The organism is Dyella sp. SYSU CM1112, from assembly GCF_058216415.1.
Map to the genome: position 1 here is coordinate 1 of NZ_JBZEGI010000002.1, position 57671 is coordinate 57671.

The following is a 57671-nucleotide window of genomic DNA, read 5'->3' on the forward strand; positions in this document are numbered from 1 at the left end:
CCAGCCGATGAATCGTGATGCACATATCCGTCGAAAGCTGTAGCAGGCGGGCGTTGCGCGGCATGGCCAACACGTCGCAGCCGATGCCTTCGGCGTGCAGCGCCGAGATGATCAGCCCTTCACGATCACCGAAATCCCACCAGTCGTATGGCGACATGCCCGTCAGGATGCACTCACATTCCTGATGCAGGGATTCGAGTCGGTGAAAGTGCTCGGCAAGCATTTTGGTTGGCATGTGGGTACGCGCACTGTGCATCAGCCGAGTGGTTTCCATGCGCGTATGGTCCAGTGCGTCGCTCAGATGGCAGACGGTGTTCACACGCATGCGCTCGGTCATCAAATAGCTGCGCCGCGCCTGCTCGATGGCTCTTTTCTCGCCTTGCGCAAATTGAAAGGCCATGGATGAGCGCGCTGCGAACATAAGCAGCATCGTCATGAACAGTCCCAGGAAACCTTGCGCAATCAGCGTCATGGTGTCGTTATACGCGGGCATGATACTCACCACTGCGATATTCGCTGCTGCGCCCACAACGGCAGCACCCTTCCAGCCATAAGACGCTGCCACTGGGATCAATGTCGCAAGGACACCGAGGACAGCCCATTGCCGTCCCATTTCGCCACCATAGCGGCTCACCAGCACCATCAGGCTGTTGATTGCCAATAATGCCGAAGGTCCTAGCCATCGCAGGCTTTTTACGAAACCCATCCATTTATCTCTGGCCCGCGTCTTGTCCGCCACCGCGTGCTTGATAACTGGAACGATCCATAAAGCGAGCGGCGTAAATGAAATCATGCTGAGATAGCCGCCAAGGAATATCTGGCCGGAGAATTCGCCGAAGGACAGCCGATGCTCATCGGACGGCAACTGCTTCATCAGGCCGTAGCTGAGCCACCCAAACAAGGCCGAGGCGATGGACACCATCGCGATGCATGCAAGGAGATGCGCTGTCCTTTGAATGATCGATTCGCTGATGTCTGGATGGCGCTTGCGGAGCAGCCAAACAAACGGCATCGCTTCAAACACTCGCGGTATGCTGTTGACCCATACCCATGCAGCTCCCTGCTGATCCAGGCAAAGGTAGTTCGCGTAACCAAGCGGAATGGCTTCACCCACGACCAGCGCGGGCCAGTAGCGCATCGGCATCAGTAACAGACAGCTCAGCCGTAAGGCGGCGACGGGAATCCAGTTGAAAGCACTTGCTGCGTCCAGGGAAATCTCCCTGATGGCGGCGTAGATCAAACCGTAGACCACAGCGATCAGCAGACAGCGTCCCCAGTACGACATCCGTTGTTTCATGGCACGTTCCATAGCGGTATGAGCGAGTGGCTCACGCTACCGGACTAAGCGCATCCATACATCGGCTTCCACAGCCTTCAAAGCACAATTGAGATTTTTCGCCACTGTTTTATCGCTTGTGCCTATGCGGTAAAGGCTATGCTCAGAATCACCATCACGCTCCCCTTCTGCCTTTAAGGACAGTTCTATGAACGTATCGTCGCGCTGTTTTTCACGACGCCTTGCAGCATGCGTCTTGTTGACATTAGGAATCGTGGGCGTATCGCAGGCAGCGTTGCCCACGTATGGTCTCGGGCAAGCCTTTCCGCAAGCCAGCAATCGAAGCATGAGCGCGCTATGGCGCGTCTATGTATTTCAACGTGATGGCGTGCGCTATGTGCAGATCAACGACAGCCAGGGTGTCGTGCGTGCTGCCTTCGCCACGGCAAACGGCGTGTTTCTCGCGCTGCCGATGGGCACCGATGCGAATCGCGTCGTGGTTCCATCCGATGCTTCCGTGACTTCGAATGGTTTTGAAAGCAGGATGTCGACGTGCGGCGGCGCATGCAGCGGCAATAGAATAATCACCTCTCCCCGTGTAGGCCACATAGAGGCGCCTTCGACATCTTCTTCACTACCGAAAAAAGATGTTCAAGAAGATATATGCGGCGGTGCATGCAGCGGCAATGGAATAATCACCTCGCCCAGTGTGGGCCACATGGGGACGCCTTCGACACCTTCTTCGCTATCGAGCAAAGATGTTCAAGAAGAGATGTGCGGTGAGGCGTGCAACACCAATCAGATAGTGTCTACAACCCGTTCAAGTATGGTGCAAACCGTTACACCCGTTATGCCTGATACAGGCAGCGTGATTTACGAGGATGCCACCCTGCAAATCCGTGTCACGGAAGATACGCAAGGCCATCAGGTCTGGAGAGTCATTGCGTTGCCATCCGCAGGCAAGTGAAGCACGCGCACAGCTCGCATGCGGCGTTCGCTGCTGGCACATCGGCTTTCTACGACGCGAAGATCCGTCGTCATACAGGCAAGCACCGCTATCGCTCGCGGTGCTTACCTGCCTTCAGATCAGCGATATCGGCGAAGCGGATCCGCGCGCCGCCAGCTATGCGGGCTTCCTCGTCTACACCGGCAAACAACAGCAACTCGGCATGAAAAGCATGATTGGCTAGGTTGCCACCGGCAGCGACTTCGACATTGCTATTGCATTGACACCATATGCCCATCAACAAGACTGAACATGATGAGGTTGCTTATGGAGGTAAACATTCGATTGGTAATATAGCGTGCTCACAAAAATTGGGATGGTTGTTTGTAATTTTTTTTTGGAGTTGTCTGGAGTTAAAAATGGATACAACTATAAAGCGGAACGTTTTTGTTGCGCGCAAGCTACTGCAGTACTCGATCATCGCAACGGCTTGTGCGTCATTGTTTGCCTGCGCTAATGCGCCAGTGAAAGACGGGATATCCAGTGTGGTACTTGATGGCGTGCATCAGGACGGCATTCGAGCACCAATGGCCAAGCCCTCGAGCTTTAAGGAGCAGACCAAGAGCAAGATTGTTGCTGGCACGATGTTGGCGACAGCGGCCATGATGCTTGGTGGCACTGGGCAGGGCCCTACTTTTGGAACACGAAATCAGACGCCTGCCGCAGGCTATACCGTGACCAAGGGTCATCAAACTGTATTCAACGGAAGCGAGTCGACGTCCTATGTGGACGCGAGTCTTGCCATGGCCGAGGCAATGCGCAGGAAACTTACGGATACAGGTATTGCCTTGTCCAGTAAGAGCCATTACGCGATTTCCATGAACGAGAAGTTCTGGGGTATGGACTACGAAAAACTGACGGATAAGGATAATTATCGCGTTTATTACAACATCCAAGCATCGCTGACCGATAACGGAAAGATTGCGCAGACATATAGTTGTACAGGTGCTTCCGATGACATGGGAAGCTACAGCTATTGGACGGACAACAACAAAAAGAACATCAAGCTGCATGCGGCGGCGATAGGTGATATCTGCGCAGACCGCGCGCTGGCAGCCTTTGGCCTTAAAAGTTAGGCCGCCAACGAAAAACGCCGCTCTTCCTTCAGGAGGGCGGCGTTGGACTCAGCATGCGGGTTCAGAAATCGTCAACGCCAGCCGGTGATTTCAAGGCATCACGCATCGCTGTGCAATCCATTCTGCCACTATCAGGTGAAGATCCAAAGGAAATAACACGCCATGGACGATATTATAAAACTCATTATTTACTTAATTTATTTTTCAATTCGATGGACATTCTCACCAGCCTTCAGGGAGGAAATCAGGAGAGAAAGATCAAAAAGCAGTGAAGACGCTCATCTCACCGCCTTCCAGAAATGCTTTCTGCTTGCACTTGCACTGATGGTAGCCGTTCCATTTTTTCTTGTATTTGTACATGGTAGATCTTGAAAATACGCCGGCCACTTTGCTAATTTGATTTTTCCTAGACCACAACTGTATCGAGTTAGGAAAATTTGTTATCCAGGCGGGATTGAACGCGCGTTGAAAGTCGATCGCTACTGGGATAATCATCGGACTCCTCAAACACCCTATTGCTGGCGCACCAGCGGGGTGTTGCAGGCAAAACGGGTCCGTCAGCTTGTATGCTGCCTCGTCCTCATCCACTCAAAATCGTATGCGCACCATCCGTATCCATGTCGATCAACCGCTGGCGATAGCCACTGAGTTATCGCTTCCCCCACAGGCTGCCGAGCATGTCGCACGGGTTTTGCGGATGAGCCCTGGCGACGCGCTGACTGTCTTCAATGGGGATGGTTACGACTACGCCGGTACATTGGTAAACGTCGGCAAGCGTGAGGTGGTGCTTCGCATCGATGACCGAAAGAAAATCGCGAATGAATCACCGCTCAAGCTGACCTTGGCTCAAGGGATCGCGCGCGGGGAAAAGATGGATCTGATCGTACAAAAGGCCACCGAATTGGGTGTCACGCGCATCGTGCCTTTGTTCACGGAGCGGTCCGAAGTGAAGCTCGATCCATCACGCGCGGCTAAGCGACAGGAACATTGGCGTGCGGTGATGGCCAGCGCATGCGAGCAGTGCGGCCGTGTGCACATACCGGAGCTGGCGCCGATGCAAACACTTCAAACATGGCTGGAAAACCTGCCGGACCGCAACGCCCAACGCCTTGCACTGTTACCCGAAGGCAATGTGCGCGCACGGGAACTGCCATTTGAAGGTGCGGAAGGATGGCTCGTCGTGGGGCCGGAGGGTGGGCTGGGTGATCGCGATATCGCCATGCTCAATGCGGCTGGCTTTCATGGATTGCGCTTGGGACCACGGATCTTGCGCACTGAAACGGCCGGACTCGCCGCGCTGGCGGCCCTGCAAGCACTGCACGGCGACTTCTAGGAAGCTGTCCAAGAGCGATTGCGCACGGATATATCGTGCGTTACCGGTGGTTTTTATAGGACCTGTTTACACTACTGGCCCTAACTGCGCGTTGCAGCGGTCAACTCGCTTGCTGTAGCAAATCCGCTACTTCGCTCTCGATGCTTTCCAGATCCGGGATCATGGCGATGTCATCGCGCACCAGCACTTGAGCTTTCACACCGCGTGGCAACGGCTTGCCGTCGTGAGTGGGAATGATCAGCTCGGCATTGAGCGTGGTGAGGCGTGGAAAGCCTTGGGTAACGACCGCGACGAAGGGTAGCTCGGCGTTGTCGCCAAGCGCCTTGAGCACCGCGACACGAACGCTGAGATCGGCATCGCCTTCTTGCGCACCGGCCAACTTGGTGAAGGAGATCAGCGGTACGCGCCAGCCGCGCCATGCAATACGCCCCAATAACCATTCGGGAGCACCGGCGACAGGTTCGGGTTTGGTAAGCGTGATGACTTCGGCCACCGTTGCATTCGGCAACAACAGACGAAGATCGCCTACCGGCACCAATACGCAGCGAATCTCGCGGGGTAATGGCTGTTCGCTCATCGAAAATCCTCCACTAGGCGCAGCGCCAGTTCTTGTGCCGAACCGGAAAAGCTGGCCAAGCGCTCGGCCAGCACGCCATTGACCATGTCTGTGTAGTGATCGCTGGACGATTCCACCCACACTTGCCCACCCCGGTCGTGGATCGCCTGTGCACCGGCTACGGCATCGGTTCCCTTTCCTGCAAAGATGACCGCCAGCGCGTCGCGTCCGAACACGCTCGCGGCCATGGTAAAGCTGCTATCGATGGACGGTGATTGACCGCTCGCGTCCTCACTCAAGGGAGAGACGTCCACGCGGCCATCACGAGTCAGTTTCACTTGTTGACCGCGCGGTACCACCACGACTTCGCCCGCATGCATGCGCATGCCCTGGGAAGCCGCCTTCAACGGCAATGCACATTGCGTTTCCAGCGATGCGACCAGGTGTTCGATCGGCGCATCACCCTGATGCTGCGTGAGCAACACCGGCCATTTCAGATCGCCCGGCAATACCGCCAAAAAAGACGACAGCGACGCATGGCTATCGCTTGCTGCACCCAGCACGAGCAAGCGGCTGAGGGCAGCATCCAACTCATACAGGTGCGTTTCGTAAGGCTCGTACTGCTCGCTTGGCGCAATGGCCTCTTCGATCGAGACCAGTTCCAGGCTCATTCCTGGCTCGATCGGTGCTGCTTCGCCTTCCAGATGAGCCACGTCGGGCGCCAGATAATCAGCGGCACTCATTTTTTCGATGCCGAACGGTTTATGCGAGGCTTCCGCGGGAGCTTGCGATGCCGGGGTCTCCCCTTCTTCGACAAAGCCCCACTCGGGCGCAACATGCGTTGGAGCCGGCTGCGCCAAAGATGCCTTTTCAGGCTCAGGCGCCACCGTCTCTTCGTCGAGCGACGCCAGGGAAAGATGATCCAGGTTGATGTTGAATGTCGCCGACCCCGCAGGCTTAGGCGCTGCTTCTGCAGCCTCACGCTTCCCGGCGGACGTCGCGTCATCCTGTGCGTCGGCGAACGCGATCTCGTTTGAACCGAAGTCGCCATCATGCAGCGGCGGAAGTTCGCCTTCCTCGCGATACGTAAGGCCGGAGCCGAACTCGTTTTCCTCTGTTGGCTGGGCCTCGTCGGAGGCCAGCAGTGCCTCGAGTTCGGCGGCCAGGGTTTCCGAATCGGGTTGCGCTTCGACGTGCTCCTGCACTGTCTCGGCAAGGGATGCATCCATCGGTTCCGCCAGCATGGCTGCCTCGACGGATCTTTCCATCTCCGTCGATGTTGCAGGCGCTTCCACGCCGCGCGCGTCTTCCGGGCGAGGCGGATCGGTCATATCGCTATCCAGCGTTTTGGCGGCGAGGTGGCGCGCCCATCTTGCGCGATCCCAACCGTCCAGGCCGCGACTGGCCTGCGCGTCATTGAAGACTACGGGCACATCGCCGGACCCAACCAGTTCATAGATGCGATCAAGCGCGGCCTCATCCACTGCATCGTCCAGATTCACGACCAGGACATCCACCTGCATGGTGCGCGCGCGTGCTTCATCAAAACTTTTCAAAGGCCCTTCATGGACAATCTGCGCACCGTGCTCGGAAAGCGCGGCGCGCAGATGGCTACCCAGCTCAGCGTCATCAAAAAACAACGCGACGCGTTTAGTCATTCACCGGCTCCTGTGCGTGCAGCTCCATAACCTCGCTGATCTGCGCCAGCAGTTCGGCTTCCTGATAGGGCTTGCCGAGATAGCGTTCGACACCGATGTCGAACGCGCGCTGGCGATGCTTTTCACCGGTACGCGAGGTAATCATGATGATCGGAACCCGGCGCCAGCGTGGGTCCGCTTTCATCTGCGTCGCCAATTCGTAGCCATCCATGCGCGGCATTTCGATGTCGAGCAGCATGAGGTCGGGAACGCGCTCGTGCAGTTTTTCGAGCGCATCGAGACCATCTTTCGCGGTTTCCACCTCGTATTCGTGGCGCTCCAATATGCGACCGGTCACTTTGCGCATGGTGATCGAGTCATCCACGACCATCACCAGCGGACGCATGCGGGTTTCTTCGACGATGGGGGCAACGGTGGCGTGATCCGCCCCCTCCGCCAAGCGTCGTTCACGACGGCTCAAGCCATGGCGCACCAGCGGCGCCAGGTCAAGAATCACCAGTACCGAACCATCGCCCATGATGGTGGCGCCGAGAATACCCGGCACGGAACTGACCTGCGGCCCGACTGACTTGACCACGATTTCGCGCGAGCCGATCACGGCGTCGATGCGAATGGCGGCGCGCAGATCGCCGGAGCGGGTCAGCAGCAATGGCAGCTGTTCTTCGTCGCTCGCATAACTTGCTGCCAGACCCAGCAGCTCGGCGAGATCGTGGATGCTGTATTCCTCGCCGTTGTATTCGAAGCGGGGATTTTCTTCCGACAATCGTTGCGCCAGTTCGTCCGGGCTGATCCGCGCCACGCCCTGTACCGAGGTCATCGGGATCGCGAATGTGGATTCGCCGATGCGTACCAAAATCGCCTGCGTCACCGCCAAGGTGAATGGCAATCGCAGTACAAAGGTGGTGCCCTCGCCTTGGCGCGACTCAATGGCAAGCGAGCCACCCAGCGATTTGATTTCGTTCGCCACCACGTCCATGCCTACGCCGCGACCGGCAAGCTGAGTGACCGTGCTCGCGGTTGAAAAGCCGGTCTGCGTAATCAGCGCAAGCAATTGATCGTCGCTCAGGCGCGTTTCCTGGCGCAGCAAGCCGCGCTCGATCGCGCGGCGGCGAATCGCTTCACGGTCCAGACCGCGGCCATCATCGCTGACGCGGATTACCACTTCGGTAGCTTCGCGCGCCACGCGAATACGCACAGCACCTTCTTCGGACTTGCCGGCCTTATGTCGATCTTCCGGTGTTTCGATACCGTGCGCCACGGCATTGCGCAGCATGTGCTCGAACGGTGCCTTGATGCGATCGAGCAAGTTGCGATCCATTTCGCCATGCGCGCCTTCCACATACAACTGTGCGCTCTTGCCCTCTTCCTGAGCTGCCTGGCGCAGCGTGCGGCGCAGGTTCGGCACCATCGTGTCGAATGGCAGCATGCGCGTGCGCAACAAGCCTTCCTGCAATTCCGAACTCACCCGCGACTGCTGGATCAGCAGCGTTTCTGCCTGGCGCGTGAGTTCGTCCAGCATGTTCTGGATCGAGACCAAGTCCGATACCGATTCGGCCAGTGCACGCGAGTACTGCTGCAGCTGAGAGAAGCGATCCAGTTCCAGCGGATCGAAAACGCCGATGCCGGCTTCCCGATGCTCGCGCTGGAAGCGGGCGATGATCTGCGCTTCTGTCTCGATTTCCAGCATTCGCAGCTGGCCACGAAGACGCGAAACGGTCTGTTCGAGTTCGACCAGGTTGAAGCGGTAGGCCGAAACCTGCTGTTCCAGACGCGAGCGATAGATCGCCACCTCGCCTGCGTTATTGACCAGACTATCGAGCAGGTCTGCGCGTACGCGGATCTGCTCCTGGGCGATGCGCGCTGCTTCTTCGGGCTGATCTTCGGAAGGGAGCAGCGAGGGAAGCTCTGCCGCAGGCGCTGTCGCAGCAGGTGCCTCGGCCATCACCGCCTGCTCGGTTTGCGTCGTGCCTCCCTGCAGACGCTCGATCAACGCATGTGGATAAGCGATCGCCTTGCCCTGGGATATACGTTGCACCAGACCGTGCATTTCATCGAAGGCGGCTTCGAGTGTGGCAATCAGCGGAATGGTCCGCTGCGGATCGTCGCTATGCGAGCGCTCCAGCAAGCTTTCGAGCGCATGGCTCAGATCGCCCACCGGTGTCACGCCGGCAATGCGTGCGCCTCCCTTGAGCGTGTGCAGTGCACGCAAGAGGCCGGCCATATGGGCCACCTCGCCCGGCTCTGCGTGCCATTGGGCGAGCACGCCATCGGCATCGTCGAGAATCTCGCGCGCTTCCTCGCTGAAGATTTCCAGCAAGTCTGGGTCGACATGGCTGAAACTCATCAGCTCGCCGGCAGGAACAGGTTCCGCGGTCTCATGCTCGACCGGTTCCTGCGCGATGCCTTCTTCGTTCGCTGCGGCAGGCTCTTCGCGCGATGGCAACTCGACGCGAGCCGCTTCGGTCGGCAGCTCGGAAGAAGCATGCTCTTCATGTGCTGCCGGCGCTTCGTCGAACACCTGCTCTTCAAGTGTGGGTTGGGCCGGGACAGCCAGCGCCTCATCCATCGGCTCATTTGCCGCGGGGTGCTCGACGTCGAGGAAGTGCTCCAGCGGCACGGCCTCTTCCAAGGATTCGCCGACGCCGGTGACTTCGGGCTGCAATGCATCGAGGCTGGCAATCAGCGCCTCGAACTCCTCATCCTCACCGCTGGACTCCGGCACGCGATGATGAATCGCCGGCTCTTCCTCGACCTTATCTTCCTTATCTTCTGCGGAGAGCGCATCCAGCAACTCGGCTGTGTAATCGTCCTCGACGGCAGGAGTCTCTACTTCCAGCACATGTGCCGTGGAAGGCAGCTCTGGCTTTAGCTCCGACTCTGCCTCTACCTCTGCCTCAGATCCCGGTTTCGGTTCGGATGGCTCGGATGGCGTCGCCATCTCGATCGACTCGATCGGCAAGGTATCGAGCGCATGCGGTTCGAACACGACATGCGCCATCTGTGGTTCAGGCTGATGGTCGCGCAGTTCGGTCAGGCGAGCGATCAGCGCTGATGCATCCGGCAATTGCGGATGCGGCGCGTCGAATTGCGCCATGACCTCGTCGACGACATCCGCACTCTGCTTGAGCAGACGCACGCCCTCGATGGAAAGCGGCGCACCGGCTGCACGCAGGCGCTTGAGCAGACTCTCCAGGGGTGAGAGCAACTGGATCAGCAGAGGGATGTCGACCATGGCGATGGCGCCATGCAAGGTATGCACGGCACGCAACAGGCCATCGTCGACGGGCAACTCTCCTTCGGCGAACGTGACCGTATTGCGGATGGTCTGCAGATACTGCGCGACCTCGCTGCGCAGAATTTCCAGCAACACCGGATCCACCGGCGGAAGCACCGGTGCGTCGATCGTTGCAGTGAAAACCGGCGGCGGCTCGACCGGCTGCACGGCTGCCACGGACTGTTCGGTATGCGTTGCGACGGGGATCGCATCGGCGGAAAGCCGTGGGACACGCCGACGCACGGTACGGCGCACGGTCTGGGTGCCACCGGTAACGAATTGCTCCACGCTGGCCTGTTCACCGGCGGCAAGCTTATCGGCTGCCTGCATGATGGCACCCAGCGGTACCGTCGGAACGACGCCATCCTTGAGCATGACGTATAGCTGCGGCAGCGCATCGATAGCGTGTCCAACCAAGGCCTGCACGCCAGGATGCGGCTGGACGGTGCCATCCAGCACGCGATTGAGCATGTTCTCCACGCGCCAGGCGAATTCGCCCAGCACGCTTGCACCGACCAGACGGCCCGAGCCTTTCAATGTATGGAACGAACGACGGATCGACGTCAGTTCGGAGATCTGCGCCGGGTCGATCATCCATGCCTGCTGGGCAGCACGCAGGTTGCCGATCTCCTCCTGCATCTCCTCCAGGAAGATTTCGCGGATGTCATCATCGATGCCATCGGTGCTGGTCTGGAACCCCGCTGTCGTGGCCAGCGGATCGGTGGCGGAAACCTGCTCTTCGATTTCCTCTTCGATTTCAATCCAGTCGTCGCCCTCGGTTTCTGCATAAGCCGGCGCGTGGGTTTCCGTTTCCACCAAGTGCAGCCCAGTGACGTCGTGCGCCAAGGGTGCCGGTGTTTCGCTGCTGCCGATGAACAGGGCGCTGCTGTCTTCGCCCTGCGCAACGCTTACCGGTTCGTTCAACAGCGGCAAGGGTGTTTCGGCAGGGACGGGTACCGCGACTTCCGTTGCTTCCTTGGCTTCCGGTGGCGGCCAGTAGCCCAATCCGCCGAGGCTGTGTTCGGCGACATCCAGCACGTGCTCAAGGCCGCCACGATGCTCGCGCGCTGCTTCGAGGTAATACTCGAGTGCGGCGAGGGCATCGGCCAGCTGATCCATCTGCACGCTGGTCGGAACCCGGCGATCCACCCACAGTTCGTTGCCGATGAAACGCCCCACGCCTTCGGCAATCTGCGCAGAACGCGGTGAGGAAAGCATGTTCATCGCACCCGCCACCTCATCCATCAAGGCGGGCAGGCCTTCCAGCTGGTCATGCTGCCAGCCGGATTCCACGAATGCGACGATGCCGTTCTTGACCTTGCCGGTGTTGGCAACGGCCTCGCTCATCAGCGTGGCAAGAATATGCCGTGCTTCGCTGCGCGGGAGCATCGCAACGGCATGCTCATCCACCGGCTGCGGTTCCGCGCCGAGGCTTTCGATGTGATCGTCCAGCGAGGCTTCAACATACAGCAGCGCACCCGCTACATCGAGCAGGGATTCCTCATCCGGACGACGCAAACGATTGGCGATTTCCTCCAGTACGCGACGCTGTTCATTGACTACGCGCCGCGGCACATTCAACGCCAGCATGCCGAGGGTATCGCCGACCCGTTCGAGCATTTCCGCCTGGGCGCCTAGTTGCGACGGATCGGCGTCCGACTGGCGCAGGAACAGGTCCAGCGACTCCTTCACGCGCAGCAGGTCGTCTTTCAGTGCACGCGCCACGGAATCGAGCAGCGCACGATTGTGACCGGCCATGGAGCCGCGAGCATGTTCCAGCTCGGTGGCATCGGGCATCAGGCTATCGAGATCATAGGTCTGCGCGAGCAGCGCCATGTGCGGACTGCGCTGCTTGGATTGCGCCACGATGTAGAGCAGCTTGCGTGCCAGATCGTCCGCGTCGCCGCCCTGAAGACTCTCTTCGCCCTGCTCGACCAACTGGCGGATGCTGCGATCGACTTTGCCGATCAATTGCCGCACGTCGGACGCATAGTTCTTGAGCATCCCATGGTCGAGGCCTTCCAGTACGCCTGCGGCGATCCACCAGAGACGCCGTCCGGGCACCGATACACAACGGGCCGCAATCGCCGTCAACGTGTTGCGCATGCCGGCAAGCTGTTGCGCGCCGCCCTGCCCACGGAACCAGGCCAACAATTGTTGCTGGAAGCGCAGGCGCAGTTCGGCGATCTCCCCTTTCCGGCTCTGCGCGTCGCCGGTGCTTGCCGCGACAGGTGCCTGCGGTGGAAGCGGCGCATCGAGATTCGGTGTGAAAAGCGCCGATTCGCTCAACGCCTCTTGCTCGCGGCTGGCGCGCAGTTCATTCAGCAGGGGCAGCAGCACGACCGGCACGTCACGATGGCCGCCGGAAAGTCGTTCCAGATAATCGGGCAGTTGCATCAATCCGCGCATCAACGCGGCATACGCATCCTCACGGTTGCGTACATGGTCTTCGAGCAGCGAGATGGCCAGCGTTTCCATCTCTTCGGCGACCATGGCCGCACCGTATAGCTCGACCATGCGCAAGGTCCCCTGCACCTGATGCAGGTTTTCCGCGCACGTGCGCATGACATCGCGCTCGCCGGGGTTGTCGACGTAGGACTCCAGCGCCTGACGTGCGAGCGCAAGGGTTTCGTCAAGCTCGGGCTTGACCCACTGCAACGTGGTGAAATCGATGTGGTCTTGAAGTCTCATGCGCCCCCCTCAGCGGCTGTGCCTCTGCGCGTCACACAACCGTCGAGGTTGCCCTCTCGTAATGGTCCAGTGTCAACCTGTTCATCCCGGCAACTTGAAGTGCGCCACCGAACGGCGCAAATCACTTGCCAGTTGTGCCAGGTAACCAATCGATTCCGCCGTCTGGCTCGCGCCCTGCGACGTCTGCGAGGTGATTTCCTGAATTGCGTTCATGGATTGCGAAATATCCGTCGCCGCGATGGATTGCTGGCGTGCGGCGGTAGAAATGTTTTGAATCAGTGCGGACAAGTCATGCGAAACGCGCTCGATGTCGCCCAGTGCGCTGCCGGCATCCTCTGCCTTGCGGGCACCGGCCACCACTTCGGCGGTGGTTTGCTCCATCGAATTCACCGCTTCGTTCGTATCGGACTGAATCGTCTGCACCAGTGTTTCGATACGCTTCGTCGCGCTCGCGGAACGTTCCGCGAGGCGCTGCACTTCGTCCGCCACCACCGCGAAACCGCGACCCGCTTCACCGGCCGATGCAGCCTGTATGGCGGCGTTCAAGGCGAGGATATTGGTCTGCTCGGCAATGTCGTTGATCAGTTCCACGATGGAGCCGATCTCTTGTGACGACTCGCCCAGGCGCTTGATGCGCTTGGATGTTTCCTGGATCTGATCGCGGATCGAGTCCATGCCCGAGATGGTTTCACGCACCACTTCGGCACCGCGCGAAGCAATTTGCACCGAGCGTTCGGCCACGTCGGCAGACTCGGCGGAATTCTTCGACACATCGTCCATCGAACTGGCAATCTGGTTGATCGCCGTGGTGGCCGTGCTGATGCGATGCGCCTGATTCTGCGCGGCATCGGCCAGATGGCGCGCGGTGGTCTGCGTTTCCTGCGCCGAAGACGACACCTGCTCCGAGGTTTCGTTAATCGTCGTCACCAGGGTGCGCAGCTCGTCGATAGCGTAATTCACCGAGTCGGCGATGGCGCCTGTGATGTCCTCGGAGACCGTGGTCTTGACGGTCAAGTCACCTTCGGCAAGCGAGCCCATCTCGTCCAGCAAGCGCATGATCGCTTCCTGGTTGCGTTGATTGAGCTCGGTACTCTCACGCACGCGGCGACGCTGGTCGTAGAAAATGCCGATGATCAGGACGATGGCGCATCCGACCGCCGCCACCGCGCAGAAGATGCCAAACAGTGCATTCGGGAACAAACGACGCTGCGGCAGCAGGTTGATTTGTTCCGTGAGGTCATTCGCGCGCAAGAGCACGTTTGACGAATCGAGCGAGGCCTGGTTACCGGCGCTCTTCACTTCCGCGATGTTGCTGGCTGCCGCTACGAGCTTGGAAATAGGATCGCTCAACTTACCCCAGTCATCCTGCATCTGGGCCAGGATGTTGCGTGCGTTGGCGTCGCCCAACCGTTGCACGCCCATGCTCTGGTTACCTTCCAGCAACCCCTTCAATACTTCGCCGTAACTCTGCGCGTCACGGGACAAGCCGTCGGCGGACGCCTGCTCGGATTCTCCACCCTGCAGCACTTCCTGCACGCGGCGGATGATGCGGTCAGCCAACAACATTTGGCGGGACGCGCCAAGCATCTCATCCGCACTGCTGCCTTTGCGTTGCTGCAGGATGTTGACCACCTGCTCCATGTTGGAATTGAGCAGGGGCAGCTGCTTGGAAAGGTCGTCGGCGCGCTGGGTGGAGTCCAGCACCGCCTGCTTGTTGGAAAGGATCTTGCTGATGTCGGTGTCGAGCTGTTTCCACGCATCGGCAAGTTTGTTGACGGCACGACCAGCTGGAGTGGATGGCGCAGTACCGATGTCGGCATAAGGCTTCATGCCGGTCTTGGTATCGCCACTGACCAGCTTGTGGACATTGGAATCGATGGTATCGCGAGCGTTCTCCAGTTCCGAGAACGAATCGGGGTTACCACCGGAAGCTTCCAGCGCGTATTTGGCAGTCTGCTGCGACAGCACCTGGATCTGCGTGGTCAAGGCGATGGCCTGACGGTCTTCGCTGTTCTTCGCGTTGAGCACGAAGAAATCGACGCCTGCAAAAGCGATGAACGCCACCAGCGCCACGAGAGGAACGATATACGTACGTTCCGCGCGGTTGCCCCCTGTTGTGCTCATGAATCACCTCACCCGTTTACAGCCCGGCCGTAACCTGGGTTGTGCTCCCAGTCCGGCCCGTCTAAATCCATGGTCCCGTCACAAAACTCGTCAGGCCGCAGCCTGACGAAAATCGGGGGCACGCACCAATTTCCCCATACTGAACAACGCCAGGCGCTGTCCATCTATATCCACGCGGTCATCGACAAAGCGCGTCAACCGCGGGTCTTCCTCTCGTTCCGCGTGACGGCGCTGCTCCGCGTCTACCGTGCGCTGCCCAAACACTTCATCCACCAGCAATGCCACGTTGCCGCTGCCCTGCCGCACCACCAATAAACGCGACCGCTCAGAGTAGTGCGCCCGCTCGCTGAATAGGAAGCGAGCCAGATCGACCACCGGCATCAGATTGCCGCGTACGTTCGCCACGCCAAGCAACCAGGGCTGGGTGCCCGGCACCGGCGTCAGCGGCGGTACCGCCAGCAACTCGTTGATTTCCTCGATGCCGCTGACGAACAAATGGCTGCCGGCGCGATAACCGATGCCGCGCCACAGTCCCGGGGCCTCGAGACGCTCTTGCGTGCCGGACGCATGCGCCAGCGACAGCCGCTCGTAACGGGCAAGAATTTCAAAGGGCGACTGGGCGGCGAGAGCGCTCATAGCCACCTCATGCCGCGTTCGGCAGCAGCTCGTCGATGCACGCGAGCAGCTCTTTTTCGTTTACCGGCTTGGTAATGAAGGCCTTCGCTCCCTGGCGCATGCCCCACACCCGGTCGGTCTCCATCGACTTGGTGGTGATGATCACGATGGGAACGCTTGCTGTCGCCGGATCGCGCGCCAGCGTGCGCGTAGCCTGGAAGCCGTTCATCCCGGGCATGATGACATCCATGATCACCAGATCGGGCTGGGTGGCCCGAACGCGCTCAATGCCATCCTCGGCGTTGTTGACGGCGTCGACACGGTGCCCTGCGCGTTCAAGCAATGTGGTGAACACGCGCACGTCGGTCGGCGAATCGTCGATGATAAGGATATTAGCCACAGCTCCCCCTTTAGAGCTTTTATTCACGAGCTTAAGCGCCTGATTATGGTCTCGGCGTAGCCCTCGTTGTCACGGTGCGTTCGCCAGGTGGTGGTCCGCGGCGCAGCACTTGCCTGGCTGGCAAGCCAAGCCGCGCGCTGCCGCAGGGTGAATGCAGCGTGGCAACCCGAAGGGCCGGGAATGATTACCCGCCGGGCAGCATCGTCTCTCAGTTGTGTATCGACATACACGCCTTCGTTCCTCCGGGCCCATCAGGCAATAGGCTCGGCGCGGGCCACGCCGAGACCATAATCAGGCTTTCAAACCGTGCTACCAACATGGCGGTGGATAGCACCGAGCAGTTCATCGCGCGTGAATGGCTTGGTGAGGTATTGCTCGGCGCCGACGATGCGGCCACGTGCCTTATCGAACAAACCGTCTTTCGAGCTCAGCATGATCACCGGCGTCGAGCGGAACTGCGGATTATTCTTGATCAGCGCGCACGTCTGATAGCCGTCGAGCCGCGGCATCATGATGTCTACGAAGATGATGGATGGCTTCTGATCGGAAATCTTGGCCAACGCCTCAAAGCCATCAACAGCAGTAAGCACCTCGCAGCCTTCTTTCTTCAGCAAGGTCTCTGCTGTGCGGCGGATGGTCTTGGAGTCATCGATCACCATGACTTTTAGACCGGCCAAGCCGTTCGTACCTACGTTCAAGTTCACTTAACCCCCCTGCTGCCTGCCCCAGGCTCGGGTACGACATCAGGCAACGGCAAATGCCATCACCCCATGCGGACGAAAATTCCTGCGTAAACCATTTCTCGGTGCCCGATCTTTGCCGGACATTCCGTCGTAGCTGTTTACTGCTTAGCTGGGCCTGCCGTCAAGGAAAAATCGTTGTAGCAGCAACCTTTACCTCCGAAAACGCGACCACTTATGTGAATTGAGGAAAAGGGCCGCGGCACCCGCCCCCCAACCTGTCGGCGCCCGCCTTCTTGTGAGTCGGGGATCACCTCGGCGAACATGCACGCCCCGCTCCCCGCTTCCGGAACAGCCATGCCCCGTTCGGTCGCCGTACTGATGGACCCTATCAGTGCCATCAAGATCGCAAAAGACACGACGTTTGCCTTACTGCTGGAAGCCGCTCGTCGCGGCTACCAGCTCTACTACATGGAACAGGGTGACCTGGCTTTGCGCGATGGCGCGCCGTGGGCGCGGCTGCGCCCGGTGGCCGTGAAGGATGATCCCTCCGGCTGGTACACCCTGGGCGAACCGCGCTGGACGGACCTGCGCGAGATGGACGTGATCCTGATGCGCAAGGACCCGCCCGTCGACGCTCAGTTCATGTATGACACGATGGTCATGGACGCCGCGCAGCGTGGCGGCGTGCAGGTGATCAACGATCCCCGCGCCTTGCGCGATTGCAACGAAAAAGTCTTTGCCCTGCACTTCCCCCAATGCATGGCGCCGACCCTGGTCGCACGCGACCCTGCCGAACTGCGGCGATTCGTGGCCGAACATGGTGATGCCGTACTCAAACCGCTGGACGGCATGGGCGGTCGCGGCATCTTCCGCGTGCAGTCCGGCGACAAGAACCTCAACTCGATGCTGGAAACGCTCGTCGCTGGCGACGCCCACGGCGAAGGGCGCCGCTTCACCGTCGCCCAGAAATACATCCCGCAGATCAGTGCTGGGGACAAGCGCATCCTGCTGATCGACGGCGAACCGGTGCCATACGCCCTGGCCCGCATTCCGCAAGGAGACGAATTCCGCGGCAACCTTGCCGCGGGAGGACGCGGCGAGGGCGTGCCCCTGAGCGACCGTGATCGCTGGATCGCGGCCGAGATCGGCCCTGAATTGCGCCGCCGCGGGCTTCGTTTCGTGGGCCTGGACGTGATCGGCGACTACCTGACCGAGATCAACGTCACATCACCGACCTGCGCGCGCGAACTGGACCAGCAGTTCGGGCTTAATATCGCCGGCATGCTCTTTGACGCCATCGAGACCAGAGCGTCCTAACGTGAATGCCGTTGCCCAACGTCCCGGCGACAACAAGATCGGGGCCACCTTTGTTTTTTCGCTGTTAGTCCACGGACTGCTGTTGTTCGGTATCGGCATCGGCTATGTCGCCACCCGCCCCGCGTTGCCGACGCTGGACGTCACCTTGGTCAACGTTGCCAACAACGAGGCGCCGGACAAAGCCGATTTTTTGGCGCAGGCTAATAACAAAGGGGGCGGTGATAGCGATAAGGCAAGCCGCCCGTCCCAGCCTTTTTCAGGATTGCTACCGGTACCGAGCCAAGGTCTGGCACCCAGGCCGGTGACAGCGGCGACCCCGTCGCCCCAGCAGGCCACCGACCAGCGCATGCTTACGACCTCCGGCCAGGCAAGCTTCAGCGTTCGTAGCGATACGGCCAAAGTCGCGCGCGACACGCCCGATACCGCAACCGGCGATGAGATGCGCATCGAGCAAGAAGCCGCGCAGCTTGCAGCAGAAGTACGCGCGCAAAGCCAGGCTTACGCGAAACGTCCGCACAAAAAATTCATTTCGGCCAATACCAAGGAATATGCCTATGCCGCCTATATGCGCGGCTGGGTCAACCGCATTGAGCGCGTCGGCAATCTGAACTACCCCGAGCAAGCCCGTGAGCAGCATTTGCATGGCGATGTGATTCTTACCGTTGGCCTGAACCGCGATGGGAGCCTTCACAGCATCGACATCACGCGCAGCTCCGGCTATGCCGTGATCGACAAGGCAGCCGAAGCCATCGTCAAACTGTGCGCCCCTTTCCCGCCCTTGCCGCCGGACAACAAGGAAAAGGTGGACATCCTCTACATCACCCGCACATGGCAATTCCAGCCCGGGGATGTGCTCAAGACACGCTGAGCGGCCAGAGACATTCCAAGGTTCTAACGTTGACGTAACGTCAACCGATGGAATACTTGCTCACCCGCGGCAGACGGCACCAAGCTCAGCGCTTACAATGACGCCATGCGCACCAAGACCTCCCAGTCGCTCGCCGGCCAGTTCCTGATCGCCATGCCCAGCCTGGCCGAACCGCCTTTCTCCCGCGGCGTCGCGTTTGTGTGCCAGCATGACGAAGACGGCGCCGTCGGCCTGTTGGTGAATCAGCTCTCCGAATACCGCTTCGGTGACGTGCTGGCCCAGATGAAACTCGCCTGCAACGACCAGGAACTGGCGGATGCACCCGTGCTCATTGGTGGTCCCGTGCAACAGGAACGTGGCTTCGTCCTGCACCGTGAGCAGGGTCATTGGGAATCGAGTTACCGCATCAATACGGACTGGTCCGTCACCACCTCGCGCGACATTCTCGTCGCCATGGCCGCCGGCGAAGGCCCGCGCCTGGCACTCATGACGTTGGGTTATTCCGGATGGAGCGCCGGCCAGTTGGAGCAGGAACTGAAAGACAACACCTGGCTCACCGCCGAGGCCAACGAGCGGGTGATTTTCCATACCCCGCTGGAAGAACGCTGGAGCGCGGCAGCCGGCTTGGTCGGTATCGATCCCTTGCAACTGCCTGGCTATGCGGGCCACGCATGAGCTGTGTGCTCGGCTTCGACGTCGGCAGCAAGCTAATCGGTGTCGCAGTCGGCAATCGCATCACTGCCAGCGCCCGCGCCATCGCCACCGTGGCCATGCGTGATGACATGCCGGACTGGGCCGTACTCGACGCCCTGCGCAACGAATGGCTACCGGAAACACTCGTGGTAGGTTTGCCGCTGACGCTTGACGGCAATGAACAGTCGTCGAGTGCACGTGCGCGCCGTTTTGCCGATCGACTGCGCGAGCGCTACCGCGTACCGGTTTCATTGATCGATGAACGACACAGCTCGCTCGAAGCCGCACAGCGTTTTGCCGCAGCGCGCGCAGGCGGCTTGAAGCGACGCAAAGATGCAGCGCAACTCGATGCCGAAGCCGCTGCCGTGATTCTTGAACGATGGTTGCACGAAGGAGGGATTGCAGCATGACGTTCCCTCGTGCCCCCATACATCGCACGCAGCCCGCAACTCAGGTGTGGAAAGCGGACAAGCGCAATGCATGCACGTGTGTTCAGACGTATGTCCTTGCCGCTCACCCTCCGCCCGTGTTCGTCCCAGCACCTCTCCAACGACACTTCTAAAAACAACAACTCTTCGACGGCCATCATGATTCCTCGCCTGCGTCACCTCACCTCGCTGGAAAACCTGTCTCGCGATTGCATCGAACGATTGCTGGATCGTGCCATCACCATGCGTGACGCCTGCGCCCATGGCACACGCAAGCTGGATCTTTTGTACGGACGAACCATCTTGAACCTGTTCTTCGAGCCGTCGACGCGCACACGTACCTCGTTCGAACTGGCGGCCCGGCGCCTGGGCGCAGACGTGATTAATTTCGACATCGGGTTTTCCTCCACCGCCAAGGGCGAAGAGTTGTTCGACACGCTGCATACACTGGAAGCCATGCATCTGGATGCCATCGTGGTGCGCCATAAGGTGTCCGGCACGCCGGATGAACTCGTGCGTCACGCCATGAGCGGCGTTTCGGTAATCAACGCCGGCGATGGCAATCGCGCCCACCCTACGCAAGGTCTGCTCGATGCGCTGACCATCCGCGAGCACCGGCCGGATTTCAGCCAGCTCACCGTGGTGATCTGCGGCGACGTCAAACATTCACGCGTTGCGCGCTCTGACGTCCATGCTTTTGCGGCGCTCGGTGCCAAAGAAATACGTCTTTGCGGTCCGGCTGCATTGATGCCGGAGCATGACGAATTTCCTGGATGTAAGTTTTACGACAACTTCGATCAGGCCATCGAAGGCGCCGATGTCGCCATCATGCTCCGCCTGCAGAAGGAACGTATGGCAAGCATCGACCTGCCCGACGAAGCGGCCTACTTCAGGGAGTATGGATTGGATACACGCCGCCTGAGCCACGCGGCGCGTGGCTGCCTGGTGATGCATCCCGGTCCGATCAATCGCGGCATCGAAATCGCATCCGAGGTGGCGGATGGCCCGCAATCACGCATTCTGGAACAAGTGGCCAATGGCGTATTCGTGCGCATGGCCATACTCGGCGAAATGCTGGCACGCTGACCGCTTGATACAAGAAAACTGCAAGAGCGACGATGCGGGTGGAAGGCGAGCCGTATCGGCTCCTTGCACGCCATCGGTTTAGCACAAACCGTGTCCGCCTATAGCATGGACACCGGCAACACACCAAAGCGGGCATAATGTCGTTGTAAAAAACACCCCGGGGACGAATATGCGTATGACTAAGCGCGTGCTGGCGCTGGCTTTTTCCAGCTTGATGCTGGCTGCCTGCTCGCACAAAGACAAGGATGCCCCTCTGGCCTTCGTGCCGGCGGATACCCCTTATGTGTTAGCCAATCTTGATGTACTGGACAACGATACGCGCCAGGCCATCCTCTCCCAGATCGATGCGGAATTGCCCGCCCAGGTCGCAGAGATGAAAGCGCAGGCCGATCAACTGACCGCCACTGATCCGGACATGGCGAAATACCTGCGGACCGTAGCCGGCGAATTTGACGGAAAGACGTCCGAACAAGTCATCCAGGAAGCCGGCATCGATCCCAAGGGATACATGGCGCTCTATGGCCTCGGACTGTCGCCGGTACTGCGCCTGGAACTGGCCGATGCCAAAGCATTCCAGGGCTTCGTTGCCAAACTCCAGACCGATTACGGTAAAAAGTTCGATACCGCGACGCTGGGCACCCAGAGTTATGAGCGTTATGTCGCCCCGGCCTCGCATATCCAGTTCATTGTCGCAGTGGTCGGCAAGCAGGCCGTTTTGGCTCTATTGCCCGACCATGCTTCGCAGTCCCTGCTTCGCCAGGCTCTGGGTCTGGATCGTCCTGCCAAGAGTTTGCAGGACAGTGATCGGCTGGACGACCTGGCCAAGTCCAAGGGATACGCGAAATGGGCAGTCGGCATGGTCGACATGACGCGCTTGCTGCCGCTGGCGCTCGGCGGCCAGGATCCGTTGTCACTAACCTTGCTCAGGGCACGCGCGGAAACCGAGTCGGCCAAGACCGGCGAGCCGGTGGCAAACCTGGTGAAGGTGTCGCCAGCCTGCGAGAGCGAAGCCACACGTATTGCCGCTCGTATCCCGCAGTTGAGCATGGGTTACACCACCCTCGACGACAAACACCGTGACATGCGTTTCGACATATCGCTTGCCAGCGACATTGCCAGTGCGTTCAGCGGCCTAAAGGTTGATCTGCCGGGTCTAGGCTCCGATTCCACCGCACCCTTCGACCTGAGCCTCGCACTGCCGATCTCTCAGCTGCGTGCTTTCTGGGGCGTGCAAGCCGACGCCGTAGCAGCCAAGCCGTTTACCTGCCCCATGCTGGACAACCTCAATGAGACGTTCAGCAGCCTCGGTGACAGCATGCAAAAAGCTGCTGTGCCACCCATCGGGGATCTGCTCGGACTGCACGTCGCCGTCGATAGCTACGCCGCCAACCCCAACGGTGGCATGCCGAAATTCTCGGGACGACTGGTGATCGGCACCAGTAATCCTGCCGGACTGCTCGCCATGGCACAGGTGACCAGCCCGCTGATGGCCGGCCTCAAACTCACCAGCGACGGCAAGCCCGTGGCGCTTCCCGCCCCACTCACCAACGCCCTGGGTGAATCAGGCTGGGCCGCCATGGGAAGCAAGTCTCTCGGCATTGCACTCGGCGGCGCCGACGAGCAAAGCAAGCTGGCCGATCTGATCAAGCAACCCGGCGGTGACGCCGGCGAACTGATGCGGCTCCACCTGGACGGCGACATGTACAGCAACTGGATCCATTTGCTGGAGCAGCGCGCCGAAACCGCGGCCACCATGGCCGCCACGATGAATCCAGACGATACCAACCCGCAGGATGATCAGAAAAGCGCTGCCACCGCCATCGCCAGTACCAAGGCGCAATTCGCCGCCATGGAATCGGAAGCGGCGCATATCAAGGCCATCAGTGCGCGCGTACGAATGGAAGACCAAGGGCTGGTGATTACGACGCATACCGAACTAAAGTGACATCGTCGCTATGCCAGTGACAAAAAAGGAGCCGGTGGCTCCTTTTTTGTTGGGCTGCATCCCGCAAAAACACGCCGCACGGTGCACTGCGTTACAAAGTCATCGCTCAACGCCGCAGGAATCCGCCGCCCGCGCCATTCTGGTTGGAGCGATCCTCCTCCAGCTCGACCCCCTCCAACCCCTGCGACAAGGTATGTGCATCACCGCCCTGCGACAGCTTGATGCGCAGGCGCACTTCGTTCGCACTATCGGCATGCCGTAGTGCGTCCTCATAACTGATCTCACCCGCCTGATAGAGCTGCACCAGGCTCTGATCGAACGTCATCATGCCCAGATTGGTGGATTCCTTCATCACTTCCTTCAGCTTGTGGATTTCCCCCTGACGGATGTAATCCTGCACCAGCGGCGTTCCGAGCATCACTTCCATTGCCACCCGGCGCGCTTTGCCGTCGGGCGTGGGAATCAGTTGCTGCGCCACGATGCCCCTGAGATTCAAGGAAAGATCCATGAACAGCTGCTGGCGTCGATCCTCTGCAAAGAAATGAAGGATGCGATCGATCGCCTGGTTGGCGTTATTGGCGTGCAAGGTGCAAAGGCACAAGTGACCGGTTTCCGCGAAATTGATCGCATACTCCATGGTCTCGCGCGTACGCACCTCGCCGATCATGATGACGTCCGGCGCCTGGCGCAGCGTGTTCTTCAGCGCATTTTCCCAATTGTCAGTATCGATACCGATCTCGCGCTGGGTGACGATGCAAGCTTCGTGCTTGTGCACGTACTCGATCGGGTCCTCGATGGTGATGATGTGTCCGGTCGAATTCTGATTGCGGTAGCCGATCATGGCCGCCAGCGACGTAGACTTACCGGTACCGGTCGCGCCCACGAAAATGATGATGCCGCGCTTGGTCATCGCCAATTGCTTGATGACCGGCGGCAGACTCAGCTCTTCAATGGTGGGAATCTTCGATTCAATACGGCGCAGCACCATGCCTACGCAATTGCGCTGATAGAAGCACGAGACGCGGAACCGCCCGACTCCTTGCGCGGAAATTGCAAACTGGCATTCGTGCGTCTTTTCGAACTCCTCGCGCTGCGCAGGCGTCATGATGTTGATCACCATGTCGCGCGATTGCTGCGGCGACAGCGGGCTCTGCGTGATCGGCACAATGCGTCCCTGCACTTTCATCGAAGGTGCCACACCCGCCGTGATAAACAGGTCCGAGGCTTTCTTGTGGACCATCAGCTTGAGGAACGAGGTGAAATCGAATTCGCTCATGGCGTGTCTCCTTGGGAGACGGGAGTAAGGAATCGACGACGACGATGCGATAACTGCGCATCGCCATCCGCCTGGAGCATGCCTGAGTGCAAGGGAGACCTCCGGGCGACCTGGAAGACCATGCGGCCGTGCGCGACCGTCGCCTGCCTACCGCCTGCGTCCTGCACCCCATTCATTTGAACACTTCCTTGTTCTTTGCATAGCCGACCGCCTGCTGTCGTGCGATCAAACCACGCTTCACCAGATCGAGCAGGTTCTGGTCCAACGTCTGCATGCCGTATTGCTGGCCGGTCTGGATCGAGGAGTACATCTGCGCCACCTTGTCCTCGCGGATCAGGTTGCGGATGGCGGGAATGCCGACCATGATCTCGTGGGCTGCAATACGGCCGCCGCCTACTTTCTTCAGCAGGGTCTGTGAAATCACCGCGCGCAAGGACTCGGAGAGCATGGATCGCACCATTGGCTTTTCGCCGGCGGGAAACACGTCGATGATGCGGTCGATGGTCTTGGCGGCCGAGCTGGTGTGCAAGGTGCCGAAGACTAAGTGGCCGGTTTCGGCCGCGGTCAGCGCCAGGCGGATCGTCTCCAGGTCGCGCAACTCACCGACCAGGATGTAGTCCGGGTCTTCACGCAAGGCCGAGCGCAGCGCTTCGTTGAAGCCGTGCGTATCGCGATGTACCTCGCGCTGGTTCACCAGGCACTTCTGCGAGGTATGCACGAATTCAATCGGGTCCTCGACCGTCAGGATATGGCCGTATTCGTTCTTGTTGATGTGATCGACCATCGCCGCCAGCGTGGTCGATTTGCCCGAACCGGTCGGACCGGTCACCAGGATCAGGCCCTGCGGCTGCTCGATCAATTCACGGAATACCTTCGGACAGCCCAGGTCATCCATGGTCAGCACTTCCGAAGGAATGGTACGGAACACTGCACCGGCGCCGCGGTTTTGATTGAAGGCATTGACACGGAAACGTGCGAGGCCAGGGATTTCAAATGAAAAGTCGACTTCGAAGAACTCTTCGTAATCGCGGCGCTGCTTGTCCGACATGATGTCGTAGATCAACGCGTGCACTTGCTTATGCTCTAGCGCCGGAATGTTGATGCGGCGTACGTCGCCATCCACGCGGATCATCGGCGGAAGGCCCGCCGACAGATGCAGGTCGGATGCCTTGTTCTTCACCGAGAAGGCAAGCAGTTCGGCGATGTCCATTGGATCTATCCCCTCAAACCATCGTCTATAAGAAAACGCGCGCCACAAGCAGGACGACGGCAGGTCACCTGGATGATGTATCGGCTAGAGGCTTGCCTGCCCCGCCGTTCCCCCGATCCTTTGCAGCCTCGACGATACTACTCGCGACCCTGGGTGGGCAGCCAGCCTTTCCCGGTAGGAAGCTGGCGCATGCATCATCAAATGCGAGCCGGTAGGCAAAACAGCAAGGGTGCCTTCGCCATCACGTATTTTTCCCCTTTGGGACCGCGCGTGAAAAACCGATGATCCAGGCTGCTGGGGCCGTCCCATCGCCTCACCCGGTTCCACGCCCCTCCCTCCACCTGAGAGGCATTACGCGCTCGCCTCCGGTAAGGTATGCCACCGAAGCTTTTGGACTGGACGCAATGACACGTATCGCATTCATCGGCGGCGGCAACATGGCACGCAGCCTGATCGGCGGCCTGATCAAGACTGGCGTGGCCGCTGCCAACCTTCGTGTCGCCGAGCCTCAGGCCCAGGCGCGCGAAAGTCTGGGGCGCGATTTTGGCGTAGTGACATTTGCCGACAACCGGGTCGCGACAACGGATGCCGATGTACTGGTACTCGCGGTCAAGCCCCAGGTGATGCCTGCTATTCATGCCGAGCTGCGGGATATCCTCTCACGCAACCGTCCCTTGCTGATTTCCATTGCGGCCGGTGTACGCATCGACCAACTGGAGCGCTGGTTCGGCAATCTTCTGCCGATCGTGCGCTGCATGCCCAATACACCTGCCCTGATTGGGGCCGGCGCCACCGGTTTATGCGCCAACACGAAGGTGACGCCGCAACAACGGGAGCAAGCCCAGCACATCCTCGACGCCGTCGGCGTCACACGCTGGATCGACGACGAAGCGTTGATGGATACCGTCACCGCGCTGTCCGGATCCGGGCCGGCCTATTTCTTCGCCCTGGTGGAAGCCCTGGAAGACACCGCTGTCGCACAGGGCATGCCGCGCGAGACGGCCCGCATCCTGGCGACCCAAACCTGCCTGGGTGCCGGGCGCATGCTGGTGGAAAGCAATGAAGCACCTTCGGTACTGCGCCAGCGCGTCACCTCCCCGAATGGCACCACGCAAGCCGCGCTGGAAAGCTTCAGCGCCGATCAACTGCCGCGCATCGTGGCCCGCGCCGTAGCCGCCGCCACCCGTCGCGGCGCAGAACTCGCCGCGGCGCTGGACAAAGATTAAGACCCTCAACAGGCTCCAAGCATGTCTTACTTACTCAACGCCTTTTCGATGCTGATCCAGGTGGCGTTCGGCGCTATCGCCACGCTGTTTATGTTCCGGCTGCTGGCCGAAGCCAACCGCGCGGATTTCCATAATCCACTGAGTCAATTCATCTACCGCTACACCAATCCGGTGGTCGCGCCGATTCGCCGCGTACTGCCGAATTGGCGGCGCATCAATCTCGCGGCCTTGCTGATCGTCTGGCTGGCCTTGCTGATAGAGCGGACGCTGGTCTTTACCTTGGTGGGCTTTATTCCGTCATGGCCGGGACTCCTCATCCTGTCGCTGGCGGATCTGCTCGATTTCGTCCTGCTGTTCTATATCGTGGTGATCTTCGGCTGGTCGTTGCTCAGCATGTTTTCCGCCGACCCGCATCATCCGTTGATCCGCCTCGCCGGCGCCATCGTGCAGCCGCTGTTGCGACCGCTGCGTGGACGGCTGGTGGTCGCAAACATCGATTTTTCTCCTACCGTAGTAGTGATCGTGCTGCTGCTAGCGCGGATGCTTATTGCGGCGCCCCTGTTCGACTTCGGGGCGCATCTCACCTAGGCAAAACGAAAAACCCCGAATCCATGCGTGAGTTTCACGCCTGCTTCGCCACCCACTGCGCTATCACCGCATGGATGGCGTCGAGGCCGTCAAACAACGCTGCCGGTCCGGGTTGAAGGATGAGCGGCGATTTGATTTCGAACAGATCGCCCTTGCGCACGGCGGGAATCGCCTCCCAGCCCGGACGCTGAGCGACGCGTTCAGGTCGGAACCGCTTGCCGCACCATGAGCCAAGAATAATGTCCGGCGCGCGCCTTATTACTTCCGAACCATCGGCCAGAATCCGCTGCTTGGCCAGCGGTTCGCGCGCCAGCTCGGGAAACAGATCCTCGCCGCCCGCAATACCGATCAATTCAGCCACCCAGCGAATGCCGGTGATGATCGGTTCGTCCCACTCTTCGAAATACACCTTGGGCCGGATTGGCCATACGGCCGCGGCCGAACGCACTTCATCCAGATGGGCCTGGGCGCGCTGCGCATAGCGCTCGGCTTTCTCGTGTGCCCCCACCATCGCGCCAAGGCGCCGGATGTAGGCCAGAATGCCTTCTACGCTGCGATGATTGCTGATCCAGACTTCGATGCCCGCACGAATCAGGTCGCGCGCAATGTCGGCCTGTATATCGGAAAAGCCGATAACCAGGTCGGGTTGAAGCGCCAGGATTTCACCCAGCTTGGCGCTGGTGAAGGCCGATACTTTCGGCTTTTCCTTGCGCGCCCGCGGTGGTCGAACGGTAAATCCTGAAATACCGACAATGCGGTGCTCTTCGCCGAGCGCGTAAAGCACTTCCGTCGGCTCTTCGGTCAGGCAAACGATGCGATGAGGGAACGTATCGGACATATTGAAAAATTTGCGAACGAAATGTGCCCCGAGATCACACGGGGATGAAAGGTAAGTGCCCGCATCAGCCAAAGGGTTGCCAGGAAAGAGCGCCTGCCCCCGATCCATAACGATGCAAACGCATCAAGCAGCGAGCAGCGCCATCGTCCGTTCTCATACACGCGGCGCCCGGCTCGCTTTGTATGCTCAATGTCCGAGCACCGTCACCATCACCTTTCGCTGATGCGGATCGAGGCGATGTTCCCACAGATAAATCCCCTGCCATGTGCCCAGCTGCGGTTTGCCGCCATGCACGGGGACCGTCAGGCTTACGCCAGTGAGAATGGCGCGGACATGCGAGGGCATGTCGTCGGGGCCTTCGGCATCGTGCTGAAACAGTGGATCGCCATCAGGCACGGCACGCACGAACCAGCGCTCCAGATCTGCACGCACCGTTGGGTCGGCGTTCTCGCTGATCAGCAGCGAACAGCTGGTGTGCGTGGTAAAGATATTCACGATCCCGACCTGCACTCCGCTCGCTGCAACGCGCTCAGCCACCTTGTCAGTGATCTCACTGAAACCACGACCGCGGGTATGCACCGTGAAAACATGCTGCGCAACGTGGTCGGCGGGTGATGATCGCGTCATGTGAGCGTCGCCTCAGAATCTCTCTACGGGTAGAGCAACCTGCTGGTCCAGGTCTGGCCATGGCGATCCCAGCGCACGCGCTCATGCCAGCGGAAATTGGCGCCGTACCAGAATTCGACCATGTCCGGTTCCACCACATAACCGCCCCAATGCGGAGGACGCGGCACGTCGCCACCGGCGAACTGCTGCTCGTAGTGCGCCACACGCTGCTCGAAGAGTTCGCGTGCCGGCAATGTTTGCGACTGCAACGATGCCCACGCGCCAATCTGGCTGCCGCGCGGCCGGCTCGCGAAGTAGGCATCCGATTCCTCGGTTGTCACTTTGCGCGCCATCCCTTCCACACGCACCTGCACACCTTCGCGCAGACGCTTCCAGTGGAAGCAAAGCGCAACCTGCGCGTGGGCGTCCAACTGCACGCCTTTGTCACTCTCGTAATTGGTGAAGAAACGAAACCCGCGCTGATCGGCGCCTTTCAGCAACACGATGCGCGAACTGACGCGACCCGCAGCATCGACGCTGGACAGGCACATGGCCATGGGTTCGGGATCCCCACTGGCGACTGCCTGGTCCAACAAGGTGTTGAAAGTGTCAAGAAGCTCGGGTTTTAGCATGGGATTTTGAATCGTGGCCGTTGCAGGTCATCATTAGGCGATGAAGGAGGATGCTAGCACGCAAAATCAGGCCCTCGCCGGTCACTTGCTGGATCATTACGCCGGCCGCATCGCGCGGACGCACCGGCCGTATGTGCTTGGCTTGTCCGGGCTGCAGGGGAGCGGCAAGAGCACCCTGGCGCGGGTACTCAAGAGCCAGGCCGAACAGCGTGGCTGGCCCGCCGACGTTCTGTCTCTCGACGATTTCTATTACTCGCGCAGCGAACGCGAAGCACTTGCACACCAGGTACACCCTTTGCTGCGCACGCGCGGGGTTCCCGGCACGCATGAAATCGAACTGCTGCTGTCGGTACTGGCAGCGCTGCCGAACGCTTCGGAAAAGTTTCCGGTCACTTGGCCGCGCTTCGACAAAGGGCGCGATACCCGGATGCCCCCATCGCGCTGGCCGCGCGTCACCCGGCCACCCCGCCTGGTGATCGTGGAGGGTTGGGCGCTGGGTTTGCGGCCACAGCTGGAAAGCGCCCTGAAAGAGCCGATCAACGAGCTGGAGCGCACCGAGGATCCCGATGGCCGCTGGCGCCACTGGGTCAACAAGCAGCTACGCGCCTACCAGCCGCTATGGCGCAAACTCGATGCCCTGATTGCGCTGCAAGCGCCAAACTGGGAAGTCGTGCGCGAATGGCGCAGCGAAACCGAAAGGGAACTGCTGGCGCGTGGCGCACCACTGGCCATGGATGCAGAGGCGATGAAGCGCTTTATCGCTCATTTCGAGCGATTGAGCCGCCACGCCTTGGCCACCCTGCCGGTACTGGCCGACACCTGTGTCGAATACGACACCCATCATCATGTGATGGGCCTCAGTCATAGCTGAAAAGTCCTGGGCTCAAGCACCGCTCTCGCCGCCGTACGCGAACGTTTGCATCAGCCGGCGCGGAATGCTTCATCAGCAGACAGAAGCGCGGCATATCCCTCGCGCGCGTCAGGCCATTGCAAGTCATAACCGGAAGCGCGAAGCCGCGCGTTGCTAAGCCGCTTGCTGCCGATGGCAGCCGGTGCAGCGCCATCCATCGGAGGCGGCGCGCCGATCAACGCGGCCAGATGATCGTAGAGAACATCCAACGGCAACGGGGTGTCATCGGTTCCCACGTACAAGGCTTGCGGCTCCGGTAACGCAAGCAGATGGGCTATGGCCGCCGCGGCATCATCCACATGCAGACGATTGGCCCAATGCGGACGTTGACGAGGCGCGAACGCTTGTCCGGCACGCAAGCGATCAAACAGCTGCGTGCGCCCTGGGCCATACAAGCCAGCAAGCCGTACCACCGTCGAACGAACGGACTGCCGTGACAGCCACTGCTCAGCCTGCCACAACACTTTGCCGTTGAAACCGATTGGCGCCGGCGGTGTGGTTTCGTCGACCCATTCTCCGTCGTGTTCACCGTAGACGGCCGTGGATGACACGAACAGCACGCGTTGCAAGGCCAAGGGATTCAGCGCATCGAGCACGTGGCGCAAGCCGTCAAGAAACACGGCCTGGTAGACCGCCGGCTCACGCACATCCGGCGCTGGCGCAAAAATAAGCTGAGTCATCCGTGCCGGAAGCGTATGCATGCTTTCCGGCTGGGTGAGGTCGGCACTCAACCAGCGTATACCGTCGGCGTTCGCACCGGGCGGATGACGCCGCAACGCATAAACCTCATCGCCACGAGCCAGCAACCGTCTAGCCACACGCTCACCCAGATCGCCACAACCAGCTATCAGTATCGTCTCAGACATCCACGTACCTGCTTGCTACTATTCACCTATGAATCCTTCGTGCAACCTGTTCCTGGTCGGCCCGACCGGTGCCGGCAAGACGTCGATCGGCCGACAGCTCGCTGCGCGCTACAACCTGCCTTTTCTCGATCTCGATCAGGAAATCGAGCGCACGACAGGCGTATCGATCAGCACGATTTTCGATATCGAGGGCGAGGATGGGTTTCGTCGACGTGAGCGCGCCATGCTGGACGAGTGTAGTCGCCGCCGCGGCGTGCTGCTTGCCAGCGGCGCGGGCGCGATCCTGGATCCCGCCAACCGCCGGCATCTGGCAGAGCGTGGCTATGTCGCATGGCTGCAGGCTTCCGTGCCGGTGCAGCTGCACCGGCTTGCGCTCGATACGTCGCGCCCCTTGCTGGCCGATGCAGATCGGCATCGCAAGCTGGAAGCGATGGCGATGGCCCGCACGTCGCTTTATGAAGAGATCGCCGACCTGGTCATTCCTCACGGCGACGCCAATGAAGGGGTCGCCACTGCCAGTGAGCGATGCTTCAACTTGATCGAACAGCATTGGACCCGACAATTCGCATGATGAACCCGACCACCGCGCACGAAACAATCCATGTCGCACTAGGAGAACGCAGCTACCCCGTCTGGATTGGACGCGGACTGCTTGAGGATGATGCGCGGTGGCGTTCGATGCTGCGTGGCCGTCATGTGCTGGTAATCAGCAATCGCACCGTCGCGCCGCTTTATCTGGAGCGGCTGACACGCGGGCTGGACGGTCTGCAATGGTCGTCCTTTCTCTTGGAGGACGGTGAGACACACAAGAGCTTTGCGAATGTTGGACAGGCGCTGGAAACGCTAGCGTCCCTGGGCGCCACCCGCGACGCCTGCATCATTGCGCTGGGCGGTGGCGTGGTCGGCGATCTTGCCGGCTTCACCGCCGCCTGCTGGATGCGCGGCATTGACTTCATCCAAATGCCGACCACCTTGCTGGCCATGGTCGACTCCTCGGTCGGTGGCAAGACTGGCGTAAATCTGCCCGCCGGCAAGAACCTGGTGGGTGCCTTTCATCAGCCGCGTGCAGTCATCGCCGATATCGGCACGCTGGATAGCCTGCCCGACCGTGAATACCGTGCCGGCATGGCCGAGATCATCAAAGGAGCAGCCATTGGTGACGCCGCCTTTTTCGAGTGGCTGGAACAGCATGCCCCTGCACTCGCCATGCGCGATGAAAAAGCACTGGTGCAAGCGATCGCCACCAAGGTGCGTTACAAAGCCGGCGTCGTAGCACGCGATGAAACCGAGCAAGGCGAACGCGCCCTGCTCAACCTCGGCCATACCTTCGGCCACGCACTGGAAACCGCCGGCCACTACACCACCTTGCTGCACGGCGAAGGTGTCGCCGTTGGCATGCTATTGGCCGCGAAGTTGTCCGAGCGATTGGGCATGAGCGCTTCAGCCGACACTGAGCGCCTGCAGCGGCTGTTGCATGCCATAGGTCTGCCAACCGCCATTCCATCCGGTTTCGAGCCAGCGCCATTGCTGGCACTCATGCGCCTGGATAAAAAGAACATCGCCGGCACGCTCCGGCTGATCCTTTGGCGTGGCATCGGACGTGCGGAAATCGTATCCGGCGTCAGCGATACCGATGTGCTAGCCGTGTTGCGCGAAGCCTGCTACGGAACATGAACAAGAACGGCTGGCGCAAAACGATGCTCGCCCCTTACTTCCCTGCCCTCTAGAATGGCGTCCTCAGTTAGCTGTGCCACTTTGGGACGCCATGCGCCTCTATCTGCAAACCATGCCGGCCGGGGCCGACGCCCCACGCTACGTTCAGATCGTGCTTGAGCAGGATTTGCTCGGGGGCTGGACGCTCTATCGCGAGTCCGGCACCCAAGGCGGCCGCGCGACGCTGAAGCGCGATCAATACCTGGAACGCGATGAAGCCATCGCTGCTTTCGAAAAAGTCCGCGACGCGCAACTCAAGCGCGGCTACCGGGTGATGTTTGCGCAAGGGCTGGACGGCCCTTATGGACGCCGATAATGCATGCTCCCCTGATGAATGATCGTTTGTTGCGAGCCTTGCGCCGCGAGGCCGTGGATGTCACGCCGGTTTGGGTCATGCGGCAAGCGGGCCGTTATTTGCCCGAGTATCGTGCCGTGCGCGCCAAAGCCGGCAGCTTCATGGCGCTTGCGCAACATCCGGAGCTGGCGTGCGAAGTCACGCTGCAGCCGCTGGAACGCTTCGAGCTGGACGCGGCGATCCTGTTCTCGGACATCCTCACCATTCCCGATGCGATGGGGCTGGGCCTCTCATTCGCGCAAGGTGAAGGGCCTCAATTCGCCCGGCCAGTACGCAGCCGTGCCGATGTGGAAAGGCTTGGGGTACCGGACATGGACAGCGAGCTGCGCTACGTGATGGATGCCGTGCGGCTGATCCGTCACGAACTTCAGGGCCGCGTGCCGTTGATCGGCTTTTCCGGCAGCCCGTGGACGCTGGCCTGCTACATGGTGGAAGGTGAAGGTTCACGCGATTTCGCCACTGCCAAAGCCATGTGCTGGAACGATCCTGCGCTTGCGCACAAGCTGCTCGATACGCTGGCACGCTCCGTCACCGCTTATCTCAAGGCACAAGTCGCGGCAGGTGCGCAGGCACTGATGATCTTCGATACCTGGGGTGGCATGCTCGGTCCAGCCGCCTTCCGCGAATTCTCCTTGCGTTACCTCACGCAGGTGGTCGATGCGCTCAAGGCCGAAACCCAAACACACGGCGTACCGGTGATCTTGTTCTCGAAAGGCGCCCACCTTCATCTAGCCCATATGGCTGAAACCGGCTGCGCTGCACTGGGTATCGACTGGACGATCGATCTGGCCGATGCGCGTGAGGCAGTCAAAGATAAGGTGGCATTGCAAGGCAATCTCGACCCGGCTGTGCTACGCGCCAACCCCGAGGTGATCCGCCGCGAAGTACGCCGCGTACTCGACAGCTACGGCAACCATCCTGGACACATCTTCAATCTCGGACACGGCGTGACGCCCGACGTCGATCCCGAGCACGTCAAAGTATTGGTGGACGAAGTGCATGCATATAGCCGTATACGCTGAAACCAGCAAAAAGGACCACTCGCGCCCTTCCGGTCCGCGCCACTACCAAAGCAACCAAGTGTAACGCCGAGATGTTGCCGAAGACCCGATCCCATACAAATGCAATGGTCCACCCAACCTGAAAAGCCGGGATTTCCTGCACGTTGCCAGAGAAGGGGCAAGTTATGCATGTCGGTAGACTTGCCGCACATTTCCGGTTTCTGCGTTGTACTCAGGCGGCAGACATCACGTAGCACTATCCCTACACCACCGTGAGTCCTATCGAGCGCCTCAAGTATCTTTGTAATTCATGCTTTTCGAAGGTCGGCTCAAAAATGCCGCTTCCGTGCAGGAACGTCTTGACGTTGCTGCAATCCCAAAGATAGGTGTCCTGGTAAAGCTCGACCGTCGACTTGCTGTCGTACATCACGTCCTTGAAAAGGCTTAGCAAAGGATAAAGGGGCGCCTGATAATCATGCTCCCACTGCGCACGCCATTCGAGATACGGCATTTTCTTGAACGAAAACCCGAAGTCCGATTCGAGCTTCGTAAAAAAATCTTGCAGGGTAAGGTTGTTGTTCCCCGAATGTATGAGGTTGAACTTCTTCCCGAGCGCATCAGGATTGCGTGTAATGTGAGCAATAGCCCGCACCATGTAATCCACCGTGGTCAAGCCTTCACGCAAGTCGTGCAGCTCAGGCACTGAGCCACTGGTAAGGCATGTCTTCACCAATCCTGACCACCATTGGTATCCGGCGCACACTCCCGTGTTGCTGTGGAACGTGGCATAGCCCAAGCGAAATGTCATTAATGGCAGACCATGGCTAGCCGCTAAGTCGGCGATTTTTTCCATGACCCATTTGCTACGCACATAGCCGATATCGGTGGCGACTGCGGGTAAGTTCTGGTCGATGTCATCGCCTTCCAGCATAACCCGCTTGCCGGTATGCAGATGCCCCCAGCTATAGACGGAAATCGTGGAAAGCAGCATAAGCGGCTTTAGCTTGCCTGTAGCAGCCAAACCGATAACTTCACGCAGCCCCTCTACATTATCGCGCCGCATATAGGAATAAGGCTGAATGAAATTGACCGCACTGGCGGAGTGGTAGACGATATCAATCGTATCGCACAGATAGCAGTAGTCTTCTTCTGCAAGACCCAACCTGGGTTCCGCAAGGTTCGCGGCGTATACCCGTATACGATCAACCTCTGCCTGCTTGAGCCGAATATCGTACTTCTCTAGCGTCTCCATACATCGCACTTGCGCATGCGCATCATCCATCGCCCTCACCGGGCAATGAATGGTGGAGTCTGTTGTGGTCAACAATTCTTGCAGCAAGTGGATGCCAACAAACCCAGTAACTCCGGTGAGAAAGATATGCCTAGGCGCCGTGATTTGCTCAATTTGATAATTACCTTCGAATTGCAAATCACAGGGAATGTAAATATCTTCTCTCAATGCCCGGATGGGCTCTGCATCGACACTAGGGCTCGCAACGCCCATTCGTCGCTCAAGCTCGGCATGCAACGCCACGATACTTGGATTTTCGTAGATATCACGAATGTACGCCTTTACCCCGAGCCGATCGGAAACATCTTTGATCAGATGGGCGGCCATCAGCGAGTGACCACCGATCTCAAAAAAGCTGTCATCCGGGCCGAATTCGTCATGCTCCAACAAGCGGCTAAAAACGTCTGCAATCACAGCCTGACTGCCTTGAAAAGGGTGCGTCGCTCGCGACGATGATGAACTTGGTTTTTCATAACGCCTCAACAAAGCTTGCTTGTCAACTTTGCCGTTTGACGTCAAGGGAAAATCATCCATCCACACATAGCTGGTCGGAAGCATGTAATCAGGGAGAATGGCCTTGAGTGTCATCTTGATCGCAGCAATCTGCGCGTCATATTCTCCCTCGTAAGCACCATCAATCACCAGAAAAGCGACTATTTCCTTCTGGGCTTGAGCGCTGATCTCAGTGACGATCACGGCCGCCCTTTTTACCTGCGGAAGCAGCGTCAGCTGAACTTCGATTTCGGTAAGCTCGACTCGATTGCCGCGTATCTTGATCTGCTCATCTTTGCGCCCTAGGAATTGCAAACTGCCATCGGACAAATAACGGGCAAAATCACCGGTACGATAAAGGCGCTGTCCGTGGTGCTCAATGAATTTCTCGTGTGTCAGAGCCTCGTTATTCAAATAGCTCTTCGCCAAACCGGGGCCACCGATGCAGATTTCCCCCGATTCGCCTGGAGGGACCGCCGACAGCGTCTCATCAAGAATCTGCACCGTTGCGCCGGCGACCGGCAGGCCAATGGACGACGGCATGCCACGACTGGCACTGTGAACTCTATGCGCTGTGGCGAAGATGGTAGCCTCCGTCGGCCCGTAATAATCGACGAGCGTATAGCTCACGCGATCGGTGTCCACCGGGTTGAGCTTTTCGCCCGCAGTGAAGAGATACTGCAGCATCGTGGATGTTGTCGAAGTGGCGGCCACGACGTCGGGCACCATCACCGTAGGCACAAAAGCGTGTGTAATGCCATGGCGCCCGTAAAAACCAACCAATTCGTCGACGTCGATGCGAATAGCATCGTCCAGTACATAAAGAGCGGCGCCTGCACACAATGCCGACCAGATTTCCCACTGCGATACATCGAAGCCGACTTTCGCCATCAATGTAAGCCGGCTTTCCGCATGGACAGAGAATTCGCGGTTGTGCCATGCGACGATGTTTTCCAGCGAACGGTGCTCAATAACCACACCTTTCGGCGTACCGGTCGTGCCTGAGGTGAAGATTACATAGGCGGCCTGTTGCGGCGATACCACGACAGTCGCCTTGGAAATGGCGCCTTCGCACAGCTTCGCAACATCCTCGCATCTGCAGTCACCAATCGTTCGCCTGCCAGACGAACATAGTCCCAGCGACGCGCCGGTTTGCTCAACGATGTACTGCTTTCTTTGCTCTGGGTACGTCTCATCGACCGGCACATAGGCCGCTCCCATCTTAGCGATGCCAAGCACCCCGACGATAAAGCTGACCGATCGGTCGGCCAGCAGAGGAACCAAGGCGTTCTGCCCGATGCCTCTGTTGATAAGAAAAGCAGCAACAGCATCACTACGGCGATCAAGTTCTTCGTACGTCAACACCTGATGCCTGTCGATGACAGCTTTGGCATGAGGTTGCCGCTGGACATGACGTTGAAAATGATCAAGTACGGTGCTTAGCGAAAGCATCATGACCTACTCTCCTTGTAAAGGCACAACATTGCACCCGCTGTTAGGTTGCAAAAGCGCGTCCCACTCAATGCATGAGCTTGCTATAGCGTTTGTACGCTCGAATTCGTGGATAAGATGTCAACTGGCGGCCACGAAACAGCCTTCTTACGTGATATTTATCACAATTCCAGATTCGCTTTGCCCCGACAAAAAATGCTGCCATCTATTTGAACGGGCTAATGAGAACACACACTCATCCAGCCATCGCCGGGAAGAAGTGTACTCTAGCAGTAACCCGCTCAAATCAATCATGCACCGATCAAGCGCGCATATCTTCCAATTCCATGCCGCGTGTTTCGCGCACAGCGCGCATCACAAACAGCAGTGACAGGAAGGCGAACAACGCATACAGGCCGTATGCAAAGCTAAGACCGATCTGCGCAAGCCACGGGAAGGTACTGGTGATGACGAAGTTGGCCAGCCACTGCGCGGCTGCCGCAACCGCCAAAGCGATTGCGCGAATACTGTTGGGGAACATTTCGCCCAGCAGCACCCATACCATGGGTCCCCAACTCAAACCGAAGCACACCACGTAAGCATTGGCGGCGACTAACGCCACAGCGCCCCAAGGTGCAGGCAGACTCAAGCTGGCGCCACTGCCGGTGGCTTGCGAGAAGCACCATGCCATCAAGCCGAGGGTGATGGCCATACCGGCCGAACCGATCAACAAGAGTGGCTTGCGTCCGATTTTGTCGACCAGGGCGATAGCAACCAGGGTCACCAGCACATTGACGATGGACGTCGCCACGGTAATGGAGAAGGAGTCCGATTCGCTGAAACCTATCGAGTGCCAAAGCGTCGACGAGTAATAAAAGATGACGTTGATGCCAACGAACTGCTGGAACACGGAGAGCAGGATGCCGGTCCAGACAATCGGCAACAATCCGCCTTTTGGACCGCGCAGATCACGCAAGGTAGGGCGGTATTCCACCTTCAGGCTGTGCGCGATGTCCTGGATCTTGGCATCCAGCGCATGATCGCTGTGCAGGTCGAGCACCTTGGCCAGCACCACTCGCGCCTCGGCAGGACGACCACGCGCCACGAGGTAGCGCGGCGACTCCGGCACACCTAGCACCAGAACGCCATAGATAAGCGCCGGCACCGTGGCGACCAGGAACATCCAGCGCCATGCCTCCAGTCCGAACCAGAGCATATGGGAGGCGCCGCCAGCCGTGCTGGCCAACCATGCGTCGCTGAGCAAGGCCACGAAGATGCCCAGCACAATCGCTAACTGCTGCATGGAACCCAGCCGTCCGCGCACGCTGGCCGGAGACACCTCAGCAATGTAAGCCGGCGCGATGACCGATGCCATGCCGACACCAATGCCGCCAACAACGCGCCACAGCATAAGGCCCCACACCCCATGCACCAATCCAGACCCGATGGCGCACATCACCAGGAACAGTGCCGCCACTTGCATCGTGCGCACACGTCCCAGCCGATCCGCAAGCGGCCCGGCATACCATGCGCCCAGGGCCGATCCCAGCAATGCGCAAGACACGGCAAAGCCGATCTCTCCCGCACCAAGCCCGAAGCCATGGCGCACGGCATCCACAGCACCATTGATCACGGCGGTATCAAAACCGAACAGGAATCCGCCAAGGGCCGCGGCGGCGGCGATCAGTACGACGCGCGCCGTCGTACGTGCCTCTTCCCCTTGCGCGGTACTTGTATTGGTAGGTGTATTGAGATTCATCGAAACCATGCTCCCCGCATGATGGGTTCAAATGTTGACCGATTCTGAGTTTGGCGCCCGTCACTGTCCGCTTGAATACGTATGCATACGCAGGAGCGGTTCCAGCTCTTTGCATGCCGGCATCGAACCAGGGCCGAGTTGGACTCACGGAGTGTATGGCATTGCATGGATCCGTCATGCTGCAAAGCGCGAAACAGGCAAAACTCGCGCTTGAGGTGCTTGTCAGGCAGGACGCTGGTCATCCCGCGCGTCGGAACGATCCCGAGGTGCAGAACGGGTGCTGTCGCCGGTCGATGGTTCGCGCTCAAAAAAATGCTGCACGTCGGCGAGACCTCGTGTACGCGGCATAGGGGGCAGGCTGGCGAGAAACAGCTTGCCATAGCCCTTGCTGGTCAAGCGCGGGTCGCACAACATCAACACGCCACGATCGTGCACGTCGCGGATCAAACGCCCGGCGCCTTGCTTCAGTGCGATGACTGCGGAAGGTATCTGCCACCCCATAAAGGGATTGATACCGGATTGTTCCAATGCTTCCAGGCGTGCCTGCAGAACCGGATCATCCGGCGACGCAAACGGCAATTTGTCGATCATGACCATCGACAAAGCTTCGCCCGCCACATCGACCCCTTCCCAAAAGCTCGCCGCACCGAGCAGAACACCATGTCCACTCGCACGGAATTCTTCGAGCAATTGATGCCGTGGCGCATCTCCCTGCACGAATAATGGCCAAGGCACACGATTGGCCAACAACTCAGCGGCGCGACGCAGTGCACGGTGCGAGGTAAACAATAAGAAGGCGCGGCCATGGGATGCTTCGAGCACCGGTATCGTCGCTTCCATCACACGCTCGGTGTAATCCCGTGCAGCCGGGTCCGGCAAGCCTTCCGGCAAATAACAGAGTGCCTGGCGCGCGTAGTCGAAGGGACTCTCCAGGCTCAGTGTCCGCGGGTCATCCAATCCCAGCTGACGCGCGAAATGATCGAATTGGCCTGCCACGGAGAGCGTCGCCGACGTATGAATCCACGCCGCATAGGTACGCTCCCGCATGGCCCGCAACGGTGTGGCGAGATCCAGCGGCGTAGCATGCAGGGCAAAGCCACGTGGAAACAGTTCATACCAGCGGACGTCCTGCCCCGTCGACGTTTCTACAGCCTGATCCAAACGTTCGCTCAGATGGAGTGCGCGCTCATGCACGTTCATGAAGCCACGCGAGCGTTCGGCTTGCGATGCCAACGCATCGGCCAATGCCGCCAGCACTTCGCCAAGTTCGTGCAAGGCTGCCGACGCGCCCTCGCGTTTCAACAACTCGTGGAATGGGCCGCGTGCCGGCAACGGCTCAAGTATCAGGCGGAACTTTCGCACGGCTTCTTGCAAGGCCTCGACCGGCTCCAGCACCAGGCCGATCGCACCGGTAATACCGTTGCACTCGGTCAAAGCGTCCGCCGCGAGCTCGGTCAACTGGCGCGCACTTATGCTTTGCGAAAAGAATTGTCCGGCGAGTTCCGGGATTTGATGCGCTTCATCGAGAATAAAAGCCTGCGCACCTGGAAGGATTTCACCGAATCCCTCCTGCTTCAAGGCAAGATCAGCGAACAGCAGATGATGATTGACGATGACCAGGTCCGCTTCCTGCGCCTCGCGCCTTGCGGCAATCACGTGGCAATCCTCATAGAAGGGACACTCCACGCCCAAACAGTTTTCCGCCGTGGACGTTACACGCGGCCATAGCGTCGAGTCTTCCGGCACTTCTGCCAATTCCATGCGATCACCACGCCGTGTGCGTGCCGACCACGCGCGGATGGCGGCCAGGTGCGCAGCCTGCTTGCGATCCAGGTTGGTGCCTTCGCGCACGGTTTGATCAAGCCGGTACAAACAGAGGTAATTGGCGCGTCCTTTCAGCAACGCCGTTTTCCGACGCGCGCCGAGTACGGATCGCACCCTGGGTACATCGCGGAAAAAAAGCTGATCTTGCAAGGCCTTCGTTCCAGTCGACACGATGACCCGCTCGCCTGACAACATGGCTGGCACTAGATAAGCGTAGGTTTTTCCAGTGCCGGTGCCGGCTTCGGCAATCAGCGTTTCGCATTCGGCGATGGCATGTTGCACCGCGCGCGCCATCGCCTGCTGCGCCGGACGAGGCGCGAAGTTCGGCAATTCACGGGCGAACGGGCCGTCGGCGCCAAGCAATGCGTCGATGTCATCAGAATCGGTCATCGGTGCAGTATCGCGCAGGCCCGGCAGCTGCGAAACCATGCGCATGCCTTAGTCATGCCGCGGCTTGCTTCATTCAAGAATGAGACGTGCCTTTCGATGCGGCCATGCCTGCCGCCTCTACGATGCGCCCGATTCCTTCGTGCTCGATGGCCGTCATCGCCTCGCGCAACGCCATGGCATTGCACGATCTGCTAACGCCAATACGAAACAGCAGCTCGCCTTCTGCACTGCGCGACGAATGAATGGAATCGAGATTGATGCCGCGCTGTTCAAATACCGACAGCAACGCGCGCAAGGAACCCGGCTGATCGATTGGCAGAAATACATTGAGGTAATTCGGTTCGCGCAAATCAGCCAGCAGATATCCCAGCCGCTCGAACGCATAGCTGCCATCGGACACCGCGCGCTCCCCGGCATAGGCCCGGCTCTGTTCCAGCCATTTCGCGCGCAATTGCTCACGCGCCGGATCGTCTCCACGATGCACCAAGTCACGCAATGCACCCAGCTGCGCGGCCAGTCGGGCGAGCATGGGCGCGACATAAGGGTTTTCAAACGGGATGTCCTGGTAAATCGCGGGATTGCCGGCAAGCATGCGATGCGTTACCGCACTATCCAGTTCATAGCCCACCGACGCAAACGGCCGGATGTCGTCAAGTCCACCTACGGCGGGCGCCAGTTCGCGCAACACAGCTCCTTGCGCCATATGCGATGCATGCACCATGCCCTGCACCAGCGCCATGATGCGATCGTGTTGCTCGGCTTCCGCACGGACACAATCGGCTTCGCTTGCGGCAAGAAAACGTTCCAGCCAGGGACGCCAGGTATCCAAGCGCGCTTCGCAGACCACCATGGCACGGCCGCGCAAGGTATCCGCCTTCGGTGCAGCGCTCATCGGATGCAATCCGACCACTTCGGCTTGCGAGGCAAGCATTGCCGTTACGGGAGCGGCTTTGATAGACGTGATATCCAGCCACAGCTGGCCGCGTTCAGCACCCGCAGCTTGCGTCACGTACTGCCGGATAAGCGCAGGCGTATGACGGATCGGCGCACAGAACACCAACACGTCGACAGCGTGAATGAGCGCTTGCTCGGATAATTCAGTCTCACCGCAAGGGTCTCGCCCCACGACCGACAGACCCATGCGTTGCTCGAAAAAGCGACGCAGCCAGCGTCCGTATGAGCCCCGGCTACCGACCAGACCGATCCGTGGCGCCACGTTCATGCGTCAGTAGCGTTGGATGCCAGGCTCGCGGCATTGACTGACCCCTTTGCTGGCAACGGAGGCACCGCTTTCGTCGTGGTTGTGCTGATGGATTTCCACGATGGTCTGCCAGTTGCGCGCGCATAGCGGCCCCTGTTTGGAACCCAACGTCCAAGACTGATGGGCAAGCTTCCCGGCCAGCTGGAAATCGCCCATGTAGATGGCCACCTCAGCGCGGTCCTGCAACAGATCCGGGGAATCGGGGCTGCGCTTGAGCGCCTGGTCCAGCTTGGCCGCCGCCGCCTGATACTGACCGGTGCGCTCGTCTTCATGCGCAGCATCCTGCAAGGCCGTAATGCCGGGATCCTTGAGCGGCTGCACATCGATGACCGATTTATCCCGCGCGCCGGCTGCCTCGATTTCAGCGACCATGGAAACGTTCGACTTCGCTGGCGGCTTGGGCGCCTCAGGGACGGGCTGGGCGCACGCGGCGAGCAGCAGGCTGGCCAGCGTGGCGGAAACAAACGGGTAGAGACGAGGCAAACGGAACGGCATGGTCAATCTCGCGTACTGACGGTGGTGGTAGTGGTGGTCGGAGTCGTCGTGGCAGGTGCAGAAGCACTTTGGCCGGCGCCGAACAGATTACCGATCTTTTGCCAAAAACACCCTTCCGAATCGGTCGAAAGCGAGCCCGCAATCACCGGCACCTGCCGTGCCCCCGAGCATTGAGGATCGCTGCGCTTGCCGTCAGCGGGATTGATCCAGGCCATTTCCAACCCTGGCCCCGGGGATGCGGAAAGCGGTTCGGTGGGCAATTTGCGGAACAATTCCTGCCATGCGCGCAAGGCGCCCGTCGCGCCGAACAAGTGACTGGGCTTGTTGTCGTCGCGTCCCATCCAGAACACGGCCAGACGATTGCCGGTAAATCCGGCAAACCAGCTATCGCGCAGATCATTGCTGGTACCCGTCTTACCGGCCGCATGCAGCCACGCAAGGCTGGAATCTCCCAAGGCGCGCGCCGTGCCATAGGTTGTTACCTGTTGCATGGCCCAGGTAATCAGATCAACCGCCTGCTGATATTCGCCGGGACCGCTCTCGACTTCGTAACGCTTGATGGTGCGACCATTGCCATCGACCACGCCGTTGACTGCCAACAGGGGCAGCGCATGACCGTCGGAAGCCAGGTATTCATAGAGCTGTGCAACCTGGATGGGTGCAAGATCGATCGCGCCGATCAACAGGGACGGTCCAGGCTGAACGCTGGTGAGGCCAAACGACTCAAGAAAAGCCTTGATGCGCGGCAGGCCTACGGCCAGCCCGAGATGAATCGTGGCGAGATTCCACGAATAGGCCAATGCATCCACCATCGGCACCATGCCATGGCTTTGGTTGTCATCGTTGTGCGGTGTCCAAGGGGTGCCATCGGGCTGACGCATGCTGATCGGCGAATCGTCGAGTTCCGTGGCGAGGTTCCAACGCTCCGGCTGCGTAAGGGCGACCAGATACACAAAGGGTTTGATGGTCGAGCCGATCGGCCGCTGTGCATCCAGTGCGCGGTTGAACCCTTGGTCACCGGCAAATTTGCTGCCAACGACAGCAAGCACATGGCCCGTTTTTGAATCCGTGACCACGCCGGCGGCCTGCGTATCGTTACCCCGCCGGCCAAGGTTCTTGATGGCCGTAGCGACCGCCTGCTCCGTATAAAGCTGTGTCGCCGGATCCAGTGTCGTGAAGATCGACAAATTCCCCTTTTGCAGGGTTTCTTCGTCAAAGTCGTTGGTTATCTGGTCACGTACCAATTGCATGAAGGCGGGGAACCGGTCATGCGGCAACTGACCATCGGCGATCACACCCAACGGTGTCGCCTTTGCTGCGCGCGCCTGCTCCGGCGTCAGCAAGCCGGTGCTCGCGAATTGATCCAGCACCAGGTTGCGACGCGCCAAGGCGCGATCCGGATACCTGCGTGGATCGAACTGGCTTGGGCCTTTCACCAGACCGACCAGCAGCGCGATTTCCTGTGGACGCAGATATTCGAGGCGACGTCCAAAATAGAACTCGGACGCGGCAGCAAAACCGCGCACTGCCTGGCTGCCCTGCTGGCCGAGAAATACTTCATTGATATACGCATCGAGAATGCGTGCCTTGCTGTAGTGCATCTCCAGCAAGATCGCCATCAAGGCTTCATTCAACTTGCGGCCAAACGTTTGGTCGCGACTCAAGAAAAGGTTACGCACAAGTTGCTGCGTGAGCGTCGAGGCACCTTGTACCGTATGACCGGCGCGCAAATCCGCGAATGCCGCGCGAAGGATGGCACTGAAATCGACACCGATATGATGCTTGAAATCACGATCCTCGACCGCCTGCAGACCTGCCACCAGCAAAGGCGGCACATCGCTCAATTGCACGATGCGACGATCTTCCTGCTTGGCGCCATATACCGTGGCGATGCGTGCAGGATCCAGATGGGTTTCGCGCAATGCGCGTTCCGTCGCGAGGTCTGTTATCGATTGCACGATGCCCTGTCCAAGGGCGACGCGAATATGCTTGGGCAACTCTCCGCCATCCGGTCCGGCATAGCCGCGCGATGAGATGAAATAGGTGCTCCCTTTCTTGGTCCAGCTACCGGGAACGTCCCCATGGCCGTCATCCACATAGCCGGAAAATGTCAGCTCCACCTCCAGCGTAGCGGGATTCATCGGCACGCCGGCCGCAAGCCGCAGCGGCTGCGAATACACTCGTGTCGGCACGGCAAACACCAGATCGTTGAAACGATCCTGTACGCGCTTGTTGAGAATCAGTGAGTACGGCAACACGAAGCCGAAGAACAAGCCCGTGCCAATCCAGAAAGGTAACCGCAACCAAGGCCAGCACGCGCTTGCGATCGATCGAATTCGGCTCAGGAAGTCCAACGCGGTGGTATCCAGTGGAGGGAGGGACGATTCGGTTGAGCCCGGATCATAGGGTGCGGCACCCGGCGGCTGGATGAACGCAACCCCGCCAGAAAGGGCGCGGCACGGCCTTTCGAAGGCCTTTGCACGGGCATTTCACCCAGGCATCTCCCAACACTCCGCATCGGGCCGGAAAGGACGGGGCTGGATACCCAGCAAGCGGGTCATTTCTTCATTGTCGGCAATCAGATCGGCTTCCAGCCGGCTCAGCGGGCCACGCAAGCGCCCCATGCTCCGACGCGCCAGCCGCAACAACCAGGCCGGCAACGGCAAGGGCAAGGTATCCACGGGAAGGCTGCGACGCACCCGCGCGAACATGTCCCCGACAGGCAGCCGCTCGCCGCCGCCCATGGAAAGTATCTTGCCCGCCGACGCAGCCGTATCCAGTGCGGCCAGCGCAGCATAGGCAAGATCCTCTGCGTGCACGGGCTGACGCATGCCCTGCCCGGCCGGCAAAGGAAACACGCGCGTGCGCATCGCGCGGCGAGCAATCGGCGTAAGGCTCTTGTCGAGACCCACCCCGTAAATAAGCGTCGGACGAAGTACCGTCCATGCACTGCCGTGCCGGTTGCATGCTTCGGCCAGTGCGTTCTCGCTGTCACGTAACCACTGGGACAACGCCCGCTCGGCCGGCACCTCGGATTCACGCTTGCTTTCCGCGCTCATCGAACTGGTGGCAACAATGCGCGGCGCAGACAACAGATCCACCTGTGTCAGCCACTGCGCAAACGACATCAAGGGACCGAAACTGAAAATCGCCGAGACGTTCTGCACGACTGGCACAGCGTCAGGAAGTTCTCCAGACACCCATGTCACGCCCGGCATGGACAAACGCCCCGAGCGGCTCATTGCGACGATCGGCTCTCCGCGATCAGCAAGCAATGGCAGCAGGTAATAGCCGATCTGGCTGCTGCCGCCGAACACCAATACGGTCATCCGCCACCCTGCATACGCACGGTAAGCTGCTGCACACGCGGATCATTGGGAAGCAGCTTGCGTCCCTGCTCAAGCGAAAGAGCCGCGTTGTTGCGATCGCCGCTATCCAGCTGCTGCTCTGCCTGATCCAACCATGCATAAGCAAGGCGTTGCCGTGATTGCGCCAATGAAACATCGCCAGGAGCCAAGCTATCGAGCGTATCCAGCAAGTTATCTGCCTTGTTGAGATTGCCGCTGCTCAGTGACTGGTTGAATTCTTGCTGCACCAATCCAGGAAGACCTTGCAAACCTGCCAGCGCCTCTTGATTGTTGCCGTCGATAGCTAACGCACCGCGATAGAGGTCGTAAGCGCAATCGCCGGGCGGCGCCATGATGTCGCCGCGTGCTGCCGCCTGCTTCGCCTGCTGCACCATATTCGCGACCTGCACTTGTTGTTGCGGCGTCAACGTGACGGTTGCGGTCGCCGGTTGCGTGCTTTCTTGCTCTGCCTCGTCTGTTGCAGATCCTTGCTGCCCCAATCGCGCCCGCGCTGCAACCAAGTCCGCCGAGCCTGGCGCAAGGGGGGCTGCCTCATCCAGCAATTTGCGCGCCTGTCCCGTATCACCGCTGTCGATTGCCGCGTTCGCTTGCACGACCAAGGCTTCGGCCACCTGGCCAAGTCCGGCTTTCGCCTGGGCGTTGTTCGGATCGATGGCAAGCGCAGCTTTGAAATGTGCCAGCGCGGTGTCACTGCCATCCCCGGCAACGCGACCGGCGCGCAGCGCATCGTTGCCTTGACTGATCGCGTCGGTCAGCGCACTGATGGCCTGCGCCTGCTGTGCGGAAAGCGCTGCCCGCAACGTAGGAAGCTGCGCGTAATTGGGTAGCAGGATCGCAAGATGATCGATGCCGGCGGAAGCGTCCGCAAGATTGTTCGCGTCCAATGCCTTTTGAATTTGCGCTGCCATGGCGCTGCCCACTTGATCCAGGCCGTGCCGCGCGACGGCATTGTCCGGTTCAGCGGCTAATACACGCTGGTAAAGCGCTGCGGCTCCGTCCGGACCATCCAGCTTATTGTCGTTGAGAGCCTGCTGCGCCTGCGCGATCAATGTCGCCGTCTGTCCCGACGCTACTTGAGCCTTGGCGATCTGCTGCGCCAGACGGTCGACGTCACTGCCGCCTCCCAGCAGTTCACGCGCATTGGTCAATGCTTGTGTCGCTTCATCCAGGTGACCCGCCTGCAGCGCGGCGTCTGCACGTGCGATCTCCGCACGACCGACGTCATTGAGACCCTGCCGCGCAGCATCGTTGTCCGGTTCCAAGGCGCGCGCCGCCTCAAACAGTTCACGCGCACTGGTGCCGTCGGTGCCATCCAGATGGCCTTCCTGCAAAGCGATCTGCGCACGATGGAGCACGTCGTCGAAGTCCGTGCGTGGAACCAGTCCACGCAAACGGCTCTGGTTCAACCACAGGCCACCGATCACCACCACCAGCACGACGATCAGCAAAGGCATCAGCCAGCCCCGCCCCCTCTTATGCCGATGATGGGGCACCGATGCGCTCGCACGGCGATAGCCAGGTTCGACCTTGATGCGCGGCAAGCCATCGTTCGGCTCCGCGGGGGATTGAGGCCGATCCAGGTGGTCCAGATTGCCTAGTTTCGGTTCGGTACGACCGGAGTAGCCCGGCTCGTTGGGGTCGCGGTTTCCGCTCATAGCTCGTCGGCTGGCAAGTCAACCTACGCAGCTTAACATCGCATCCCATAGGCGCGTTGACAGAACGGCACAGCGCGTTCAGGGGTCAAGCGCCTGCCTGCGACCTGACAGCCAGGCCGACGCAAGCCAGGTCAGGTTGAAATCACCAACAGGCTCTCAGCCGGCCCCGATCCTGCGTGCTTCTACCACATTGGGAAGCGCCGCCAGGCGGTCCAGTAGCGCCGACAGCTGCTCAAAATCTCTCACCCGCAAGGTGTAGCGCATTTCCACCTCACCTGTCCGGGCAAACAACCGGCTGGAGGATGCAATGATGCCCACGTTGGCATTGCTGATGACGCCGACGACGTCTTTCTGCAAGCCTTTGCGATCGTAGCCATTGAGCTGAATGGTCACTTCGTAAGCCTGCGCCGCAGCCTGCCCCCAACTCACCTCGATCACCCGGTCCGGATCGCGCCGGGCCAGTCGCGCAAGGCTGACGCAATTGGCCCGGTGCACCGACACCCCTCGCGTGCGCGTGATGAATCCGCGCACCGGATCACCCGGCAAAGGCTGGCAACAACGCGCGAGCACCGTCAGCAGGTTACCGACTCCTTCGATGGTTATCGCGCCGTGATCAAACACGGTAGGACGAACCATGGGCATCGGCACGTCCAGCGTCGCCGCTTGCGACTGCTGCGACTCCTGCAACACGCGCGCCACCTGGCCGGGATTGACCTCGCCCAAGGCGAGCGCGATCAGCAATTCGTCGTGCGTTTGCAGATGAAACAGCGCCGGCAACTTCGAGAGATCCAGGTCGGGCAGCGCCAAGCGCTTCAATTCCCGCTCCAGCAAGGCTCGTCCCGCTGCAAGATTCGCCTCGTGCGCGCTGCGACGAAACCAGGCGCGAACTTTGTCACGCGCGCGGCTGGTATGCAGATAACCGTGATGTGCGGATAGCCAATCGCGGCTCGGCTCGGCAATCTTGGTGGTAAGAATGTCCACCCGATCGCCGCTACGCGGTTGATACGTCAATGGCACAATGCGGCCATTGACTTTGGCGCCGCGGCAACGATGCCCCACTTCGGTATGCACGTGATAGGCAAAATCGAGCACAGTGGCACCGCGTGGCATGTCGACCACCTCGCCCTTGGGCGTCAGCACATAGACGCGATCCTCCAGTAACTCGGTCTGCAATTCCGCCGCGAGTTCGCCATCATCATTGCGCGGCTCGAGCAGCTTGCGCATCCACGCAATCTTGGCTTCGAAATCCGCATCGCCGCTGCCGCCTTCCTTGTAGCGCCAGTGGGCAGCTACGCCCAATTCATTGGCTCGATGCATGTCATGCGTGCGAATTTGCACCTCCAGCGTTTTCCCATGCGGTCCGATCACAGCCGTATGCAGCGAGCGATAGCCATTGCTCTTGGGACGCGCGACATAGTCGTCGAATTCACCGGGCAAATGCGGCCATAGCGCATGCACGATGCCCAGCGCGGCGTAGCAATCGCCGACATTGTCCACCAGCACGCGCACGGCGCGAATGTCATAGAGCTCGGAAAATTCCACCGCTTTGCGCTGCATCTTCTTCCAGATGGAATAGATGTGCTTTGGGCGCCCAGCCAAGTCGGCCCGAATATCTGCCGCCTGCAAAGCATTGCCTAATTCGGCCAGCGCCTCGCGGATGAAACTCTCGCGGTCTTCGCGGCGCTCGTCCAGCAGTTTCGCGATCCGACGATAGGTGTCGGGCTGGAGGTAACGGAAAGCGAGATCTTCCAGCTCCCACTTCAACTGCCAGATACCCAGGCGATTGGCGAGCGGCGAATGGATGTCGCGCGTGAGCCGCGCCAACTCCTTGCGCTCATCTTCCGGCAACGTGCTGGCGGCACGCATCCGCGCCAGCTGGCGTGCCAGCAGCACGAACACCACACGCAGGTCCCGGATAATCGCCAGCAACAGGCGGCGCAGCCCTTCGGAGCCGCCTTCGGGGGGACGCTGTGCATGCAAGGTCCACACCCGTTCCGCCGCCATCTGTCCAGCGACCAGACGCTGCAGCTCTTCGGGAAGCTTCTGCGCGCGCTGTTCCCATACCAATGGATGCATACGCGAGAGTTCAAACCACAGCGCGGCAGCCTGGGTCTGCGCATCACAACCGAGCATCGCCAACAAGTCGAGCACATCACCACATTCGCGCTCATTGACGCCGTTTTGCGCGCACGCGGCCAGCGCGTCGGACAGCACGGGCGGCAAGGCGCCGGCCCGTGACTGCCATGCCGCCAGATGTCCTGCGCTGGTGGTGGCGTGAACCATGATGGTTTGTGCTTATCCTGCGTCAGCCGAGCATAGCTCAAGCTTGCAGAAACGAGAGCCGATCACCGCCTGCGCAACGCGGAAGAAAGCGCATCGATCTGTTCAAGCGCCTTCGCCAGCCGCTTGGCCGATACCGGCTCGGGCGTTTTCAATTCCTGCGCGAACAACGATACCCGCCATTCCTCAATCAGCCAGCGCAGCTCATCCAGCCCCTCATCGCCAGCCGCGCGGTGGTTGAGGTATGCGCGCCAATACGGCAATACCTGCAGCATGCGCTGCTGATCCTTGGTGGGATCCTGACGCAAGCGTTCGGCACGCAGGCGCATCGCCCTCAGGTAGCGCGGGAAATGCGAAAGCCGCGATGTCGATAGCTCCCGCAGAAAGCCTGGCGCGAGCAGCCTGTCCAACTGCTCGCCCAGATCGTCGTAACTCGCGCGTGCAAAGCCGATAAGCGGAGGCTGCAACCATGGCTTGAGATCTGCCTGCGCCTCGATGATCGGCTCAGCCAGCTTGAGCCGTTCCACCGCTGCCGAAAAGAGCTCTCGCACCGCATGCGTACGCAATGACTCGAACGCGACCGCACTGCGTACGTTCAAATCCTGAGTGTCGAGCAAATCCCTCAAGCCACCTTCGACAAGGTCTTCGCGCAAACCGTCGACGCTACCGAGCGGCGCATATTTCAACGACACCGCATGGGAGATGGGGAGGCGTCGACGGGCCTGCTTCAAGTCACTGGCAAGCGCATGCCGAAGCAAACGCTCCACGCCTTTGATATGTGCGGCATGGGCTTCATCGCGCAGCTCAAATACACGCAGTGCTACGGCGTCGCCAAGATCGACCAGTGCGGGGAAGGCCATCAGACCGCCTTCGGAACGCACCTGCCCGGGAATCTCCTCGAAATCCCACTGCGTCACATCCTCGCGGGTGAGTTCGATATCGGTCTTGCGCGAGAAAGCCTCGCGGGCCTGCCCTTCCCATTCACTGCGCAGTGCCGCAAGGTCGCGCCCGGTCGCAAGCGTGTGCCCCTGCTCGTCATGCAACCGATAGCGCATAAAGAAATGCGGCGTGAGTTCCACCGAAGTGAATTCGTCCTCCTCAATCTCCACGCCTGTCGTACGCCGCAGAAAAACGGCAAGCGCCTTGAACAAGGGTTCATCACGCGGCGCTTCGGCCTCAACGAAGGCTCGCGCAAAATCCGGTGCGGGAACAAAATTACGGCGCAGTGCCTTCGGAAGCCCACGGATCAACTCAGCCACCTTATCGCCCAGCAGACCAGGCACTAGCCATTCGCAACGCGCGGCAGGCAAGGCATTGAGCATCGCCAGTGGCAGATGAAGCGTGACGCCATCCGCCTCATCGCCGGGCACGAACCGATATTCCAAGCGGTAACGCTGCGGCGGAATGTCGAGAGAAGTCGGAAAGGCTTTTGGATCGAGCCCGGAGCCACCGGCCATGACATCATCCATCGACCAGCGCAACGCGGCCTGTTCGGCCGGCCGAGCCTGCCGATACCAGGCATCCAGCGCGCGGTTGCTGGCGATGTCTTGCGGCAACTTACCGCGAAAGAAATCCACCAGGTCGTCTTCGTGCCGAATCAGACCTTCGCGCCGCTGCCGTGCTTCGATGCCGCGTGCATCGTCCAGCACGCGCTGATTAGCGCGCACGAAGTCCGCGCGTGCGTCGATATCACAACGCGCCAGCGCTTCACGCAGAAAGATCTCATGAGCCAGTGCAGGATCCTGGCGCTGGAAGGTCACCGCGCGACGTTCAACCAGCACCAACCCGAACAGACTCACCTGTTCGTACGCCACCACCATGCCGCGCTTGCGCGACCAATGCGCGTCGCGACACGTACTGCGCAAGAGATGCGCGGCCTCCTCCTCGACCCACACCGGCTCTACGCGTGCACACATCATGCCCCAGACGCGTCCGCCGATATCCAGAATCTGCGCGGCGAAAATCCAGTTTGGCGGCGTCTTGGCCAACGCTGATCCCGGGAATACCTGAAAGCGTCGTTCGCGCGTACTGCGATAGATGCCTTTTTCATCCTTGCGACCCAGTTGCGTCGGCAAGCCCGCCAGCAAACTGCGATGAATCGATTCGTAGAGACGTTCACTCTCGCCGACGACCATCTCCCCTCCCCCCTCTCGAGAGGAGGCCGGGACGACGGCCTGGGACTTACTGGAAGCCTTAGACGCGTGCTTTTTCCGAGGACCCTTCGTGACATCGCCCGTCGCTCCAGGCAGGGCTGCCTGACTATTCCGGCCTTCTGCCCGCCAGGAAGAAGACGATGAAGTTGGCGGAGAGGGAGAAGCCATGCTCCAGCCAAGCTCCTGCACGACCAGCAGCAGCTGCCGATGCAACTCGCGCCATTCGCGCATGCGCAGGAAACTCAAGAAGTGCCGCGAACACCAGTCCCGCAGTTTCGACTGCGTAAGCTCTTCATGCGCGCCTTCGTATTCACGCCACAAGTTCAGGACGCCAACAAAGTCCGACTTTGGATCAATGAACGTTGCATGGGCCGCATCGGCTTGCTGGCGGGCCTCGGCAGGTCGTTCGCGCGGATCCTGGATGCTGAGGAACGCCACGATGGTCAGCACTTCGCGCAGGCTGCCCCGTTTTTGGGCCTCGACCAACATGCGCGCAAGCTGCACGTCGATCGGCAGCCTGGAGAGTGTGCGTCCGATGTCGGTGAGCTGGCGCTTTTCGTCGATCGCACTGATCTCAGCGAGCCGGCGATAACCATCGGCCACCACGCGTGGATCAGGTGCTTCGAGGAAGGGAAACGCATCCACGTCGCCCAGCTGCAGCGACAGCATGCGCAAGATCACGTTGGCTAGCGATGAGCGCAGCAGCTCGGGATCCGTGTAGGCCGCACGCGACGCGTAATCCGCTTCATCGTAGAGTCGATAGCACACACCAGGGCCCACGCGACCACAGCGTCCTTTGCGCTGATCGGCCGCCGCCTGCGCAATAGGCTCAACATGCAGGCGTTCGAGCTGGCTGCGCTGGCTATAGCGTTTGACGCGGGCCGTGCCGGTATCGACCACATAACGGATGCGCGGCACCGTCAGGGACGTCTCCGCTACGTTGGTGGCGAGCACGACGCGACGCTTCGGACCCGGTTTGAAGACGCGATCCTGATCGGTGGCCGACAGGCGTGCATACAGCGGCAGGATTTCCGTCTCCCGATACTGGCGGCGTGACAGCAACAAATGCGCGTCGCGAATTTCGCGCTCTCCAGGCATGAACACCAGCACATCACCACGCGGATCGTCATGCGTGATCTCATCCAGCACGGCAGCGATATGCTCGGCACTGCCCTGCTGCAGGTCCCCACCCCGCCGACGGTTTCCGGCATCTGCATCATCGACCGGCCGCCAACGCACCTCTACGGGATACGTGCGTCCTTCCACCGATACCACCGGCGCGCCGTCGAAATGCTGGGCAAACCGCGCCGTATCGATAGTGGCCGAGGTGACGATGATTTTCAGCTCTGGCCGTCTCGTAGCAAGCCGTTTCAGGTAGCCAAGCAAAAAGTCGATGTTGAGACTGCGTTCGTGCGCTTCATCGATGATCAGCGTGTCATAGGCCGACAGCCACGGATCGTGCTGCGTTTCAGCGAGAAGGATACCGTCGGTCATGAACTTGATCAGGCTCTGCTCGGATACCTGATCCGTAAAACGCACCTGGAAACCAACCTGGTCGCCCACTTGCGTGCCCAGCTCCTCCGCCACCCGGCGCGCCACCGAACGCGCGGCTAGCCGGCGTGGCTGGGTGCAGCCGATCATTCCCGCTTCGCCGCGTCCGGCAGCCAGGCATAGTTTCGGCAGTTGCGTGGTTTTGCCCGAGCCTGTCTCGCCGGCAATCACCACCACTTGATGTTTGCGGATCAAGCTGACGATTTCGTCGGCGCGCGCCGTGATCGGCAGCGATTCATCCAACCGGATAACGGGCTTGCTTTCCACACGCCGGCGCCGGCGCTCCGCGGATGCGGCGATGTCGGCAACCAGGGCTTCGAGTTTTTTCTCATCTGGCCGACGCGACAAGCCGCGCCAGCGGCCCAGCAGCCGGCCGAAGTCGCGACTGGAAACGGCATCCAGCGATTTGCGCACGGCGCGCAGTCGGGCTTCCGGAGAAACGGAGGTATCGGGCTTGGTATCACTCATGCAGGCGTACATGATAGCTGGAGACTATCGTCGGCATCTGCATTATTCATTTCTCATGGCCGCCCCGCGCGAATAATCTCGTTCGCCAACACCACCGGCCAAGCGGAAAAGATGAGTCATGACTACCAGCATCGGCATCGCCAAGCGGGATCGCGAGACCATCGGCAAACAGCTCTCCAAGCTGCTAGCCGATACTTATTCGCTTTACCTGAAAACCCATAGCTTTCATTGGAACGTGACCGGGCCGCACTTCAACAGCCTGCATGCCATGTTCGAAACCCAGTACAACGAACTCTGGCTGGCCGCCGACGAAGTGGCCGAGCGCATCCGCACGCTGGATGTCGTGGCGCCGGGTTCCTACAGTCAATTCGGCAAACTCACCACCATCGAGGAAGAGTCCGGCGTACCGGACTGGAAGGAGATGGTGACCCAGCTCGTCACGGGCCATGAAATCGCCGCTGCCACCGCGCGCGCAGTCATCAAGGCCGCGGACGATGCCGGCGACGAAGGCACTGCCGACATGGTGACTGGACGCCTGAAAGAGCACGAAAAAACCGCGTGGATGCTGCGCTCGCTGTTGAAGTGATGTCGGCCGCGAGCTCCCTCGCCTTCACCGTCCCAGCTTCTGTCGCAAGCTGCACCGCCACTGTCGTCACTCCCGTGCCAACAGGAATGGCGACACTTCGGAGGCCAAACTCACAAAAAATATATATGTCTTCCGCTCTTCTGATATACCCGTGGAAAGCCGAACCCCTGACCTCGTGCTGACCGCCTCACCCGCAATTTATTGAGCCTCCTCCCGCGAATTGGTTAAGCTCCGTAGGATGCACGCGCCTCGGGAGAGGTGACTTACGGGGACTTTCTTGAGCGCCAGACCGATCCAACCCAAAACCAGACTATCGATCCTTGCCGCTTTTCTGCTGGCTATCGTGGTCGCTGCGTTGAACATCGGCCTGTGGTGGTGGAGCAATCTGCCGAATGGTCCGGACGACTGGCATGGGCAGATCCACGGCTTTTCGGTATCGCTGTTCCAGCGTTATCAGAATCCGTTCACCCAAGACTTCCCCAGCGATGAACAGATCGATAGCGATCTCAAGCTGCTGCATCGCTACACCGATCACATCCGCACTTACTCGACGCTGCAAAATCCTCAGGTCTATCGCCTCGCCAAGAAAGAAGGGCTGAAGGTGATGGCGGGCGCGGAGATCGACAGGCGGCTTGAAAACAATGAGAAGGAACTGGATACGCTGATTGCGCTGGCGCGGCGCTATCCCCATACGATCGATCGCGTGATCGTGGGTAACGAGGTCTTGTTCCGCAACGACCTGCCCGTCGACAAAATGATCACCTACCTCGATCGGGCACGCGCGCATATCCGCCAGCCCGTGTCGATCGCCGAGCCGGACTACATCTGGTTGAAGTATCCGGAACTGGCCGATCACGTGGACTACATCACCATCCACCTGTTCCCGTTCTGGAACGGCATTGATCGCAAGGATGCCGTGGGCGCCGCACTTGGTGCCTATCAGAACATCAAACACCATTTCCCCAACAAGCAGGTGATCGTCGGCGAAATCGGCTGGCCCTCGAACGGCGACCATCACGAACGCGCCTACCCCTCCATTTCCAACGAAGCGATCTTCATCCGCGACTGGCTGAATGCCGCCAAGGCCGAACACATCCAGTACTACCTGCTGGAAGCATTCGATCAACCCTGGAAGGAAAACCTCGGCGAAGGCCGCACCGGCGCCTACTGGGGCATGTTCAACGCTGACCGGCAATTGAAATTCCCGTTCACGGGTCCGGTCACCGAAGACACCAGTTGGCCATGGAAAGCGCTGGCCGCCAGCTTGCTCGCGATCATTCCGATGATCTGGTTCGGCATTCGCTTCAGGCGCTTCAAGCTGATGGGTCGCCTGTTCTTCGACGTACTGATCCAGCTGGCCTGCGGACTGATCGTCTGGTCGGTGACGTTGCCGTTCAATTTCTACTTGAGCTGGGTGGACTGGAGCATGCTGGTGCTGCTGTTCCCCGCGCAGCTCGCCATCCTGGCGATCCTGTTGATCAACGGCTTCGAGTTCACCGAAGTGTTGTGGCGGCGTGAATGGGTTCGCCATGCCGACATGCTGAAGCCCGACCCGGTCGAGAAGCAGCCGTTCGTTTCCATCCATCTCGCCTGCTACAACGAACCGCCGGAGATGGTGATCATCACACTCGACTCGTTGGCAGCACTCGATTACCAGCATTTTGAAGTGCTGGTGATCGATAACAACACCAAGGATCCGGCGGTGTGGAAGCCGGTGCAGGACTACTGCGAAAAGCTCGGCCCTCGTTTCCGCTTCTTCCATCTGGAACCCTGGCCGGGCTTCAAGGCCGGCGCCTTGAACTTCGGCCTCAAGGAGACCGATCCACGCGCTGACGTAGTGGCGGTGATCGACGCCGACTATGTCGTGCGCCACGACTGGCTGGCGACGCTTACCGGCTATTTCCATGATCCGAAGGTCGCCGTCGTGCAGTGCCCGCAGGCGCACCGCGACTTCGAACACAATCGCTTTCGCCGCATGACTGCCTGGGAATACGACGGCTTCTTCCGCATCGGCATGCACCATCGCAACGAGCGCAACGCCATCATCCAGCACGGCACCATGACCATGGTGCGCCGCTCGGCGCTGGAAGGCACCGGCGGCTGGTCTGAGTGGACCATCTGCGAAGACGCGGAACTCGGCCTGCGCCTGATGCATGCCGGCTACGAGCTGGTCTATGTCGATGAACTGATGGGCAAGGGCCTCACTCCTGCCGACTTCAAGGCCTATAAGAGTCAACGCTACCGTTGGGCCTTCGGTGCAATGCAGATCCTCAAGGGCCGTTGGGACTGGATGACCAAGAAGGGGCCGCTCAGCGGCGGCCAGCGCTTCCACTTCCTCACTGGCTGGTTCAGCTGGTTCGCCGACGCGCTGCATCTGATCTTCACGCTGATGGCGATCTTCTGGACCGCTGGCATGG

General features: G+C 59.9%; 45 protein-coding genes (1 of these 45 running past the window's edge). 20 read left to right on the forward strand and 25 right to left on the reverse strand.

All coding sequences use genetic code 11. From position 1 onward, the window contains the following. Window positions 1-1297 (reverse strand): hypothetical protein (locus tag AC4HNJ_RS03245; RefSeq protein ID WP_490478094.1); only part of this gene is annotated, 1297 nt, incomplete at its 3' end. 36 nt (window positions 1298-1333) lie between these two features. Continuing rightward, window positions 1334-1579 carry a hypothetical protein gene (locus AC4HNJ_RS03250; RefSeq protein WP_490478095.1) on the reverse strand — a complete coding sequence of 82 codons (246 nt, stop codon included), beginning with the start codon at window positions 1577-1579 and terminating at the stop codon, window positions 1334-1336. Window positions 1580-1622: 43 nt separating this feature from the next. On the opposite strand from AC4HNJ_RS03250, the gene AC4HNJ_RS03255 reads away from it, so the two are divergent. From AC4HNJ_RS03255 to AC4HNJ_RS03275, 5 genes are all read left to right on the forward strand, one after another. After that, complete coding sequence (locus AC4HNJ_RS03255) at window positions 1623-2243, forward strand: hypothetical protein (RefSeq protein ID WP_490478096.1); 621 nt, start codon at window positions 1623-1625, stop codon at window positions 2241-2243. Next, window positions 2218-2466 carry a hypothetical protein gene (locus AC4HNJ_RS03260; RefSeq protein ID WP_490478097.1) on the forward strand — a complete coding sequence of 83 codons (249 nt, stop codon included), beginning with the start codon at window positions 2218-2220 and terminating at the stop codon, window positions 2464-2466. Before AC4HNJ_RS03255 ends, AC4HNJ_RS03260 begins: the two co-directional genes overlap by 26 nt. A 46-nt stretch (window positions 2467-2512) precedes the next feature. After that, window positions 2513-3358, forward strand: coding sequence for a hypothetical protein (locus AC4HNJ_RS03265; protein WP_490478098.1), 846 nt, complete (start codon window positions 2513-2515; stop codon window positions 3356-3358). Between the two features lie 53 nt (window positions 3359-3411). Continuing rightward, on the forward strand, window positions 3412-3630 hold the full coding sequence (locus AC4HNJ_RS03270) for a hypothetical protein (protein WP_490478099.1): 219 nt from the start codon (window positions 3412-3414) through the stop codon (window positions 3628-3630). Between the two features lie 326 nt (window positions 3631-3956). Next, the gene (locus AC4HNJ_RS03275) at window positions 3957-4691 is read left to right on the forward strand and encodes a 16S rRNA (uracil(1498)-N(3))-methyltransferase (protein WP_490478100.1); all 735 of its coding nucleotides are present in this window, start codon (window positions 3957-3959) and stop codon (window positions 4689-4691) included. Window positions 4692-4791: 100 nt separating this feature from the next. Here the strand turns inward: AC4HNJ_RS03275 and AC4HNJ_RS03280 are convergent, their stop codons facing one another. The 7 genes from AC4HNJ_RS03280 to pilG form a co-directional block, all read right to left on the reverse strand. Then, complete coding sequence (locus tag AC4HNJ_RS03280) at window positions 4792-5268, reverse strand: chemotaxis protein CheW (protein WP_490478101.1); 477 nt, start codon at window positions 5266-5268, stop codon at window positions 4792-4794. Continuing rightward, a complete protein-coding gene (locus tag AC4HNJ_RS03285; RefSeq protein ID WP_490478102.1) occupies window positions 5265-6905 on the reverse strand; it encodes a chemotaxis protein CheB in 1641 nt (546 codons plus the stop codon). Before AC4HNJ_RS03285 ends, AC4HNJ_RS03280 begins: the two co-directional genes overlap by 4 nt. Further along, window positions 6898-12870 (reverse strand): Hpt domain-containing protein, encoded by a 5973-nt coding sequence (locus tag AC4HNJ_RS03290; protein ID WP_490478103.1) that lies wholly within the window; start codon window positions 12868-12870, stop codon window positions 6898-6900. The genes AC4HNJ_RS03285 and AC4HNJ_RS03290 overlap by 8 nt, the downstream gene beginning before the upstream one ends. 81 nt (window positions 12871-12951) lie before the next feature. After that, complete coding sequence (locus tag AC4HNJ_RS03295) at window positions 12952-14994, reverse strand: methyl-accepting chemotaxis protein (RefSeq protein WP_490478104.1); 2043 nt, start codon at window positions 14992-14994, stop codon at window positions 12952-12954. A 90-nt stretch (window positions 14995-15084) separates the two neighbouring features. Further along, window positions 15085-15630, reverse strand: coding sequence for a chemotaxis protein CheW (locus tag AC4HNJ_RS03300; RefSeq protein WP_490478105.1), 546 nt, complete (start codon window positions 15628-15630; stop codon window positions 15085-15087). Between the two features lie 7 nt (window positions 15631-15637). After that, window positions 15638-16009: a response regulator gene (locus tag AC4HNJ_RS03305; RefSeq protein ID WP_490478106.1), complete on the reverse strand. Its 372-nt coding sequence runs from the start codon at window positions 16007-16009 to the stop codon at window positions 15638-15640. A 299-nt stretch (window positions 16010-16308) separates the two neighbouring features. Next, entirely contained in the window at window positions 16309-16668 is a 360-nt protein-coding gene (pilG, locus tag AC4HNJ_RS03310; RefSeq protein ID WP_490478559.1) for a twitching motility response regulator PilG, read from the reverse strand. A 378-nt stretch (window positions 16669-17046) separates the two neighbouring features. Between pilG and gshB the strand changes: the two genes are divergently transcribed. The 6 genes from gshB (at window position 17047) to AC4HNJ_RS03340 (ending at window position 23029) form a co-directional block, all read left to right on the forward strand. Then, window positions 17047-18009: a glutathione synthase gene (gene gshB, locus AC4HNJ_RS03315; RefSeq protein WP_490478107.1), complete on the forward strand. Its 963-nt coding sequence runs from the start codon at window positions 17047-17049 to the stop codon at window positions 18007-18009. A gap of 1 nt (window position 18010) precedes the next feature. Beyond that, the gene (locus tag AC4HNJ_RS03320) at window positions 18011-18877 is read left to right on the forward strand and encodes an energy transducer TonB (RefSeq protein ID WP_490478108.1); all 867 of its coding nucleotides are present in this window, start codon (window positions 18011-18013) and stop codon (window positions 18875-18877) included. Between the two features lie 105 nt (window positions 18878-18982). Beyond that, window positions 18983-19552 carry a YqgE/AlgH family protein gene (locus AC4HNJ_RS03325; protein WP_490478109.1) on the forward strand — a complete coding sequence of 190 codons (570 nt, stop codon included), beginning with the start codon at window positions 18983-18985 and terminating at the stop codon, window positions 19550-19552. Beyond that, window positions 19549-19980 (forward strand): Holliday junction resolvase RuvX, encoded by a 432-nt coding sequence (gene ruvX, locus AC4HNJ_RS03330; protein WP_490478110.1) that lies wholly within the window; start codon window positions 19549-19551, stop codon window positions 19978-19980. Before AC4HNJ_RS03325 ends, ruvX begins: the two co-directional genes overlap by 4 nt. A 177-nt stretch (window positions 19981-20157) precedes the next feature. After that, window positions 20158-21084: an aspartate carbamoyltransferase catalytic subunit gene (locus AC4HNJ_RS03335; protein ID WP_490478111.1), complete on the forward strand. Its 927-nt coding sequence runs from the start codon at window positions 20158-20160 to the stop codon at window positions 21082-21084. Window positions 21085-21259: 175 nt separating this feature from the next. Beyond that, window positions 21260-23029 (forward strand): hypothetical protein, encoded by a 1770-nt coding sequence (locus tag AC4HNJ_RS03340; protein ID WP_490478112.1) that lies wholly within the window; start codon window positions 21260-21262, stop codon window positions 23027-23029. A 106-nt stretch (window positions 23030-23135) separates the two neighbouring features. Here AC4HNJ_RS03340 and AC4HNJ_RS03345 read toward each other — a convergent pair whose 3' ends face one another. After that, window positions 23136-24305 carry a PilT/PilU family type 4a pilus ATPase gene (locus tag AC4HNJ_RS03345; protein ID WP_490478113.1) on the reverse strand — a complete coding sequence of 390 codons (1170 nt, stop codon included), beginning with the start codon at window positions 24303-24305 and terminating at the stop codon, window positions 23136-23138. Between the two features lie 172 nt (window positions 24306-24477). Further along, complete coding sequence (locus AC4HNJ_RS03350; protein ID WP_490478114.1) at window positions 24478-25515, reverse strand: type IV pilus twitching motility protein PilT; 1038 nt, start codon at window positions 25513-25515, stop codon at window positions 24478-24480. Window positions 25516-25919: 404 nt separating this feature from the next. Between AC4HNJ_RS03350 and proC the strand changes: the two genes are divergently transcribed. Together proC and AC4HNJ_RS03360 are read left to right on the forward strand one after the other, a co-directional pair. Beyond that, window positions 25920-26741 carry a pyrroline-5-carboxylate reductase gene (proC, locus tag AC4HNJ_RS03355; RefSeq protein WP_490478115.1) on the forward strand — a complete coding sequence of 274 codons (822 nt, stop codon included), beginning with the start codon at window positions 25920-25922 and terminating at the stop codon, window positions 26739-26741. A gap of 21 nt (window positions 26742-26762) precedes the next feature. Next, the gene (locus AC4HNJ_RS03360; RefSeq protein WP_490478116.1) at window positions 26763-27329 is read left to right on the forward strand and encodes a YggT family protein; all 567 of its coding nucleotides are present in this window, start codon (window positions 26763-26765) and stop codon (window positions 27327-27329) included. Between the two features lie 34 nt (window positions 27330-27363). Here the strand turns inward: AC4HNJ_RS03360 and AC4HNJ_RS03365 are convergent, their stop codons facing one another. The 3 genes from AC4HNJ_RS03365 to pdxH form a co-directional block, all read right to left on the reverse strand. Next, on the reverse strand, window positions 27364-28167 hold the full coding sequence (locus AC4HNJ_RS03365) for a cobalamin-binding protein (protein ID WP_490478117.1): 804 nt from the start codon (window positions 28165-28167) through the stop codon (window positions 27364-27366). A 186-nt stretch (window positions 28168-28353) separates the two neighbouring features. Further along, window positions 28354-28794: a secondary thiamine-phosphate synthase enzyme YjbQ gene (locus tag AC4HNJ_RS03370; RefSeq protein ID WP_490478118.1), complete on the reverse strand. Its 441-nt coding sequence runs from the start codon at window positions 28792-28794 to the stop codon at window positions 28354-28356. A 23-nt stretch (window positions 28795-28817) separates the two neighbouring features. Continuing rightward, window positions 28818-29405, reverse strand: a complete 588-nt coding sequence (gene pdxH / locus AC4HNJ_RS03375) for a pyridoxamine 5'-phosphate oxidase (RefSeq protein ID WP_490478119.1) — start codon at window positions 29403-29405, stop codon at window positions 28818-28820. A gap of 40 nt (window positions 29406-29445) precedes the next feature. Between pdxH and AC4HNJ_RS03380 the strand changes: the two genes are divergently transcribed. After that, window positions 29446-30276 carry a kinase gene (locus AC4HNJ_RS03380; protein WP_490478120.1) on the forward strand — a complete coding sequence of 277 codons (831 nt, stop codon included), beginning with the start codon at window positions 29446-29448 and terminating at the stop codon, window positions 30274-30276. 50 nt (window positions 30277-30326) lie between these two features. Here AC4HNJ_RS03380 and AC4HNJ_RS03385 read toward each other — a convergent pair whose 3' ends face one another. Beyond that, window positions 30327-31181: an NAD-dependent epimerase/dehydratase family protein gene (locus tag AC4HNJ_RS03385; protein WP_490478121.1), complete on the reverse strand. Its 855-nt coding sequence runs from the start codon at window positions 31179-31181 to the stop codon at window positions 30327-30329. 28 nt (window positions 31182-31209) lie between these two features. Here AC4HNJ_RS03385 and AC4HNJ_RS03390 point away from each other — a divergent pair, with 28 nt between their 5' ends. From AC4HNJ_RS03390 to hemE, 4 genes are all read left to right on the forward strand, one after another. Further along, window positions 31210-31752 carry a shikimate kinase gene (locus AC4HNJ_RS03390; protein ID WP_490478122.1) on the forward strand — a complete coding sequence of 181 codons (543 nt, stop codon included), beginning with the start codon at window positions 31210-31212 and terminating at the stop codon, window positions 31750-31752. Beyond that, entirely contained in the window at window positions 31752-32855 is a 1104-nt protein-coding gene (aroB, locus tag AC4HNJ_RS03395) for a 3-dehydroquinate synthase (RefSeq protein ID WP_490478560.1), read from the forward strand. The genes AC4HNJ_RS03390 and aroB overlap by 1 nt, the downstream gene beginning before the upstream one ends. 91 nt (window positions 32856-32946) lie before the next feature. Beyond that, window positions 32947-33210, forward strand: a complete 264-nt coding sequence (locus tag AC4HNJ_RS03400; RefSeq protein WP_490478123.1) for a WGR domain-containing protein — start codon at window positions 32947-32949, stop codon at window positions 33208-33210. Continuing rightward, window positions 33210-34271, forward strand: coding sequence for a uroporphyrinogen decarboxylase (gene hemE, locus AC4HNJ_RS03405; RefSeq protein ID WP_490478124.1), 1062 nt, complete (start codon window positions 33210-33212; stop codon window positions 34269-34271). The genes AC4HNJ_RS03400 and hemE overlap by 1 nt, the downstream gene beginning before the upstream one ends. A gap of 241 nt (window positions 34272-34512) precedes the next feature. On the opposite strand, the gene AC4HNJ_RS03410 is transcribed toward hemE, so the two are convergent. The 10 genes from AC4HNJ_RS03410 to hrpA form a co-directional block, all read right to left on the reverse strand. Continuing rightward, a complete protein-coding gene (locus tag AC4HNJ_RS03410) occupies window positions 34513-37488 on the reverse strand; it encodes an amino acid adenylation domain-containing protein (RefSeq protein ID WP_490478125.1) in 2976 nt (991 codons plus the stop codon). A 298-nt stretch (window positions 37489-37786) separates the two neighbouring features. Continuing rightward, complete coding sequence (locus AC4HNJ_RS03415) at window positions 37787-39223, reverse strand: sugar porter family MFS transporter (protein WP_490478561.1); 1437 nt, start codon at window positions 39221-39223, stop codon at window positions 37787-37789. Window positions 39224-39445: 222 nt separating this feature from the next. Beyond that, window positions 39446-41476 carry a DNA repair helicase YoaA gene (gene yoaA / locus AC4HNJ_RS03420; RefSeq protein WP_490478126.1) on the reverse strand — a complete coding sequence of 677 codons (2031 nt, stop codon included), beginning with the start codon at window positions 41474-41476 and terminating at the stop codon, window positions 39446-39448. A 34-nt stretch (window positions 41477-41510) separates the two neighbouring features. Then, window positions 41511-42659, reverse strand: coding sequence for a prephenate dehydrogenase (locus AC4HNJ_RS03425; protein WP_490478127.1), 1149 nt, complete (start codon window positions 42657-42659; stop codon window positions 41511-41513). Window positions 42660-42662: 3 nt separating this feature from the next. After that, on the reverse strand, window positions 42663-43193 hold the full coding sequence (locus tag AC4HNJ_RS03430) for a tetratricopeptide repeat protein (protein ID WP_490478128.1): 531 nt from the start codon (window positions 43191-43193) through the stop codon (window positions 42663-42665). A 2-nt stretch (window positions 43194-43195) separates the two neighbouring features. Continuing rightward, window positions 43196-45547 (reverse strand): penicillin-binding protein 1B, encoded by a 2352-nt coding sequence (gene mrcB, locus AC4HNJ_RS03435; protein WP_490478129.1) that lies wholly within the window; start codon window positions 45545-45547, stop codon window positions 43196-43198. Between the two features lie 135 nt (window positions 45548-45682). After that, on the reverse strand, window positions 45683-46522 hold the full coding sequence (locus tag AC4HNJ_RS03440) for an SDR family oxidoreductase (RefSeq protein WP_490478130.1): 840 nt from the start codon (window positions 46520-46522) through the stop codon (window positions 45683-45685). Next, complete coding sequence (locus AC4HNJ_RS03445; RefSeq protein WP_490478131.1) at window positions 46519-48216, reverse strand: hypothetical protein; 1698 nt, start codon at window positions 48214-48216, stop codon at window positions 46519-46521. Before AC4HNJ_RS03445 ends, AC4HNJ_RS03440 begins: the two co-directional genes overlap by 4 nt. 156 nt (window positions 48217-48372) lie before the next feature. Then, on the reverse strand, window positions 48373-50499 hold the full coding sequence (locus AC4HNJ_RS03450; protein ID WP_490478132.1) for a RelA/SpoT family protein: 2127 nt from the start codon (window positions 50497-50499) through the stop codon (window positions 48373-48375). 62 nt (window positions 50500-50561) lie between these two features. Continuing rightward, on the reverse strand, window positions 50562-54668 hold the full coding sequence (gene hrpA, locus AC4HNJ_RS03455; RefSeq protein ID WP_490478133.1) for an ATP-dependent RNA helicase HrpA: 4107 nt from the start codon (window positions 54666-54668) through the stop codon (window positions 50562-50564). A 118-nt stretch (window positions 54669-54786) separates the two neighbouring features. Between hrpA and AC4HNJ_RS03460 the strand changes: the two genes are divergently transcribed. Next, window positions 54787-55254 (forward strand): Dps family protein, encoded by a 468-nt coding sequence (locus AC4HNJ_RS03460; protein WP_490478134.1) that lies wholly within the window; start codon window positions 54787-54789, stop codon window positions 55252-55254. Between the two features lie 277 nt (window positions 55255-55531). Further along, window positions 55532-57671, forward strand: the 5' portion of a protein-coding gene (locus AC4HNJ_RS03465) for a glycosyltransferase family 2 protein (protein ID WP_490478135.1). Its footprint extends 461 nt past the window's final position; the window shows 2140 of its 2601 coding nt (coding positions 1-2140); its start codon is at window positions 55532-55534; the stop codon falls past the right edge of the window.

What these genes read in the sequence shown, in the direction of transcription:
- AC4HNJ_RS03340 (WP_490478112.1), top strand. Translation starts at nt 21,260, where the DNA reads ATGACTAAGCGCGTGCTGGCGCTGGCTTTTTCCAGCTTGATGCTGGCT.
- yoaA (WP_490478126.1), bottom strand. Translation starts at nt 41,476, where the DNA reads ATGGTTTCGCAGCTGCCGGGCCTGCGCGATACTGCACCGATGACCGAT.
- AC4HNJ_RS03385 (WP_490478121.1), bottom strand. Translation starts at nt 31,181, where the DNA reads ATGTCTGAGACGATACTGATAGCTGGTTGTGGCGATCTGGGTGAGCGT.
- AC4HNJ_RS03275 (WP_490478100.1), top strand. Translation starts at nt 3,957, where the DNA reads ATGCGCACCATCCGTATCCATGTCGATCAACCGCTGGCGATAGCCACT.
- AC4HNJ_RS03345 (WP_490478113.1), bottom strand. Translation starts at nt 24,305, where the DNA reads ATGAGCGAATTCGATTTCACCTCGTTCCTCAAGCTGATGGTCCACAAG.
- hrpA (WP_490478133.1), bottom strand. Translation starts at nt 54,668, where the DNA reads ATGAGTGATACCAAGCCCGATACCTCCGTTTCTCCGGAAGCCCGACTG.
- AC4HNJ_RS03300 (WP_490478105.1), bottom strand. Translation starts at nt 15,630, where the DNA reads ATGAGCGCTCTCGCCGCCCAGTCGCCCTTTGAAATTCTTGCCCGTTAC.
- hemE (WP_490478124.1), top strand. Translation starts at nt 33,210, where the DNA reads ATGCATGCTCCCCTGATGAATGATCGTTTGTTGCGAGCCTTGCGCCGC.
- AC4HNJ_RS03445 (WP_490478131.1), bottom strand. Translation starts at nt 48,216, where the DNA reads ATGAGCGGAAACCGCGACCCCAACGAGCCGGGCTACTCCGGTCGTACC.
- proC (WP_490478115.1), top strand. Translation starts at nt 25,920, where the DNA reads ATGACACGTATCGCATTCATCGGCGGCGGCAACATGGCACGCAGCCTG.
- AC4HNJ_RS03450 (WP_490478132.1), bottom strand. Translation starts at nt 50,499, where the DNA reads ATGGTTCACGCCACCACCAGCGCAGGACATCTGGCGGCATGGCAGTCA.
- AC4HNJ_RS03410 (WP_490478125.1), bottom strand. Translation starts at nt 37,488, where the DNA reads ATGATGCTTTCGCTAAGCACCGTACTTGATCATTTTCAACGTCATGTC.
- AC4HNJ_RS03390 (WP_490478122.1), top strand. Translation starts at nt 31,210, where the DNA reads ATGAATCCTTCGTGCAACCTGTTCCTGGTCGGCCCGACCGGTGCCGGC.
- AC4HNJ_RS03350 (WP_490478114.1), bottom strand. Translation starts at nt 25,515, where the DNA reads ATGGACATCGCCGAACTGCTTGCCTTCTCGGTGAAGAACAAGGCATCC.
- AC4HNJ_RS03360 (WP_490478116.1), top strand. Translation starts at nt 26,763, where the DNA reads ATGTCTTACTTACTCAACGCCTTTTCGATGCTGATCCAGGTGGCGTTC.
- AC4HNJ_RS03280 (WP_490478101.1), bottom strand. Translation starts at nt 5,268, where the DNA reads ATGAGCGAACAGCCATTACCCCGCGAGATTCGCTGCGTATTGGTGCCG.
- pdxH (WP_490478119.1), bottom strand. Translation starts at nt 29,405, where the DNA reads ATGCTAAAACCCGAGCTTCTTGACACTTTCAACACCTTGTTGGACCAG.
- AC4HNJ_RS03295 (WP_490478104.1), bottom strand. Translation starts at nt 14,994, where the DNA reads ATGAGCACAACAGGGGGCAACCGCGCGGAACGTACGTATATCGTTCCT.
- AC4HNJ_RS03440 (WP_490478130.1), bottom strand. Translation starts at nt 46,522, where the DNA reads ATGACCGTATTGGTGTTCGGCGGCAGCAGCCAGATCGGCTATTACCTG.
- AC4HNJ_RS03365 (WP_490478117.1), bottom strand. Translation starts at nt 28,167, where the DNA reads ATGTCCGATACGTTCCCTCATCGCATCGTTTGCCTGACCGAAGAGCCG.
- AC4HNJ_RS03335 (WP_490478111.1), top strand. Translation starts at nt 20,158, where the DNA reads ATGATTCCTCGCCTGCGTCACCTCACCTCGCTGGAAAACCTGTCTCGC.
- aroB (WP_490478560.1), top strand. Translation starts at nt 31,752, where the DNA reads ATGAACCCGACCACCGCGCACGAAACAATCCATGTCGCACTAGGAGAA.
- AC4HNJ_RS03460 (WP_490478134.1), top strand. Translation starts at nt 54,787, where the DNA reads ATGACTACCAGCATCGGCATCGCCAAGCGGGATCGCGAGACCATCGGC.
- ruvX (WP_490478110.1), top strand. Translation starts at nt 19,549, where the DNA reads ATGAGCTGTGTGCTCGGCTTCGACGTCGGCAGCAAGCTAATCGGTGTC.
- AC4HNJ_RS03430 (WP_490478128.1), bottom strand. Translation starts at nt 43,193, where the DNA reads ATGCCGTTCCGTTTGCCTCGTCTCTACCCGTTTGTTTCCGCCACGCTG.
- AC4HNJ_RS03265 (WP_490478098.1), top strand. Translation starts at nt 2,513, where the DNA reads ATGCCCATCAACAAGACTGAACATGATGAGGTTGCTTATGGAGGTAAA.
- AC4HNJ_RS03325 (WP_490478109.1), top strand. Translation starts at nt 18,983, where the DNA reads ATGCGCACCAAGACCTCCCAGTCGCTCGCCGGCCAGTTCCTGATCGCC.
- pilG (WP_490478559.1), bottom strand. Translation starts at nt 16,668, where the DNA reads ATGGTGATCGATGACTCCAAGACCATCCGCCGCACAGCAGAGACCTTG.
- gshB (WP_490478107.1), top strand. Translation starts at nt 17,047, where the DNA reads ATGCCCCGTTCGGTCGCCGTACTGATGGACCCTATCAGTGCCATCAAG.
- AC4HNJ_RS03270 (WP_490478099.1), top strand. Translation starts at nt 3,412, where the DNA reads ATGCGGGTTCAGAAATCGTCAACGCCAGCCGGTGATTTCAAGGCATCA.
- AC4HNJ_RS03425 (WP_490478127.1), bottom strand. Translation starts at nt 42,659, where the DNA reads ATGAACGTGGCGCCACGGATCGGTCTGGTCGGTAGCCGGGGCTCATAC.
- AC4HNJ_RS03285 (WP_490478102.1), bottom strand. Translation starts at nt 6,905, where the DNA reads ATGACTAAACGCGTCGCGTTGTTTTTTGATGACGCTGAGCTGGGTAGC.
- AC4HNJ_RS03370 (WP_490478118.1), bottom strand. Translation starts at nt 28,794, where the DNA reads ATGACGCGATCATCACCCGCCGACCACGTTGCGCAGCATGTTTTCACG.
- AC4HNJ_RS03415 (WP_490478561.1), bottom strand. Translation starts at nt 39,223, where the DNA reads ATGAATCTCAATACACCTACCAATACAAGTACCGCGCAAGGGGAAGAG.
- AC4HNJ_RS03400 (WP_490478123.1), top strand. Translation starts at nt 32,947, where the DNA reads ATGCGCCTCTATCTGCAAACCATGCCGGCCGGGGCCGACGCCCCACGC.
- AC4HNJ_RS03255 (WP_490478096.1), top strand. Translation starts at nt 1,623, where the DNA reads ATGAGCGCGCTATGGCGCGTCTATGTATTTCAACGTGATGGCGTGCGC.
- AC4HNJ_RS03380 (WP_490478120.1), top strand. Translation starts at nt 29,446, where the DNA reads ATGAAGGAGGATGCTAGCACGCAAAATCAGGCCCTCGCCGGTCACTTG.
- AC4HNJ_RS03290 (WP_490478103.1), bottom strand. Translation starts at nt 12,870, where the DNA reads ATGAGACTTCAAGACCACATCGATTTCACCACGTTGCAGTGGGTCAAG.